Here is a 57,671-nt window from a genome sequence, read left to right on the forward strand (position 1 = left end):
AAACAACCAAGATCAGCGTGCCGATGAAGCAGAAACGCTGCATGATGAAAACCGACTTTCTGGAACGCGTGTTATTAGCCGGTTTTGCCTCTATGGCCAATTAATGCACACTCATGCGGATGCCCTGCCTTTGAGACCCGTAAGCTCTCTCTACCTCCCCGTAAAGGGTTGCCGAAACGGAGCGCATTTGATGCTTACTCATGCTGAAGTACGTTGACCAGTTTTCCGAAAGGGTCGCGTACATAAAACCTGCGAACTCCCTCGTCAATAGCCTCAGCATGAGTTTCACCAGCGTGGTTTTGCCGCAACCGGATGCGCCGACAATGGCCACCGACTTGCCTGCGGCTATCTCCAGGGTTAAACCCGAGGTGACCATGTATGTCCAAACACTCCTATTAATCATCGGGAACCTGACACCTAGCTAAATATGAGTGCTAACATAACCGCAATTTTCTTAATGGTGCTTAAAGTAAACGATATTAATGTATACCTTTTCAATTTTGGGAATAAGTCAGCACAAATAACATTTTCACCTTGATAGAGTGAGATTTTGTTTATTGGAAATAAGATGGTTTTTAAGTTATATTCTTCTTGAAATATTTCAATGTTGAATTTTTTGTAAGGAAACCAAAGGAATTTCTTAAATAATATTTTTTCATTACTCACGCAGGATAACTCGCCAGTAATAACTTTATATTTAAAAGTGATGATGTTTTTTCTTATGAATATATCTTTCCCATATACTAACATCTCGTCACCCATTAATTCAATATAACTAATATAATTAGCCTGTCACAGTGGCAACAAGCTAATTACATTTAAATTTTAAGTGTTTTTAGTAAGCTCTCCGGTACAATGCCGATGAAGCCGGCCCGGATTTGCGGTGATGCGTGCGAGACTGATGCCAACCAGGCCGGCACAGAACCCGGCGCTGTCGCTGAGGAAGCATCTTGAATGGCTCGTTACATTTTCGCTTCTGTAACCAGTAACTCTTCTTGTTTTGCTTGTATAAAGCAGTTTTCTAGTATTTTTTTAGATGGAACTGTACTTGCAGCCGTATCAATTTCCATTTTTTCAAAATCAATGATGCCTGGTATGACATTCGTAGCATTCCTGATCTTTCGCTTCTTAAGACTTTTTAATAATGCGATATCATCGTTGTTCGGTGATTTATCGAAAGTAAAATATATGTAATGAATTGATGAGCGAGCTTTTGATGAAACCATCTTCCTCAATACGAGTAATCGCTCAAAAAGATCGTCATTATTGGACTGTATTTGTTCTACCGACACTTTATTCATGTCAAAAACAGATACTGATATAAAGGAGTTGAAATAGTTTTTAACCCCGATGAAATACAATCCCTCAACGTCAGTTTTGCCTTCGATGTTCAAAGTTGCAGGATCAAGTTCAGTAAATTCTTGACTGCTAGTTAAAATATCTCTCAATCGTTCTCGGCCTGTAGGTAAGGAACTTAAGAAAGATGCTTTTTTCTTAATTTTATTCATGGCGTTAAATCCAAAAGCCAATAAGGCTATCAAAAATACAATTTTACCGCCAATACGATGCCAAAAATCCAAATAAGGCTTTTCGGGAAGCTTCATACCTGCTTCCGAGACAATGTCTGTGATTTCTTCAGGGGAAAGGTTTAAATACGTGTCTTCCTGACCAGTGATTCCTACAAGCCTACCGTCATAATTCCATATGGGAACAAATAAGACTGCTACTGATTTGTAGATATAACCAATATCAACATATTGACCTTCAGGTATTTGAAACCTTTCATCATTTGGAAGCTTTACTACTTCGACTATTTCTTCGCCGCCAAATGACAAGAGTCCAGCTTTAGCATGTACGTAACCTGGGTTCATTACAAGTATGAGTAATGTAATTATGATCGCTTTTTTCATAGTAATCCTTTAACTAATGATAAATGTAAAGCCACATAAGGTGGCTGAAGATGTTTGGTTATAATGCTGTTTGGAGTGAGAGCAACGGACTGTTTTGTTTGTCTGAATGCCTTGCTGGTTTGATGCTCTATTATATATTTGCCATTTTACATAAAAAATATAGCAAAGAGACTAAAAAAATTGTCCCTACAAAAAACATCACGGTTAATGCTTTAGATGCTTGCATTGATTCTATGAGTCCAGCGGGAAAAAAAATAGCTAAAAAACTTAGGATACCTTCTAGCATAATCTTCAATCTCCTTATTCTGATGATTCGGCTAACATGTTAATAGTGCATATGTACGCTCGTCCAATGCAGACCAGATTATCACAAGACACTGTTGTGTAAACTGTTTTTTTACCTCGCTAAGCCTTCCGCGAACGCGTATCGCTTTTGAGGTCAAGGGCCGGCTAGGGAAAGCATCTCTGTATTCACAACTTTAAGCTGCTTGCGATGCAACAGTGCGAAAGCTTGTTCCTTCTCCTTCGCACCTGACTGCCATGGATGGAGGAAATGCCAGTTTTGTCAGGAACTAAACAGGCCATGCGATCACGGCATTGGTGCATCCAGCACGCTACCCACGGAAGGTGATTGGCGGCTAACCGGCTGCGACTCGCTTTCCTGAGTGACTGTTATCAGCATTATGAGAGTGCTGGGATAAAAAGGCTGTCTAAAACTAGTTCAGCATCTGACTTTTTGGCACTATTACAGGTTATAACCCCATATTCATCTATAGATTCCAACAGGAATAGATAAGAATTAACCCGCAAACAGAATCATGCAGGTCAAATTTACAGAAAGGAATAAACTATGATATCACTAGGTGAAAAAATTAGAGAGCTAAGGGTTGAAAAGAAACTGAGCCAACCTGAGTTGGCGGAAGCTATCGGGATTGAGCAGTCCTATTTATCCAAGTTAGAGAACGATAAATCCGTGCCTTCCAACGAGATTTTCAGAGCACTGCTCAGCGCATTGGAGATAAGCCTTCATGATTTTATGGAAGCTATAAGTATGAATGGTAATCAACAAAAGCTTTTGCAGATCGCCGACATAGAAGGTTGGTATAAAGCGAAACAAAGGCATAGGGTTCATAGCCAGAGGGTGTTTCTGTACATTTGTAGCATCATGATCGTTTTAGGTGTGACTGTCTTTTATGCAGGGTTCAGTAAAAAAATATTTAACGAGACTCAATTCGAATACTGGTCTCAAGGTATTGTTCTTGAGGGAGAGCCAGATAATATCTTTGATAGCTGGAGACGGCTCTTAGATGGTAATGACAGAGACATCATGCGCGAAAGGGGCCTGGAAATGGAGCGACGAAAGAGTCTGAAAAGAATATTGCTCCTCCAGTTCAAGGGATCTGAGTTTACGGAAGTCTCTGGTTCCGGAAAGCGGCTCTACAGTTTAGAGAAGGAATACCAAATTCCGAGACCAATTAACTCATGGCTGGAGTCTATCGGAGTTTTCCTCTTTGGACTGGGTTTTGTAGGCTTTTTTCTTGAAAGAAAAATATACCGGCTTTGACAGTTTTGACTGCACAGCTGTCAATTCAGACAAGGAAAGTGCCTGGACAGGCGTAGATTTGAGATAGATTCCAGTCGCGCTGGAACGCCAGCGCCATCAGAACGGTTGCACTCCTATCCTGTTACTGTCGTTATTCTTGACCACTAACTGGAAGAGACGCAGCGCACACTAGATGATGAGTTGCATATCACACTTACAGAAACTTGCGACTCAGTGAGTAACGCAAATATTCGCCGAGCGTGTCATTGCATCATGAGCAACAGATTCTGATAGTGTCGGCAAACAACAAAGGCGCCATAAGCGCCTTTGGTTTATCCAATGTAATCACAGATTACATAATCAGATCGTACTCATCGCGTAAGATCTTGATGATATCGGCCTTGGGGTTGGCGGGCAGCGGAATGGGGTTGCCTGTGACTTTCTCGGCGACACCCGTGTAGGTGCGCGACACGGCCATCATGGCGTCCAGCGGCAGGGCGTTGTCGCGGGCCAGGGCTTCACGCTCGCTCATCCTGTCCTTGTTCAGCAGCACGTCAGGATCCGGGAAGTGCTGCAGCAGGAACTGGCGGAAGCCTTCCTTGGAGTTCTCCACTATCTTGCCTTCACGGTAGGCGGCGCCGTCCCAGATGCGCGACGAGTCAGGGGTGCCGACTTCATCCATGTAGATCAGCTTGGCGTTGCCCTGCTTGTCTGTGACATAGCCGAACTCGAACTTGGTATCGACGAATACCTGATCAAGTTTTGCCAGCGCAGCTGAGATCACCCTGAAACCCTCCTTGAGCAGCTTCTCGTACAGGTCGATATCCTCCGGCTTCTCGAAGCCGAAGGCCTGATAGTTGGCTTCTATGTCGGCGCGGCTGATGTTGACGTCATCCTGGGCAGGCACGCCTGGGATACCGGTCAAGATGCCCTTGGTGGATGGGGTGATCAAAAGCTCGGGCAATTGCTGATCTTTCTCCAGGCCTTCGGGCAGGGTGATGCCGCAGAAGACGCGCTCGCCCTTGGCGTAGGCGCGCCACATGGAGCCCGTGATGTACTGACGGCAGATGGCTTCTACCTTGATGGGACGGGCCTTCTGCACTATCCACACGAAGGGGTGGGGGATATCCAGAATATGGCTGTCGGCCAGACCATTGTCCTTGAACAGCTTGAACCAATGGTTGGAGATGGCGTTCAGCGCCGCGCCCTTGCCGGGAATGCCCTGCAGATCGCCTTCACCGTGGAAGATGCAGTCGAAGGCCGAGATGCGATCGCTTATCACCATGATGGCCAGCGGGGTATCTTCGGGGACGTCATAGCCCTTGTCGCGGATCAGACGGCGGCTGTCGGCCTCGGTCAGCCAGTAGACGCTGCGGACCTTGCCGCTGTGGACCGGGCCTGCGGTGCGGATCGGTAAATCGTTGTTAACGGCTAATACGGAATCAGCAAGACTCATGACGAGTATTCCTCTGGATATAAGATGTAGGGATAAAGGTAGATGAGCTGATGCTCGATGGCATCGGATATTTATTGTCGCTCAATGGGATGTTACTGAAAAAGCTGTGATGTCGGTTGCTGTGGCTGGGTATCGAAGGGGCTGTGTCCGTCTTTAAGGCTCCGGTGTCAGGATTTACAGGCGAGGCGCCGCAGCCGTATGTCGACTGTGGCCGCATGCCCGAAAGTTTGCCTGAAAATGAGTTGCAGAGATAGACCATGATACCGAGTGAGTCTGATGCTTAACCGCCGACAAAGTTGCGCTATTTTACCTTTATCGGCGGGATTTACCATGCTAATTGCCAGGTTAATTGCAATGTTGTTGGCAGCCTGCCGCATCTGCCTCACAGGGGCCAGGCTAAGCCAGGCTCAGGCGCGCACCTGGCCCTCGCCGTTGACCAGGTATTTTTCCGTGGTCAGCGACTCAAGTCCCATGGGGCCATAGGCATGCAGCTTGGAGGTGGCTATGCCGATTTCGGCGCCCAGGCCCAGCTCGCTGCCATCGGAGAAGCGCGACGAGGCATTGACCATGACCACTGAGGCATCGACGCTGAGCTGAAAGCGTTCGGCCGCGGCGACATCCTGGGTGCAGATCACTTCGGTATGATGGCTGCCGAATTGCTGTATGTGCGCCAAGGCGCCGTCGAGATCCGCCACCTGCCTGACGGCAATTTCCAGTGCCAGATACTCCTGGCCGAAGCCGTCATCCGCGAGTATGTCGGCATCCTCGAAATAGTGGGCCGACTGCTTGCAGGCATGAACTTTAACGCCTTTCTCGGCCAGTGCGGCGGCCGCCAAGGGCAGGAAGTCGGCGGCAATGGCTGCATGCACCAGCAGGCCTTCGAGGGCATTACAGACGCCGGTGCGTTGGGTCTTGCCGTTGAGCAAGAGTTGCAGCGCCTGTTGCAGGCTCGCCTCGGCGTCCACGTATAAGTGACACACGCCCTTGAAGTGCTGGATCACGGGGATCTTGCTGTTGTCTGTGACGAAATTAATCAGCCCCTCGCCGCCACGGGGGATCACCAGATCCAGGTATTGACGCTGCTGTAGCAGTTCCAGCATCAGGGCGCGGTCGGGATCCGGCACCACGCTTATCAGCGCCTCGGGCAGGCCGAATTCGATCAGCGCGCCATGCAATACCTTGGCGATCGCCAGGCTGGAGTTGAGGGCTTCCTTGCCGCCGCGCAGTATGACGCCATTGCCCGACTTGAAACACAGGGCGGCGGCGTCGGCGGTGACATTGGGCCGAGCCTCATAGATCATGCAGACCACGCCCAGGGGGATGCGCATCTTGCCTATGCGTATGCCGTTGGGCCTGCTCGTTAACTCGCGGCGCGCGCCGACGGGATCGGCAAGTGAGACTATGGTCTCTATGCCGGCGGCCATGGCTTCGATGCGCTCCGGGGTGAGCAGCAGTCTGTCCTGCATGGCAGCCGACAGCCCCTGGGATTCCGCCTGGGCCAGATCCTGGGCATTGGCCGCCAGTATGGCGGCGCGATTGTTTCTCAGCTCCATGGCCATGGTCCGCAGCACCTGGTCTTTCCTGGCGCTATCCAGCAGGGCCAGTTGACGGGCGGCGGTGGCCGCCTTGCTCGCTAGTCTTGTGATTAAACTCATCTTGGTTCCCCAATTCTGTGCTGTTATCTGTGCTCGAGCAGGGCTATGTCCTGCTCCGAGATGATGGACCCCTGGGCATCGGTGAGATTGCTGGTGAGTTCGGGGTCGTCGTGTTCGGTGATGAAGATCAGCAGGCTGCTGCCATAGTTGGCCCTGGCCTTCGCCAGGCGGGTGCCATCCTTGCTGCGCACCAGGATGGTGTCACCGGCGGCGAATTCGCCCCTCACTTCCAATACCTTGTTGCAGCTCAGCCGGGCGCAATGTTCATCGAGTGTCTGCCCTGGCACTGTCTGCACTATCACCTCGCCCTGCTCGGATGCCGTGTGGGTCATCCAGTGCTGCAGTTCCTGCATCGGTCGCTCATCCGCGTGGAATAAAGTGCCAGGGTTACCCCCCACGAGCAGGGCGCTGAAGGCACTCTCATTGAAGCCATTGATGATATAAGTGTCTATGCCATGGCTGACGGCTTTCTCGGCGGCCTCTATCTTGGTGCGCATGCCACCGGTGCCGACATCGCTGTGGCTGCCTCCCGCCATGTCGTAGATGGCCTGGGTGATACGTTTCACCTCGGGTTGCAGCCTGGCATCGGCATGAAGGTGCGGATTCTTGTCATACAGGCCATCTATGTCCGAACAGATGATCAGGGTGTCGGCATCGGCAGCGGCGGCCACCATGGCGGACAGATTATCGTTGTCGCCCACCTTCAGGGCATCCGTGGTGACCGTATCGTTCTCGTTGATGATGGGGAGTATCTCGTGTTCCAGCAGGGTAAAGATGGTTTCCCTGATGCTCTCGTAGCGCTCACGGTCGCGCAGATCGCCGTGGGTCAACAGGATTTGCGCCGAGGGGAAGTCGAATAACTTATCCCAGGCGGCCATCATCTCGGTTTGGCCCGCGGCGGCCATGGCTTTCTTCAGCGCGACTCTGGCGCTGGGCGTCGTGGCCGGCGGGATTTCGGGAAATCTGTGGGCACCGGCGGCGATCGAACCGGAGGAGACCAAGATCACCTGAGTGCCCTGTGCCCGGCAGCGGACAATGAACTGGGCCAGGGTCAGCAGGTAGCGCGAGCTGCAGCCTTGTCGCTCTGGGGCAATCAGGGCGCTGCCTACTTTCAATACCAGGCGTTTCCATGTCGGTAATTTCATTGGGTTATGCCTTTTCAATTTTGTTCAGGCACGCTGAGCGTTGCCTTCGGCTCTTGGCTACGGCAGTCTCGTGCCGCTGTTTTTATGGTCATGTTGTGGTGAGGTCATGGCTAAGTGGTGGTGATTTGGGTGGGTGGCTCGGATACGCCCGGCGCAGCTCATGCCACCGGGGTATCCAGGAACCACTGTTAGGCCGTTTGCTTCACTGGCGGCTCATCGGCTTGCAGCATGAGGGCTAACTTGTCCTGGGCGGCGAAGAAGGTGGCTTGCACCGAAGCGGAAGGCGCCTTGCCGAAATGGCTCACCAGGACTATGGCCAGTGAGCTGGCGATGAAGCCAGGCACTATTTCATACAGCAGGCTGCTCAGTGTCTGACCGTCCGGGAGGACGGGGACAAAGATCCATAACAGGACGGTGATGGCGCCCGTCAGTATGCCGGCGATGGCCCCCGAATGTGTCATCCTGGACCAGAACAGGCTGAAGAGTACCAGGGGACCGAAGGCGGCACCGAAGCCTGCCCAGGCATTGCTGACCAGGGACAGGATGCTGTTGGATCTGTCCAATGCCAACAGGGAAGCGACCAGGGCGACGGCGAAGACACAGTAGCGTCCCAGCCTCACCAGCTGCGCCTGTGAGATGTCTTTCTTGGCGTAGCTACGGTAGATGTCTTCGGTCAGCGAACTGGATGACACCAGCAGCTGCGATGAGATGGTGCTCATGATCGCCGCCAGGATCGCTGCCAGCAGGAAGCCACTGACTAGGGGATGGAATAAGATCTCGGCGAAGAGGATGAAGATGGTCTCTGGGTCCGTCAGTCCAGGGTGGAACTTGTTCACATAGGCGACGCCGATCAAACCTGTCGCCAAGGCACCCAGTATGGTGACCGTCATCCAGCTCATGCCTATGGTCCTGGCGGTCTTGATGTCGCGTACCGAGCGGATCGCCATGAAGCGCACTATGATGTGCGGCTGGCCGAAGTAACCCAGGCCCCATGCCATGCTGGAGACTATGCCTATGAGTGTCATGTTATGCAGCGACTCGGAAAATGGCGCTATGCTGTCGCCGGCCAGGCTGAGCACTTCGGCCGTGCCACTGAACTGCTGGTAGGCCACCAGGGGCACCAGAACCAGGGCGATGAACATGATACAACCCTGGACGAAGTCGGTCATGCTGACCGCCAGGAACCCCCCGAGCAAGGTGTAGGCCACCACCACAGAGACGGTAATCATCAGGCCCAGGTAATAGTTCATTCCGAATGCCGACTCGAACAGTTTGCCCCCTGCGACCAGGCCGGCGGAGGTGTAGAGGGTGAAGAAGAGGATGATCACCAATGCCGAGATGATGCGCACCGAGCTCTTTTGCAGGCCGAAGCGCTTGCCGAAGAAGTCCGGCAATGTCAGGGCATCGTCGGCTTCCTGGGTATAGACCCTGAGCCTGGGCGCCACCAACACATAGTTGAACCAGGCGCCCAGCAGCAGGCCGAGTGCTATCCATAGGGTATCGAAACCTATCACAAACATGGCGCCTGGCAGGCCCATCAGCATCCAGCCACTCATATCCGAGGCGCCGGCAGACAATGCCGTGACCTGGGGGCTGACCTTACGGCCACCCAGTATGTAGCCCGAAAGATCGTCGGTGGAGTTGCGGTAGGCGAAAAGGCCAATCGCCAGCATGACCGCAAAATACAGGGCCAGCGAGATATAACTTGAGTATTCCATATTAGTGCTCTTTGATGCCCGTCAGGGTTTGAGTTAGTTTTTGTTTACAGAGGGGGAAGATGTAGCTGGATAACAGCAGCCAGAAGCAGGTGAATTGGACCAGGGACTGTAATTTTGCGGTGAGATAATGGTTCAGGGTCGACAGACTACTGTCTGGCTCCTTTGAATTGCGTGCTTTCATAATAGTTTCCCTTTCAGTGATGGTCCTTGTGGTGGACGTCTGAACCTTTATCGGCAGTTGGCTCCGGATAAAGCCTAATCAATTTGATTTTTGCTCAAATAATTAGTGTTCGAACTGTATTATTCGGGTTTTAGACACATTAATCAAGTGCCGAGTCAAGCATGAGGCTAAGTTAATGATGTGAATTTTATGTTTTATCATTTATTTTCAGTTGGTTATTTTAGTTGATACTCATGTTGAATAAATTTTCGTATATTGGATATCAAAAACACCTCATGGCTGGCCCCATGAAACGGCCGGCGGCCCCGGGTGTTGTTGTCGGCTATCGGGGGAATAAATTCGGAATTTATATTAGTGCTGAAATCAATTCTGGCTCGGGTGACTGCCACCCGAATGTGAATGCCTTGGTTTAGATTAGATTGGGTTAGATTGGATTGGGACTCTAGTGCGCAGGCCTGCGCACTAGAGTCCGGAACAGGCTGGCAAAGGTGGCGCCCGGATGCTGGCGCTTTATCGGTGGCTGACGGCTAAGCTGGCGATTGATAAGTAGAGTGAGTGGCGCAATTTCGCGGCTGAATTTTTCCATAACCATTGATATATACGATTTTTCATATATGCTCCTGTTTCATGGCTAAGATATATGAATTTTCATATGTCTTAGCCGAAGGCAGGCCGGCGACTCTGAGGCTGCAACAGAACATGCATGAAGGCGGAAGTTCAATGGTACCGACCCAGTTTTTCAAGTGTTTAGCCGACGATACCCGTTTGCGCAGCCTCATGCTGCTGCAGCTGCAGGGGGAGCTGTGTGTATGCGAGCTGACCTCGGCGTTGGCCGAGAGCCAGCCCAAGGTATCCCGTCACCTGGCGCAGTTGAAACAGTGCGCTCTGCTGCAGGACAGGCGGCAGGGGCAATGGGTCTTCTATCGGATTAACCCTGACTTGGCCCCCTGGTGCCGGGCCGTGTTGCTGGAGCTGAGTGTCAGCAATGGCCCCTATATCCAGCCTGACCTACAACGACTATGCCAAATGGGCAGCAGGCCGGAGCGGGTAATGAGCTGTTGCTGAGTGCCAGGCTCTGACCAGGCAACGAATACCAAGCAACCGGCACCCTGAAGCGAGAGCCGGGACTAAAGCGCAGCTGAACGTTTTCAGCATAACGGAGAGAAGCAGATGAGCATCAAGATAGGGATCAACGGCTTCGGCCGCATGGGCAGGTTGGCGCTGCGTGCCGCCTGGGATTGGGATGAGGTCGAATTTGTGCAAATCAACGATCCCGCCGGCGACGCGGCGACCCTGGCGCATCTGCTCAACTTCGACTCAGTCCATGGCCGCTGGCAGCATGAGGCGCTGGCCGAGGGCGAGAGCATGGTGATCGGCCGGCAACGACTGCAATGCAGCCGCAACGGGGCGATAGCAGACACAGACTGGTCCGCCTGCGATCTGGTGATCGAGGCCTCGGGGGTGATGAAGACCAAGGCGTTGCTGCAAGCCTACCTGGATCAAGGCGTTAAGCGGGTGCTGGTGACGGCACCCGTGAAGGAAGAGGGGGTGCTCAACGTCGTCATGGGGGTGAACCAGCAGTTGTATGATGCGGCGCACCACCCGATAGTCACGGCCGCCTCCTGCACCACCAACTGCCTGGCACCTGTGGTCAAGGTGATCCACGAGCAGCTGGGCATACGCCATGGCTCCATGACGACGATTCATGACATCACCAATACCCAGACCATACTGGACGCGCCCCATAAGGATCTGCGCCGTGCCCGTGCCTGTGGCCAGAGCCTGATCCCCACCACCACGGGCAGCGCCACCGCCATCACCCATATCTTCCCCGAGCTCGAGGGTAAGCTCAACGGCCATGCGGTGCGGGTGCCGCTGGCCAATGCCTCGCTGACCGATTGTGTGTTCGAGCTCGAGCGTCCCGTCACCGAGGCGGAGGTGAATGCCCTGCTCAAGGACGCCGCCGAGAATGCGCTCGCCGGCATCCTGGGCTACGAGGAGCGGCCGCTGGTGTCTGTGGATTACAAGACAGATCCCCGTTCCTGCATCATAGATGCCCAGTCGACCATGGTGATCAACGGCACCCAGCTCAAGTTGTATGTCTGGTACGACAATGAGTGGGGCTACGCCAATCGGGTCGCCGAGTTGGCGTTGATGGTCGGGCGCCTGGATCTGGCCCAACCCGAGACAGGGGCCAGATAGCGCCAAGGCAGAGTCAGGATAGAAACGTCACTTTGGAGTCATAGCATGTTGGCCGCGCTTGCCCGTTTGCCCTTGGCCGTGCGTCAGTATCTGCTGATCACCGCCAATTACTGGAGTTTCACCCTCACCGACGGCGCCCTGCGGATGCTGGTGGTGTTGCACTTTCATGCGCTGGGCTACAGCCCGCTGGCGATCGCCATGCTATTCCTCTTCTATGAGATCTTCGGGGTGGTGACTAACCTGCTCGGGGGGTGGCTGGGGGCCAGGCTGGGGCTTAACCGCACCATGAACCTGGGGCTGGCGCTGCAGATCGTCGCCCTGGGCATGTTGCTGGTACCCGCGGCCAGTCTGCCACAGCTGCTGGCCGGGGTGCCCTGGGTGATGGCGGCGCAGGCGCTGTCGGGGATCGCCAAAGATCTCAACAAATTGAGCGCCAAGAGCGCGATAAAACTCCTGGTGCCCAAGGGCGCCGAGGGCAAGCTATACCAGTGGGTCGCCTTGCTGACGGGATCCAAGAATGCCCTCAAGGGTGTGGGTTTCTTTCTCGGTGGCGCCCTGCTGGCGCTGCTGGGGTTCGAAGGCGCCATAGCTTCCATGGCACTGGTCTTGAGTCTGGTGTGGTTGTTCAGCCTGGTCATGCTGAAACAAACCCTGGGCAAGGCAAAAAACAAACCCAAGTTCAGTGAGATATTCTCCAAGAGCCGGAGTGTCAACATACTGTCCGCCGCGCGTCTCTGCCTGTTCGCCGCCCGTGATGTCTGGTTCGTGGTGGCCTTGCCCGTGTATCTCGCCGACAGCTTCGGCTGGGACCACTGGGCGGTCGGTGGTTTCCTCGCCCTCTGGGTGATCGCCTATGGTGTGGTGCAGGCCCTGGCGCCCAGGATGACGGGCAGGGCTGCGGCCCCCGATGGCAGGGCCGCCTGGTTTTGGGTGAGCCTGTTGGCCCTGGTGCCGGCGCTGATCGCCCTGACGCTCGGCCTGGCGCCCATGCCCAGCCTATTGGGCGGCTTGTTGCTGTTCGGTGCCCTGTTCGCCATCAACTCCTCCTTGCACAGTTACCTCATCGTCAGTTATGCCAGCGATGAGGGGGTCTCCCTGGATGTCGGCTTCTATTATATGGCCAATGCCATGGGGCGCCTGTTAGGCACCCTGTTGTCGGGTTGGGTGTTTCAGGTGTGGGGCATGACGGCCTGCCTGTGGATTTCCTGCGGCCTGTTGGTGGTGACCAGTGTGATCTCACTCCGGCTGCCACGCAGGTCTGTGATCCCGGGCTAAGCTTTCGCCGGCACGGCTTCTAAAAATGATGCCATGGTCTATTCTTAACCCGTGAGGGGACTGAGAACCTATGCCGGAGGCGAATGCATGCGCATGACATTGCAGTTTTTAGGGGCGACCGAGGAAGTGACGGGTTCCTGTCATTTGCTGACGGTCGGCAAGGAGCAAGTGCTGTTGGATTGCGGCTTGATCCAGGGCGGCAGGGCCGATGAGTTGCGTAACCGCGAGCCCTTCGAGTTCGATCCCAAGGCCATCTTCGCGGTAGTGCTCAGCCATGCCCACATAGATCACTCGGGCCGCTTGCCCCTGCTGGTGAAGTCAGGTTTCACCGGCCCCATCTACACCCACAAGGCGACGGCCGAGCTCTGTGCCATCATGCTCAAAGACGCTGCCATGCTGCAGCGCCGCGACGCCGAGCGCCTGAGCAAGCGTTTGGCGAAGCAGAATCTGCCGCCGGTCGAGCCCCTGTTTACCGAGGAAGATGTAGATCAGGCGGTGGCACAATTCATTCCACTGGAATACGGCAGTGTGACCCGGGTGATGCCCCATGTGGATGTCTGCCTGTCCGATGCGGGTCATATCCTGGGGTCGTCGATACTCGAGCTGTGGCTGGGTGAAGGCGAGGCGCAGAAGAAGCTTGTATTCAGTGGCGACCTGGGCCGTGCCGGCATGCCGATCCTCAAAGATCCCACCCTGGTGGCCAGTGCCGACATGGTGTTGATGGAAAGCACCTATGGCAACAGATTGCACCGCACCTGGGATAACACCCTGGAAGAGTTGAAAGCCATCTTCGCCAAGGCGGTCGCCGAGAGCCACGGCAATATTCTGTTGCCGGCCTTCTCCGTCGGCCGGGCGCAGGAGCTGTTATACCTATTTCACCTCTATGCCAAGGACTGGAATCTGTCGCGGTGGAGAATTTGCCTCGACAGCCCGATGGCGATCGAGGCGACCCGGGTCTATGTCGACAACTATCCCTTGATGGATGAGGACTTCAAGCGTTTCACCCGTCAGCACCCGGGCCAGCACCCACTCTTGTCGAATGTGGAGTTTACCCAGACCACGGAGGAGTCGATTGAGCTTAACCAGATCCACCAGGGGCTGATCATCATAGCCGGCAGCGGCATGTGTAACGGTGGCCGCATCCGCAGCCACCTGGAGCATAACCTCTGGCGCAGCGAGTGTGACATCATCATCTGTGGTTATCAGGCGATCGGCACCCCGGGGCGGGCATTGGTCGATGGGGTCGGCGAGCTCACTATCCATGGCAACAGTGTCAAGGTGGCCGCCAGCATACACACCATAGGTGGCCTGTCGGCCCATGCGGATCAGGCCGAGCTGTTGCATTGGTATCGCCACTTCGAGGGTACGCCGCCCGTGGTCCTGGTGCATGGCGAGCCTGATGCCCAGCGGGGGCTGGTCGAGGCCATGAACCAAGTGCCACAACATAAGCCCAAGGCGATGGCGATTGCCACCCATGGCGACATGCTGGATCTCAATGGCCTGCCCAAGCTGGTCTGGCTGCACTCCCAGTCTCAGTTCTGAAATGCCGCTCCAGTTGGAAGATTTGACTTGTTAGCATGGGTTGTTTTTCGGACATAAAAAATGCCAGGCGAACCTGGCATTTTTATTGGCCTGATGACTCAGGCTTAGAAGCTGAAGGTCATCTTGGCGCTGTAGGTCATGCCATCGAAACCGTAGGGCAGGGCGCGTACCGGGTACTTGAACGCCTTGTTACTGATGAAGTCCAACACTTCGTCCTCGCCCAGCTCGTCCGGGGTGACATCGAAGATGTTGTTGATGCCGACGGAGAAGCCGAGTGAATCCGAGAATTGGTATTCCAGGGCGACGTCGACCAGCACCGCGGCCTCGACCACACTGGTGTCACGGAACGAGCCTGTGGGGGATAACTCTTGCGGCAGGCCTATGTGTTCATGACCGAAGTAGGTCACGTTGGTCTCGCCGAAGTAGTTGGCCCGTACCAGACCACGCCAGTCATTCTTGCTGTAGTCTAAGGTCAGGGTGGCACGTTGCTTGGGCTGACCATCGGTCAGGAAGCTGCGCTGTTCGTTATCTAGGGCGACGTTCTCGGGGATCCCCTCGGGTGCGTTGACGCTGTCGATCTCGGTTTTGTTCAGGTTACCGGCCAGGGTGGCATGGAAGTCACCGTCGTACACTTCCGTGCCATAGGTGACGATCAGATCTACCCCTTGGGTGGTCGAGTTGACCGAGTTGGAGAAGTAGTTGGCCTGATCCGCGCCGGTCGCCTGCAAGGCGGCAACGGCCTCCGGACTGAAGGCTACGTCCTCGGCTGACAACAGGCTGCCGAGGGTGATCCTGTCTTTGATCTTCACTCTGTAGGCATCCAGGGTGACAGAGATATCATCCGTGGCGTTGAACACGAAGCCCAGGCTGTAGTTCTCCGAGCTCTCGAGCTTGAGGCTGTCTACCCCCAGCGCCGACGGGAAGGGTGAACCCGCGGTGGCGGTGAAGGAAGGCGACAGGGTGCCGTCATCGTTGAGGTTGGTGGTATAGGCAGTGTAAGCGCTCTGTTGCAGTGAAGGCGCACGGAAACCGCTGGAGATGGCGCCGCGCAGGGCGAAATCATCCGTCACCTGAAAGCGGGACGACAGCTTGCCGACCAGGTCGTTGCCTGCATCCGAGAAGTCTTCGAAACGCACCGCGGTGCCGACCATCCAGTCATCCGTCAACTGGGTTTCCAGATCCAGGTAGAAGGCGTAGCTATGGCGATCCGCGCTGCCGGCCGCATCCGGTCTCAGGCCTGGATAGGCCTGGAAGCCGCAACCTGCATAGACGTTGGGATCTATCACCGAGGGGAAGGCGCTGTCGGCGTTGCTCAGGCCGCAAGCGTAGGAGGCTTGCTCACCGGCGACGATTTCATAGTTTTCCTTGCGATATTCGGCGCCGAAGGACACATACAGAGGCTCGTTGCGACCCAGTTCCACCAGGCCTGAGACATCGGCGTTGAGTGTGGTCTGATCGAAACGGAAACCGCCGGAATAACCCGAGGTAGGACCCACGTTGGCCAGGATATCGGCATCCGTGGCATCCGGGTTATTGAACAGGTATTCCGCCGCGTAGGAGGCGTTGATGCTATTGCGTGAGTCGAAGTCGTACTTGTTCTGGCCGTAGACACCGGACAGATCGAATTGCCAATCGTCGCTGATGTCGCCACGCAGACCGGCGGCGAATGAGGTGTCCTGGGCTTCGTTGAAGATCCTCGGCAGGAAGCCGTCGGGATAGAGCTGCTGCACGTTCTTGGCCGCTTCATCGAAGTTACGGAAGAAACCATTACCCAGGGCGGTGCGGTTGGAATAGCCGCCGAAGGAATAGAGCTCATAGTCGCCGACCGGCAACATGGCATTGTAGAACACGGACTTGAATTTGGATTCGGCGTTGCCTTGTCCCCAGCGCACCTCATCCGACAGTGTCCCTGGAGGGGTGGTCGATGATCCGCCTATGTCGCGCTGGGCGCGGTTGGTCCCGTCGGCATCGCGGTATTCCATCGACAGGTTGATGAAGCCGCCATCATCGCCGATATCGAACCCTGTGTTGAGGCCGAGGGAAAAGGTGTCGCCATCGCCTTCACCCGTGCCACCGCCTTGAATGAAGCCCGAGGTCTCGTCCGTGCTGTCCTTGAGTGACAGGTTGATCACCCCGGCGATGGCGTCTGAGCCATACTGGGCGGCGGCGCCGTCACGCAGTACCTGCACATCTTTGAGGGCGATCATGGGAATGGCGTTCATGTCTGTGCCGGCGGCTCCGGCACCTACGGTGCCGTTGAGGCCGAAGATGGCCTGGTTATGACGGCGTTTGCCGTTGATCAACACCAAGGTCTGATCCGGCTGCAGGCCGCGAAGGGTCGCGGGGCGGAAGAGATCCGAGCCGTCGGAAACCTGGGTACGGCTGAAGTTGAAAGAAGGTACTGTGGCCTGCAGGCTCTGACCAAGTTCGTTGAAGCCGCCGCGGTTCAGGCTCTCGGCCGAGATGATGTCGACCGGTACCGCCGACTCGGTGGCGGTGCGGTTGGAAACCCGGGTGCCGAGTACGGCAATCTTCTCTACCTTGGCGTCTGCTGCCGGCTGGGCTTCTTCGGCCTGCAGGCTCAGGCTGGTCCCCGTCAGTGCCAGGCTAATGGCTAAGGTCAATGCATGAGGTTGAAATCTTGTTGTCGTTTTTATGTTCATAATACTGCTTCCATTTCATGTTCATCAGGAGTCCTGCACATCAGCCGTTCTCTGTATCAATTCTGGTGATTGATTTAGCCGGAACCCAATCCGGGTTCCATGTCAGACGAATGATGCCGGGGGATACTTATCCACTTTATGTAGCCAGTATGTCAATGCCAATGTTGAACTTGTGTGTATTTTTTATGTCGTTAATGTTTTTTGTCTAACGCCAGGGGCAAATTTCAGGATGATTGCGCTGTTCTTGGATGCCATGGCTATTTTTGGGGGAATGCCGGCTTGGCTGAAAAATACTCACGGCTCGGGCCCAACTTTGGCTCTGGTCTGACTTTGGCTCGGGCCTATGGGGCCTCATGCCAGGATATGGAGTGTTCAGGAGAGAAATAGCCCGCTGTCCAAGCCGGGCTGATATTGCAGTGGGTTAGTTACACGAGCTCGAGTAGAGCGTCTCGGCCCATTGGGGATTATCTATGAAGGGGTTACGGTTGTGTTGCCACTCGTACACCCTGTTATTGCGGCGACGTTCCCAATCGCTGACGGGATCCTGGATGTGCCAGCCGAGCAAGGTACAGAGATCGCCAAGCAAAGGTTCACCTGCGGATGTGACCCCATGGGTGACGCTCAGATCCGGGGTGCCGCTGTTGTCGCCACCCTGATAACGCACATCCATGTAGAACACCATGCGCGCCACATCGCCCTTGACCATGTCGGCCGGCTCGAAGCTGTCGGCATCCGTCTTGTTGGCCGGCGCTTCGCTCAATGCGGTGCCGCCGAGGGCAAAGTCTTTGTTGCCGCGGCTGCTGTTGACAGTCACGTCGGCGGGACGCAGGTGATGCAGATCCGTGTAGGCATACTGGCTGCTGTCGGGGAAGCCATGACTCTTGGCCCAGACATGCTCCCGGTTCCATGCGTCGAGCGAGTTGCTCATGCCGGCGCGATTGGTCTTGGGTTCCGAGCGGCCTGTGTAGAGCAAGATCACATTGTTGCCGTTGGCCGGGTCTTCATCGGCATAATTCAACCCGTCCCAGACCTGGCTGTAACTGAAGCGGGTGTGATTGCCTATGATGAGATTGAGGCTGGTTTTCAGCGCCGCCCCCGTCTTGCCTATGGCGTTGGCATAATAGGTGTCGAAGGCGTAGCCATCCGGGTTGCCCGTTCCTCCGCCCGTCCCCCCGCCGGTAGAACCGCCACCCGAGTCCGCTACTGTGTAATCGGCCACCAGACTGACACCGCTAAAGCCTTGGTAGGCGGTGATATTCACAAAGTAGCGCCCTTCGCTGGCCGGAGTGATGGCGCATTCTTCGTTGTTGCCTGACAGATAAGGTGCACAGTCGTAGAGACTGCTGCTGGGTTCCTGGGCGAAGCGCACATAGAGATCGGCATCGCCGCTACCGCCGCTCATCTTGAAGCTGAGTTGGCTGGCATTGGCGGGAATGTCGGCAACAAATTTCAGCGTCTGGCCGGTGGCTGCGCTCAAGTCGCTCCTGACTTGCCCCTGGCCCAGGAGATTGTCTTCGGGCTCGACGGGATCCACGGGATCTGTGCCGCAGTCGACGTTCAATGGGCCAGAGCCCGGGGTGCCGGCATTGGTCGCTACCGTCCAATCGGCTTCGGATTGGGTATTCACGCTGTTGGTGCGTACCAGCGCGAGGTCGCGGGCATTCAGGCTCCAGCCGCTGATGCCGCCTTCCCAGGCGACCAGATCCACAATTTCACTGCCCTTGTTCAGGCGCACAAAGTCGCCGGAGTTGCCCAGGCTGAGCGACATGGGATAGAGATCCGGATCCTGGCCAAACAGGGCGTTGAAGCCCGCCCGGTCGGCGGCCACGCTGACATAGGCGCCGGGAGCCAGCGAACCGCTGAGCTGGTAGCTGCCACCATTGTCACTCAGCTGGTACTGGCTCAAGTCCAGGCTGTCACAGCCGGCATTGAATAATTCGACGAACTCTTCGGTGCTGTCATTGTTGGGGGCATCGTAGAGGACTTCGCTGATCTGCAGCTCGGCATTGGCATTGAAAGCCAGGCCTGCGAGCACAAGCGCGAGGCTTAGGGTAGATTTGTTCATTATTGATATGACTCATTTTATATTGTTATTTTATCGCCCCGAGCTGAGTTGCGGCCGGGGCGGACCCGGTGTTCAAATCCCTTTGAACGAACTAAACCGGCGGATTATGGCACAGACCATGTAGTACCAATGTGCTAATTTTGTTAATTATTTTATTTTGAGATTGACCCGAAGCGGCGCTTTTTAGCGGAAAAGTGCCACAGATCCGCCCCCTGGGCCTGAGATAAGCCGTGATTTTTTAGGGTTAAGGCGGTTTTGGTGTATTTGACTATATAATCAGTATGTTATTCCGTTTTTTATGCTGCTTTTTATGGCATGCCGCTTGTTGTCTCTAGGCCGGACCATGCCTATCCCGCTGGGTATGTGGTTTTTCAGAATAAAAACTCAATGTCTGGCGCGGCTAGCCGGGGGAAACGCGGCATTTGCCGCTGTAACTTTGTCTGGGCTGTATTTTTCCGGTTTTTTGCTCTCCGGATGGGACGCCGGGCGTGCTTGCCTTTGCCGGCCGGGCGAGTCGACGGCAGGTATGGGTGCCGGGCGCCAGCCTGCCGGGTTCCAGGACGCCGCGCTTAGGGTTTCCAATTGTTAAGCATTCGTTGTAATCTGTTGACCCGACGTTTGGTGGCTGGCCTCAGATGGCCGACGCGAAAACTATAACGATAACAGGCATTGATGAGGTTTGAATGGAAGCTATTACTGAGTTTGTCAGTATGATTAACGGCGTCGTTTGGGGGACTCCCATGCTGGTGCTGATCCTGGGGGTGGGCTTGTTTCTCTCTCTGGGGTTGAAGTTGATGCCTATCCTTAGGCTGGGCTCAGGTTTTAAACTCCTCTGGTCGGGTCGCACCCCGGGCGCCGAGACCAAGGTGAAAGGGGAGATCAGCCCCTTCAATGCCTTGATGACGGCACTGTCGGCCACCATAGGCACGGGCAACATAGCCGGGGTTGCCACAGCGATCGTCGTGGGTGGACCCGGCGCCTTATTCTGGATGTGGTGTACCGCGCTGGTGGGCATGGCGACCAAGTTTGCCGAGGCCGTGCTGGCGGTCAAATACCGTGAGGTGGACGATGAGGGTAACCACATAGGTGGCCCCATGTATTACATCAAGAATGGCCTGGGCAAGAAGTGGGCCTGGTTGGGCACCCTCTTCGCCCTGTTCGGCTCGGTCGCGGGTTTTGGTATAGGCAACACGGTACAGGCCAACTCGGTTGCCGCGGCGCTGCAGAGCAACTTTGCCATTCCAGCCTGGGTCACAGGGGTAGTCCTCATGTTGCTGGTGGGCGCAGTGCTGATGGGCGGCATCAAGCGGATAGGTGTGGTCGCAGGTAAACTGGTGCCACTGATGACGCTCTTCTATGTGACCGCCGGCCTGGCGGTATTGATAACCTATATAGATCAAGTGCCTGCGGCCTTCTCGCTCATCATTCACAGCGCCTTCAATCCGGTGGCGGCTCAGGGCGGGTTCGCCGGTGCCGCAGTATGGGCAGCGATCCGTTTCGGTGTCGCCCGCGGGGTGTTCTCCAACGAGGCCGGCCTTGGCAGTGCGCCTATCGCTCACGCCGCGGCTCAGACCAATAATCCTGTCGCCCAGGGTTTGGTCGCCATGCTGGGAACCTTCATCGACACCATAGTGGTCTGCTCCATCACAGGGCTGGCTATCGTGGTCTCGGGTGCCTGGACCTCGGGTGAGAATGGCTCGGCCCTGACCTCATTCGCCTTCTCCCATGCCTTGCCTTTCGGCAATTATATCGTTGCCGTTGCCCTGGCCATCTTCGCCTTCACGACCATGCTGGGCTGGAGTTTTTACAGTGAGAAATGCGTTCAATACCTGTTCGGCATCAAGGCGGTTAAGCCCTTCAGGTTGGTGTGGACCCTGGTGGTGCCGCTCGGCGCCGTGAGTTCGCTGAATTTTGTCTGGCTGCTGGCCGACACCCTGAATGCCATGATGGCCATTCCTAACCTGATCGCCCTGGCGCTGCTCAGCCCTGTGGTCTTCGGCCTGACTCGCGAGTATTTCCGCAAACAGCTGCCGCTGAACACCACGGCCTGACGCCACTGCCTGACGCCTCAGTCATGAGCCGTTAAAGAAGGCTGCAGCTGCCACATGAGGCGCTGCAGCCTTTTTTGTTCCCGAGTCGCTGCCCGTCTGCAGCAGCCCCATGCAGGTTCAGGGAACGGCCGTGGCTGAATCATGGCCTCAGTCCGAGGTATTATCGAACTCAGTGTCATCGCTAGGTTCATACATGGGCTCGACATTGGGCAGATCTTTGAATAACCGCTGGAAATGGCGTTGCACCCCCTTGAGATCTATGCCCGCCAAGCCCGAGGCGAAACCAAACCAGGCATACAGGCCACTGAAGTTGTCGAACATGGGCGGCAGGTACTTAGGTTCGGTCAATATGCCCTCGCGGCAGGCACGATAGAGCACGGGAATGTCATCGATGGCCAGTTTCCCCAGGAATAACATGGGGATCAGCTCCGGCAGCCCTGAGGTGATGGCACTGCGGATGAAGTTGATGTTCTCGACATAACCGCGCACGTAGGAAATATCTTTGGTGAAGAAGCTGCCGCCTGCGACCATGCCGCCGCGAAAGACCCTCTGGGTGACCCTGTAACTGTCGGTGGCGCTGAGATTCTGGTCGCGAAAATAGTGAAACACCTGGATAAAGTCGGCCCCCTGTTCGGCCATGTCGACGGCGGCGACCCTGTCACTGATGCGTCGTGCCCGGCCCGGGTTGGAACTCAGGGTGAGCATCTCCAGCAAGACCGCCAGGCCTTCCTGGGTGGCGGCGACCCTGGGGGAACCGACGCTGAGCCAGGTGGCATGGGGCTGGGCACGACCGTTGAGGGTGGTGCCCACATGCACCCAGCCTTCATGCACTTCGTAGATGTTCAGATCCGATTCGCTGAACATGGCCTTGCTGTTGAGTTTGACTGTATCGCCACCGACGGCGGCATCCGAGACTATGCCGTCGCTGAGGCGCACCCGCATCTCATCGCTGTGGAAATAGCCCAAGAGTCGCTGACTGAGCACGCTGACGGCTTCGGGGGCCGTGATGATCTTGGGATGATGCTTGATCATGTGGCGGGCGGCGGGCAGGGAGAAGATATGGCTCAGACGATCACCCAGCTGACGCAGGCTATGGCGATCGCCGTGCAGCTTGTCGCTGGCGCTGCCATAGAGTTGTCGGCTGAGCTGTCCAAATTCCGGCTGGCCCCTATGGTTGAGCATGTCGATCACCAGACGGTATTGATCTACGTTGGCCTGCAGTATCTTACCCAATTTGTCCTGTTTTCCGAGCCGGCGGCGGATATCCTGTTTCAGGGAGATAAGTTCGGCCTGGGTCTTGCGGCTGTCGAAGGGCAGGGCGAGCCTTTGATAGAAGTCTGGGCCTATCTTGGGCAGCCGGCTGCCCTTGCTTGCCAGGAATCTGTCTTCCATTTCCCTTGGCCACTTGATGGCATCGAGGATCTTAATCGGGGTTTGTAAACGTATCAATTCGTCGGAAAAGCGACGTAAATCTTCTTGGTACTGGACTAATGATTCCGACATAGGCGGCATTCCTGCAGGCACAGCAAGGGGTTAGGCCTAATAATAACGGTAAATATATGGGCTGCCTATCAAATCACTGAGTGTCCGAGACGGATCGTCCGGCATAACATCTGGCATTGGGGGGCCCAGGCTGCACTATTTTGGTGCTTCTGCGACATCTTGAGCTATGACTGCGGCCAACCTCCTAGTCAATCTATTGATAAATAGTAATTATTTTGTTGGCATCGATAATGCTGTCTCCTGCTTGGGCCAATTGAATAGTGGAGAGGCAGATGGCGGCGATGAGTTATTTGAGTGTCATAGAGAGATACCATGAGTTTGAGCCTCTGGTGCATGAACTGCTGGAGTCTATTCTCACCGGCATAGGGGATCCCCAGTTATTTCATGAGGGGCAGATGGATCTGAAGGCGGTTGCGGATGTGGCCGGCAGTTATCCGTTCGTCGAGCTGATCTACCTGCTCGACAGCGACGGGAGACAAGTGAGCCAGAATATTGCCTTGGTCAATCGCAAGATCAAGCTCATCCCCCAGGGGCGCAATGCCGACAGGAGCCAGCGCCCCTATTTCCTCAATCTGGAGGATGAAGCCGGCGGGTATGTCACCCGTCCCTATCTGTCCCACGCCACGGGTGGCCTGTGTATCTCGGCTTCCAGGGCCATTTATCGCCAGGACGCCCAATTGGGCATCCTGGTGGTGGACGTCAATCTTACCCGGCTGATCGAATTCATGATGGGGGACAGCGCCAGGCGCAGGGTCACGCCGTTATTCAAGGGGGTGTATGCCACCATAGTGCTGGGCTTGTTTGTCCTGGTTGCCTTGTTGCTGACCACGGCATTGACCGACATCTACCAATTGTTGACCACGGCCAGGGAGCATCAGGACCCGTTGCAGCCCTTCGGCATCATCATCTTCATCACCTTGGCCTTGGCGATCTTCGATCTTGGTAAGACCATATTGGAAGAAGAGGTATTGATGCATAAGGATATTTTCCGCCACAGCTCGACCCGGCGCACCATTACCCGCTTCGTGGCGACTATCCTGATTGCCATCTCCATCGAGGCGCTGCTGACCATGTTCAAGGCCTCCCTGGGAGAGAAGCAATATGTTGAGCCGGCGATCTGGATGATGCTGGCTGTGGTGGGATTGCTGGTGGGATTGGGCGCCTATGTTTACCTTGGGGCCAAGGCCGAATGGCTGCTGATTAAGACCGCAGCCTACAAGTCCTCGCGGGGCTCTCCCGGTAGCCAGGTTTGAGCCTGCATAGGCCGCAACCTAGAATAGGTCGTCATCTTCTCCCAGGGCGCGCCTGAGTTCGGCGCGCTCCAGATAATCTTCCAGGCGGCGCTTGACCGCGCGTTTATGTTGCATGACTTCGGCGGCTTTGCGATTTCTGGGGCTAACCATGGCCTCGAGTTCCATCTCGTCGGGCACGACTTCTGTGATATGAGCCATAACGAATTCCTCTGTCGTAATTGGCTTAGGCGACCCTAAGCATTTTCGTTAAAAAGCACTCCTTTTAACCTAAGCACTTTCTAACGAAAATTTCCCCTGCGGCCAAGTAAATTTTTTTTGCATTCAACACAAGGATTCTTTACCCAAGGTGCTGTGCATGGCCAGGGCAGCCGAAGATCGGGCGCGGAAGATTGGGCCGCATGCCCGTGAGGTTTCGGCCTGCAGCCGAACTTGCAACAAACCTGGATTAATTAAGTTGCTTTCTCTCCCAGCATGGGAAATGATCCGCTAAGTCCAGAAATTTACACTCAATTATTTGGTGACCTAAGATGAAAATAGGTATCTTGTCGCAGTTTCCTGACTTGTACTCTATCCGCCGTCTGGTGGCGGCGTGCGAGAGCCGGGGGCATGAGGTTGTCGTCATCAACCCCCTCAACTGCTACATGAACATCAACTCGGTCAAGCCCAGCATTCATCTGGAGGGCGAGGAGTTGTCCGGGTTCGATGCCATCATTCCCAGGATCCATGCCAGCGTCACCTTCTATGGTTGTGCCGTGGTGCGCCAGTTCGAAATGATGGGGGTCTATGCCGCCAACGATTCCATATCCATCGCCCGCTCCCGGGACAAACTCAGGGCATTGCAGCTGTTGTCGCGCAAAGGCATAGGCATGCCCGTGACGGGCTTCGCCAGCAAACCCGATGACATTGGCGATCTGATCGCCATGGTCGGCGGGGCCCCCTTGGTGATCAAACTGCTGGAAGGCACCCAGGGGATAGGTGTGGTATTGGCCGAGACCAAGAAAGCCGCCACGAGCGTGATCGAGGCGTTTCTTGGGCTGAAGGCCAACATTCTGGTGCAGGAATATATACGTGAGTCCAACGGCAGCGACATCCGCTGTTTCGTGGTCGGCGACAAGGTGGTGGCCGCGATGAAGCGTCAGGGACCCGAGGGGGATTTCAGATCTAACCTGCATCTCGGAGGCAGTGCTGAAAAGGTGCGCATCACGCCACTGGAGCGCAAGACGGCAGTGGCCGCGGTGAAGGCCATGGGGCTGGTGCTCGCCGGGGTCGATATTTTGCGTTCCAGTCGTGGTCCTTTGGTGCTCGAGGTCAATTCCGCCCCTGGTATCGAAGGCATAGAAACCACGACAGGGATCCAGCTGGCGGAGCCGATAGTGGAATATATAGAGAAGATGGTGGCCGCCCGCAAGGCGAATAGCCCCGTCATTGCCTGAAACACAAGGCCACCCTAAGGTGGCGTGTGTGGCGTTCAGTGTGTGACTTTTATTCTGTGGCTTTTAGTCTGTGACTTTTATTCTGTGACTGGGACCTGGATTACAGATCGAAGCTGTAGGAGTAGCCCAGGACGACCTTGGCATCGTCGCCAGCCAGATCCGTATCCGCCAGCTTGAAAGACACAGTGCCCATTTGGGTCTCTGCGCTCAGGGTCAGGCTGTAGTCGGCGTAGTTGTCTTCCCCGAACCAGCTCTCGACCACATCGCCACTGGAGTAACCGTAGTGGGCCGCCAGACTCAGGCTGTCGGACAGGGGCACAGTGACTGTGGCATGCAGGTAGCTGAGATCTTTCTTGTCCAGTGGCTCGGCGGCGACATCATCGCCGGCATCTATGAGGTGGGAATAGCCGATCTCGAACCATTTCCAGCTGAGGCTGCCATACAGCTCATGCAGGTCTATGTTGCCATTGGCATCCGGATAGGCGTAATAGAGGTAACCCAGGTCATAGCCAATATCTTCCCCCAGACTGCCGGCATAACCCCCATACAAGTCCAGTTCATAGCTGGTGTCATCCCCGAAGTCGACGCTCGATACCCAGGAGCCGACATAGAGCCCGGAATCATGACTGTAATCCAAGCCACCCTGAACTGCGACTGCGTCCTGGGTCTGGCTGGTGCCGCGCCATAGGTAGTTGGAGGTGACGCCTATGTTGCCGGACACGCCTGCCAGGGCGTTGCCGCTCAGGATCATGCCTGTGCCGAGTAGTAGGCCGCGATACAGTGATTTTTTCATGCTCATCCCCTTTCAGTTATGTTTTCACCGGACGCGCCCCGAGGCGTGCTGCGGTGAAGATGTTTTTCTGAATTGAGGGTTGCTAATCACGTGCCACTATGAGATTTGTTTAAAAAACAATTGGATAATCTTGGACTGGTTCGGCGTGAGTCCGGGTATGCCTGCCTGTGGGGCAGAGGTGCACGTTTATTGTGCAGCCGAGCCAGGCTCAGCCTGAGAGCGGAAACAAAAAAACCTCCCACGGGAGGTTTCTTTAATGCCTGGCGAGGAATTAGTTTACGCTGTCACGTAACGTCTTGCCGGCTTTGAATTTTGGCACATTGGCTGCCGCAATTTGAATTTCTTGACCCGTCTGAGGATTACGGCCGGTGCGTGCAGCGCGAGTGCTGGTTTCGAAAGAGCCAAAACCCACGATAGAGATTTTTTCACCGTTCTTCATAGAGTCGGTGATGGCTTGCTCGAATGATTTCAGGGCACGGGCCGCTTCTGCTTTGGTCAGTTCTGCGTTTTCAGCAATTTTGGCGATAAGTTCAGTTTTGTTCATGTTAAGAGTCTCTTCTTTCCGTAGATTTGTTTTTAGTAAACTCGCCTAACATGCCACAAGGCGCGGCGCTTGAAAAGGGCTTTAGCGCCAGATAATCCCTTGTTAAATCAAATTCTGATGCTTTTTAGATGCATATCCTGTTATTGGGGTCAATCTTCCAGCAGTTGGAACAGGAGTTGTTTGACCAGCCTGGGTTCGAACGGCTTATCACATAAGGCATTGACGCCGGCCTGTTCGACATTGCTCAGATGTGTATCCTTGGCCTCGGACGACACCATGAGAATGGGAATGTGCGACTGGTTGCTCTGGGTACGTATATAGCGGGTCAGCGCCAGACCGTCGACACTGGGCATGTTGTAATCCGTGATCACCAGGTCGAACATCTGGTGTTGCAGCAGCGCGATCGCCTGGGCACCATCGTCGGCCTCGCAGATCTGCTTGATCCCCAGGTTGGCTATGGTGCGACCTATCACCTTGCGGGCCAGGGGGCTGTCGTCGACGATCAATACCCGCAGATCCTGGACATCGAAATGACTCAGATCCAACTCGTCATGGCTGAGGAGATCTATGGTGGCATTGAGCGCCTTACCCAAGTGCTCGGAACTGAAGGGTTTAGGCAGTATGGCCACCACGCCAGACTGACGGAAGATCTCCAATTGTTCCCGGCGGCATTCGCTCGACACCAGCATGAATTGGATATCCTTGGAGCCTGGATCCGCCTTGATATGTTGCAGCAGCTCCAGGGCGCTGCCATCCTCGAAATGCAGGGCGCTGGCGATAAGATCCGGCTTATGGCGGGTGATTATCTCCTTGGCTTCACTCAGCTTGCCGGCCGTCTGTATGCTCCGAATGCCTTCCTGCTGCAGCCGGCCCATGATGATTTTTTTCTGGGTTTCCGAAGGTTCAACCAACAAGAGTGACAATTCGCTTGGAGATAAGTGGCTCATACAGGATTAGGCTCTCATGGGCTGGTGCAGGACGCTAAAGTACCTTTTATCCGATAATTCAGCAAGATAAATGCGCTGATACTAGTGCCTGGCGAGATAATTGCGGGTGTTGGCGGAGAAGGCGACCCAATACTGGAAGCCGAGCAGGGCCATCAGGCCTATGACGACCGCAGGAATGGGCAACTCCTGCCCCTGGACCACGACCCTGACATCTTCCGGGGTGATGCGGTAGGCTATGATGGCCGTGATGCCCAATGCGGCGCAGCCCAGGGTCTGAATGCCGATATAGAGGCGTAGCGCCATGCAGGCCCAGGATTGACGCAGTATCAGTCCCAGCAGCACAGGAACCACTCCCAGGGTAAAGGCATCCAGGGCCCCTGTGCCCAGGGCTCGCCAGAGTGCGCCGGCGGTGAGGAGGCAATACAGGAACATGAGGAGTGCGAGGCGAGCAGGGACTGAGATCATGGGGCAACCTTAATGACGAAGTGGCCCAAGTGTAGAAAAAGCGCCGATCCGAGTCCAGCATAGACGCGCCAATGGTGTAAAATAACCTGGGTTTTAACTGACAGCGCAGGGCGCTCGGCAAGGATTATGACAGAAACAGAATTTTGGGCGCTGGTGACCCGCAGTAACGACGATCAGGATCAGGAATCATTGGCGGCGACGCTGACGGCGCGCTTGGCACCGTTGGATGATGAGGCGCTCAGGGCATTCGATAAGCTCTTCGGTCAGAAGATGCGCCAGAGCTACCTCTGGTCGCTGTGGGGCGCGGCCTATGTGATCACCGGCTGCGATTCCGAATATGCCTTCGCCGAATTCAGGAGCTTCTTGATTTCACTGGGCCAGGACTGGTTCCAGAAGGCGATAGACGCGCCCGATTGCTTGGCACAATTGCCTCTGTGGCCGCTGAAGGATGGCTATCCCTATCCCTTCGTCGATGAATATGATCTCATCGCAGGCAAACTCTACGAGGACAGGACAGGCAGGGAATTGCCCTTCGTCCCCTCGGGCAAGGCCACCCCGGCGGGGAAAAAGTTCAGCACCAAGAAGAAAGAGCTCAAGAGCCATTACCCTGGGCTGGCGGCCAGGTTCCCCTTCTAGACCTTGGTTATCATCGGCTTAGCTTTAAGCCGGGGCTGGGCTGCGAGGCCCGGGTGTTGAGGATTTCAGGGATACGAACAGATACAAGAGTTAAGGCCAAGGTAAGCAAATGTATATTAATTATATCATTTGAAACAATTGGTTACTCCGAGGCTTTTTCGGCAATTTAATTTTGCATCCCGGCTTGAATAGGGTTAAATTTTGTACACGGGAGTAAGGCAAACAACATTGAACCCAGGAGTACGAGATGAAAGCTACAAACCAATTTAAGTTGTTGCTCATTGGCGGTCTATTGGTCACAGGCGCTGCGACCGCGGGTGATGCCATGCCCGAGAATCCGGTTACCGAGGACGGGGTGGTGAGCATCACCTGGCAGAATCCCAAGGACTATACAGATATCAGAAGCGCCAACATGAAAAAGTCGCGTTATGAACGGCAGCTGTTCGAGACCCTGACCCGTAACCTGAATAAGGAAGCGTCCAAGTTGCTCAAGCCGGGACAGCAGCTGCGGATGACGGTGACGAATCTGGACTTGGCCGGTGACATGCGCCCCACCTTCGGTGCGACCCCGAACGATATCCGCGTGGTGAAACCCGTCTATCCGCCACGTATGAGTTTCAGCTACCAGATACTCGAAGGGGAACAGGTGATCATGGCCGGCGATGAGAAGCTGACCGATTTGGGCTTCATGGACTCCATGCCCAATATCAGCAACAAGCCTTATATGTACGAGACCAAGATGTTGAACGATTGGTTGGACAAGACCCTCAAGCCAGGCTCTTAAAAGAGCTTAAATCAAGAGCTTAAACCAGGAGTCCGTGGCGTTCAGGCGATTCGATCCAGTGTCTCTTCGAGCAGGTAGAACCCACCCCGAGTGTGTTTTGCCTGCTTCTTGGCCCTGGCGCTCAGGGTCGATAGTTCATGTTCGTTGCTCTGGTACGTCTGTGCCGGGGTCAGGATGCCGACACATAGGCTGATCAAGGGGTGATGACAGGGGTTCCCCTGCCTGTCATCGGCCAACATCTTCTGTTCCAGCCAATGGGCCTGGCTATAGAAGATAGACTTCTGTGCCTCGAAATCGGCCAAGATCTGTTTGCTCTGGCGTATTATGTCGTCGCAGCTGCCGATGAGCACAAAATCGTCCCCGCCCACATGGCCGATGAAGCTGGTGTCTGTCTGATACTTGGTGAGCAGGTTGGCCACTTCACAGATCACTTCGTCGCCGCGACAGAAACCATAGATATCGTTGTAAGGCTTGAAATTGCAGAGGTCGAAATAGGCCAGATAGAAGGGCCGCTGTTGCAATTTGAGGCGTTTCAATTCTTCCTGGATAGGGACATTGCCCGGCAGATCCGTCAGCGGGTTGGCATGGCGGGCCATCTTTATCCTGTATTCGGTAATGCGTTGCAGCAGATCTTTGGTGTGGCCTATGCCGAGCAACTGTCCCTTACGCAGAATGATAAACTGTTGCGCCACCGTATGTTCGTTGTCCGAGGTCAGCAGCTGGCTGACGCTGGACAGGGGTTCATTCGACTCCAGCTGCAACACCTGACGATCCATGACCTCGGCAACGGCATGATTCTCATGCAATGCCCTGCCATAGGGGGTGCTGAAGAGCTCCAGCAGACTGGCACGGGTCAATATTCCCTGGGGGGCAACCCCATCGTAGACCACTATGGCCTGCAGTGCCGGCTGGGAAATAAACTTGTCACTCAGGTACTTGAGTTTGGTGTCCGGTGGTGCAGTGGTGGCGTTGCAACATAGGCTCTCGGCCGACTCACCGTACCTTGGCAACATCTGGGGGTGGCCACCTGTCAAACTGGCGCGCATGTTGCGCCGCGGCGCCTGTTCCGGGCGGCCGAGCAAATAGCCCTGGCAATAGGTGATCCCCAGCTGGGTCAGCACGGCCAATTCTGCCGCCGTCTCTATCCCTTCGGCTATGACCTTGCAGGTCAGGCTCTGGCATAGCTCCACTATGGAGCGAACAAATTCCTGCTTGACCGGGCTGGTGTCTATCTGTTGGATGAAGTGGCGGTCGATCTTGACATAGTCGGGTGCCAGTTCGGACCAGAGCCTGAGCCCGGAATAGCCGGCGCCGAGATCGTCGATGGCGGTGAGGAAGCCCTGATTACGGTAATGATTCAGGCAGGACTTGAGCAGATCTATGTCGTCGGCCGGGTACTGTTCGGATAATTCGATCACCACCTGGGAAGCGGGTATGCCCAATTGTTGCAGCAACTGCAGCGTCATGCCCTTGGGATGATCCGGATCCAGCAGCGCCTTGGGTGAAATATTGATGAATAACTTGCCGTTGAGCTGCCTGAGCTTGAACTGCTCCAGCGACAGTCGCCGGCATAGGGTCTCGAGTTCGCTGAGCTTGCCTTCATGGGCTGCAGTCTGAAACAGGGGCACGGGCGAGAAGAGAGGACTATGCTCGGGTCCCCGGCTCAGGGCCTCGAAGCCATGGATCTTGCGTTCGACAATGTTGAAAATAGGCTGAAACAAGACGTTTACCGCGCCCTTGGTGATTATCTTGTCGAGTTCGTTGGCTAGATCTATGGCCGTCATCATGCTATTCCCGCTGGGTGTATGACGGGAGTCTATGACGTTGATATGACAGCAATATGACATACGGTTGCGACCAGGGGACGACGCCTCTGTGCCGGGTCGGACTCGGGCGTCCGCCCCGGTGCGGCCTATACCTGGGGATTAACGGGCATTCTGTTTGAAGGCCTGCAGGGTCTGCAGCAGGGTGCCTAGCTTATGTACGAAATGGGTGATGGCCGTGGCCGAGAGCTTGTCCGCTTGCTGCAGGGTGTCCAGCTCCTCGGCCAACTCTTGGACATACACCAGGAAGCGGTTGCCTTGCGCCTCGAAGCCTTGTTCCCGAGTGAAGATGGTGCTGAACTTGGCGTGACCGGCTTTTTTCAATTCATCCAGCCTGGCATCGGCATCCAGTGCCTGGCGATAGGCGAGCTGCAGATTTTCTTTCAGTTGCTCTATGACCTTAGTGTGTGGCATAACGGCGTCTCAGTTAAAATTTGTAGGGATTATAGGAGGCAAGGAAGATGGCAACAAGTCGATGGCGGCAGATAATGGCCATGAATTTACTCTGGTTGTTGTGTTTGAGTCAGGCCGCTGTGGCCGCCGTCTCGGATACGCCGCCCTTCTTTCGCATCCACTACCAGGGGAAGACGGCGTATCTGCTGGGATCTATCCACGTCGGCCGTGAGGATTTCTATCCTTTGGCACCTCAGATTGAGGCCAAATTTGCCGGGGCCGCCGGGTTGGTGGTCGAAGTCGATGTCACCAAGGCCGACGGCGCCGCCCTGATCCAGAAATATGGCGCCGCCACCGGGGAGATGGACGAGGAGACCCGGGTCTTGATGCAGTCCTATTGTGCCAACCGCGGCCGCCTATGTCAGAGCCTGCAGGCCTATGCCCCCTGGTTACAGTCATTGCAGCTGAGTCTGTACCGCTATGCCAGCATGGGCTACAGTGCCGACAAGGGAATAGACACCTACCTGCTGGCCAGGAATGCGCCAAGACAGGTATTCGAACTCGAGACGATAGGGTTTCAGCTGGGGTTGCTGGCGTCCCTCAGCCAAGAGGCCCAATGGTCCATGGTCAGGGACGCAGTGAGTGCCTCGGATGCCGAGGTGTTGGCCCTGATAGACGCCTGGCGCAGTGGCGACGAGGCCCAGATCGCCCGCTTGATGGAACAACAGCTGCTCGACAAGGGGGAAGCCGAGCTGGTCGAGGCGCTGCTGTGGCGCCGCAACCTGGGCATGGCAGATAAGATACGCCGCTTGATGAGCGCCCAGTCGAGCCCGGAACCCTTGTTTATCGTCGTCGGTGCCGGCCATCTGGTCGGCCAAAAGAGCCTGGTCAAGCAATTGACCGCCGCCGGGGCCGAATTGACCTCCTGCTGGAGCGGCAATTGCGACTGAGCCAGCCGCCCTCGCGGGAGGCTAAGCTTGCTTATGGCCGATGAAATGCACATAACGTCCGAGGGAGAGGTAGGGCTCCTGTTGTGAGTATTGCAGCTCCATCTGCAGCAGCTTCTGCTGGCTGAAATTGTGTGGCTGCTGGTGTTTCAGATAATCGTGTATCACCCTGACCCCGGATTGGCACTCCAGGGTGAGCCGCCAGGCGTCAAACCAGGCGCGTACCTGTTGGATATACAGGGGATGGGGCGGCGTCAAACCTACCTTCTTCTTGACCTTGAAATCCTGCTCGACATAGTCGAAATTGCCCGACACCAGATTGTGGAACCGCATGGCTTCCTTGTTGTAAAACATCAGCGAGAATAAGCCGCCGGGGGCGAGCAGGGTGAGCAAGTCCGTCAGCGTCTGCCTGGCGTCGCTCAGCCATTCCGCCACCGCATGACAGAGGATGAGATCGAACCGACCATGCTCGGCCAGGGATAAGGCCTGGATCGGGGCATGGAGCAGACGAATATCCAGTGGCATGGCGGCGGCGTCTATCTGCTGCCTGGCCTGGGCCAGCATGGCCGCCGAAATATCACAGAGCACCACTTGGTGCCCCAAAGCCGCCAACTTCTGGCTGAAGAAGCCGAAGCCGCCGCCGGCATCGAGTATCCTGAGTTTTCTGTCGCCCAAGGCGGCGAGTGCGGGTTGCAGATCCCGCCATAGCACGGCGGCGCGTATCTCGCCCTTGGGGGTGCCATAGATGTTTTTCGCAAATTTTTGCGCGAGTTTGTCGAAGTTCTTGTCTTGCACTGTGCTGTTACCGGAGTGAGTGAGCCGCTAGTGTGCCACAGCGAAGCGTTTTGCGCATCCGGCGCGCACAGTCGCTGGAGTTTGCTTCTAACTCACTGTTTCAAAAGGGTTTGGTCTTTGGCGCTAAGTTAAGGATACACAGCCCAGTCGGGTCTGAGTTATACTGGCGCCCGTTTATACAGGATCGAGCAGCATTGGAATGCCTTCCTGGATACAGTGTCTGACGCTAATAGGTGTTGGTTTATATTGAATATTTCTGTGCCAGGCCCAGGTCTGGGCTAATGTTATTCATGGTTGAAATCAGTGCCGCCGGTCAGTTTAAGTTAATTAGAAGGTATATCGACTTGAAGAACGAGTATTGTGTTGAATTGAAGGCGATGCCCTCGCTATTTTCTCTTTATCGCAAGATTTTTTTTGGCCGCAAGCCAGGCTGGGACCAGCAAGCCTTACCCCAAATTCAGGTCAGTGCCCGGGACGTACGCCTATCCGTGGCTAAGGTAAGCCAGTATGCCGACGTCTGTAATTTCAGCTTCGATGGCCGGACATTGCCGCCGACCTATCTCTATGTGATGGCGTTTCGCCTGCATGCGCAGATCTTTACCCATGAAGCCATTACCTTTCCGCTGCTGGGCATGCTGCACCTGAAAAACAGCATAAGTGTGCTGCGACCGCTCAGGGTCGATGAAGTCTTCGAACTCGAATGCAGCCTCACCGGCAGCACAATGACGGATTCCGGCCTGGAATTTGAGCTGGTGTCCAAGGCCTTGGTCGACGGTGAGCTGGTATGGCATTCCCTGTCGACCTATCTGTATCGCATCGACAGCGGTCGTCGGGCACGGCCGCCCAAGGCGAGCGACATGGCCTGGGATAATCCCCAAAATTGGTGTCTGAGTGAAGACTTGGGCCGCCGTTATGCCAAGGCTTCGGGCGACTATAACCTGATCCATCTGCATCCTGTGTTGTCGAAACGTTTTGGTTTCGATCGCGTTCTGGCCCATGGCATGTGGTCCAAGGGACGTTGCGTCGCCGAGTTGATGCCACAGATAGGCGAGCGCCCCTTCACCATAGATGTAGTGTTCAAGCTGCCGCTGTTCATGCCGGGTGAAGTGACCTTCGCCAGTGAAACCCAGGCGGATCACCTCAGGTTCGAACTCAGGGATCAGAAAGGCCGGCGCCCGCATCTGAGCGGTGAGCTGACCCTGATGTGACCCGGAACAGGCTGAGGCTAATAAGCGAAAGGCGCCCATGGGGCGCCTTTTTTGTTGCCGGGGATAATCTTCCTGGCCGGTCATCGAGCCTGTCCATGACTCAGCAGGAATCAGCAGGACTCAGCATGACTAAGCACTAAGGCACGCTATGGCCGGTCGAAGCCTGCCAGATGCTGAACCACTGTTGACGATCCAACTCTATCCTGGTCGATGCCACCGCGGCGCCTATCCTGGCCATATTGCCCGAGCCTATGATGGGCACAGGCCGGCTCGGCAGCATACGCACCCAGGCGTAGATCACCTGACTCATGTCCTGGGCCCCGACCTCGGCTGTTATCCGGGCCAGTGTCTGACGCAGCCGCTGTGACTGCTCATCCGTGCCGGTAAAAATGTTGCCGCCGCCCAGGCTCGACCAGGCCATGGGGGAAATTCTCTGTTGTTGACAGAGATCCAGGCTACCGTCATGCAGGCTGGTGAGTCGTTGCGGGGAGATCTCCAGCTGGTTGGTGACCAGAGGCGTGCTCAAGCGGGACTGCAGTAACTGGAACTGCGCCGGGCCGAAGTTGGAGACGCCGAAATGCAGCACCTTACCCGTTTGCCTGAGCCGGTCGAAGGCCAGTGCCACCTCGTCGGCGTCCATCAGGGGATCCGGCCTGTGGATCAACAACAGATCCAGATAGTCGGTGCCCAGGCGGGTTAACGACTGCTCGACACTCTCTATGATATGCCGGGCGCTGGTGTCGTAATGGTTGATGTAGCGTTCCGGGTGACAGTCGAATGCTGGCTTGATGCCGCACTTGCTGATGAGCTGCATGCGTTGGCGCAATGCCGGCGCCAGCGCCAGGGCTTCTCCAAACTGGGCCTCGCACTGGTACTGACCATAGATGTCGGCATGATCCATGCTGGTCACGCCCAGATCCAGGTAGTGCTGAACTAGGCTCAACCGCTGCTGCGGGCTCATGTTCCAGTCTGTCATACGCCAGAAACCGGCAACGAAATCGGATAATTGGAAAGCGGATGTCATAGGTTACTCCATAACTTGAGTCTGGGATGGGCTTTGCAGGCTAGTCTCATATTTTAGTTCAGTTAGCCGCCGGTGCATCGGGCGCCCATGGACGCCCCAGGTACAGGAAGCGGCTACTTGCTGCGATACACATGCACGTCCCGTTGTGGGAAGGGGATGCTGATGCCTTCGGCGTCGAAGCGCAGCTTCACTTCCCGGGTAATGTCCCAGTAGACGTCCCAGTAATGGTCGGGTTTCACCCAGGGACGGACGACGAAGTCGACCGATGACTCGCCCAGCAGGTGCAGCTTGACGGTCGGCGCCGGGGTGGCCAGCACCTTGGGGTGCGCCTCTACTATGGCCTTCAGCAGGGTCTCGGCCTGTTCTATGCTGTCGCTGTAACTGATGCCGAAGCTCATATCCACTCGCCTGTGGTGCTCGACCGTGATGTTATTTATGGTATCGCCCCAGATCTTGTTGTTGGGAATGATGAGTCTCTGGTTATCCAGGGTCTTGATGGTGGTCGACACCAGGTTCATGTGGCTGACCCTGCCGGTCACTCCGGCGGCGCTGATCAGATCGCCGACATCATAGGGGCGGTAGATGAGGATCATCATGCCGGAGGCGAAATTCGATAGGGTATCCTGCAGGGCGAAGCCTATGATGACACCCGCGATACCGAAGCCCGCCAGCAGTGGCCCCAGTTCGAAACCCAATTGGGACAGGGCGATCAACAGGCCCATGGCAAAAATGACTTTACCCGACAGTGAGGTGAAAAACTCCTGCAGCAAGCGGCTGAACTTCAGGCTGGAGTTGCTGACGGCTCGCCTGACTAAGCGTTTGGTCATATTGCCGAGCAGCGCCGCCAGTAGCAGTATGACGAGAAATACCAGGAATTTAAAGATGAGCCCGGGGCCCTTGTCCATGGCCTGGGTTTCGGCCGCCGTCAGCCATTGCTCGACCAGGCTGGAAGCCACATTCAGGGTGAGCACATTATGGGTGATGTCACCCGAGGCAGCGAACAGCGCCTGTTTCCAGGCCGAGGTCTCTTCACCCAGGGCGTCGAGCAGCTCTATGCTCAGGCTCAGGCTCTGGCTATTCTGGGCCAGGCGCTCTTTCAGCTCTGTGACCTGGGCCGTCAGTTCCGGAGTGACATCCTTGCCGGCGGCGGTGACCTCGTCTATGGCGGCTTTCAAGCGTACTTGAGTGTAACTGAGCAGGCTGTCGAGGCCATCGGCCCGCGCCAGCAGCGTTTGGGTCAGGGCTTGCTTCTGCTGGCCCATGTCGAGCCCCAGGTTTTCGGCCCAGCCCAGGGTTTCGAGCCTGAGCTTGAGGAGTTTGTCCTTGGCGGTTTCCCGTCTGGCGATTTGCAGCGCCATCTTGCTATCCTTGCCGGTGCCCAGCTCCTGGGTCATGGCGGCTATGTCTTGGTCCAGATAACGGCCGAGTCTGTCCGTGTAGACCAGCTGTTGCCTGATCAGTGGCAGCAGGGCTTGGGTATCCGGGCTGTCGGCCTCCAGCAGGGAGAGGATCTGTGTCCGCAACAACGTCAGCTTGGTATTGACTCGGTATTCGGTGATCGCCTTGAGCTCGCCCTTCGCCCTGGGCAAGGTCTGGAGCTCCTTGTCTATGGCTTGTTGCAGCCGGGCTATGCGCTCGGCGACGTCCTGGGAAATAGCGGCGGCGCTCAGGCTGAGGCAGAGCAGCACCAGGGTCAATCCCTGCCGGGTCAGACGTTTCATGGGTATTATCCTTGAGGCGATAAATTTTCTAGGATATTACCAGCTTATTGCCCTGGGTGAATGGCCAATTGCCTCCCGCAGCGCCCGGATGCAGCTAAAGTCCCCGCCAGGGGGGATTTCTGTTAGACTTGGCGCTCATTTCATGGGGAAAGTTGTATGCTGTGTCCACATTGCAGTAAATCCATCGGCGTCGCCGCGATCACTGAGCAGCGAGGCAAGGGCTTGGGAGCCCAGTTCCAGTGTCCTCATTGTACAGCCTGGTTGGGCCGCAGTCCCTGGCTGCAGCGTTTGAAAATGCTGGGTTTTTACACCGCACTGGCGTGTGGCATCTACGCCTATTGGTACCAAGAGGCGCGCCATGCCATGATCCCCGCCGCCATCTTCGCGCTCATCTTACTCCTGGTATGCCATCTGATGGATCATCTGCACACGGTCGAGGCCCCCATCAAGGACGAAGCGCCCGATCCCGGCCCCAAGTATCGCTAGCCAGGGCCGACATCCTGAGCCGGCGCCGAGCCCTGAGCGCGGCGCATAAACATCTTGTAACCTTTTGCCTGGGCATTTGTGTGTTGCAACTCCATGTTGTACTGGCTTAAACTCGGACCGACTTTATTCTGTGGTTTATTTGGGGTAGCGATAGTGAGACTTAAGAGTCACATCAGACGTGCGATTGCAATATGGCTCAGCGCCATATTGGTGTTGCTGTCTCTTGCGGCCTCGGCTCACAGCGTTACCCACCTGGACGATGGCGCTACCAGCCATTGTACCTTGTGCTTCCATCAGCATCAGCTCAACAAGATGCTCCCGCTGCAACCCCTCTATCTCAAGTTGGATGGGCAACAATTCGAGCGCTTGAGCTTCAGCCTGCCCAGTTATGTCAGCCAACATAGCAGTTTCTATCACAGCCGTGCCCCTCCGTCTTCGTCTGAATATCGCTAACCCAATTCATTGATTAATTTTTCTCGCCGGCCATGGCCTGCGAGACATGGCTGTATTTTTTGGAGACAAGATGAAGATTCAACACCCTATTTCCAATCCGGGGGCTGCCTTGCTGGCGCTCGGTTGCACCCTGGCGTCCGCGAATGCTTTGGCCCTGGACCCGACACTGACGAATCCGGCGATCAGCGCCGTGGTGGATGGCTACTATCAGAGCAGCGACCGTCCCATGTCCGAGCGGACGGAAGGTTTCGGTCTGGGCGAGACTGAGCTGGCACTCAGTGCCAACATAGATGATATGTTTTACGGTAAAGTCACCGCAGTGCTGGAGTCCAGCGATGGCGAGAGCGAAATCAACCTGGAGGAAGCCTTCATCCAGACCCTGGCCATGCCGGCCGGGCTGTCGCTGCGCGCCGGGCGCTTCATGTCAGACATAGGCTATTTGAACAACCAGCATCTGCATACGGATGCCTTTACCGATCGCCCCGTGGCCTATCGTGCCCTGCTCGGCGGCCATTACTTCGATGATGGGGTCCGGCTGGATTACCTGGCACCGACGGATATCTATTGGAGCCTGGGGGCCGAAGCCTTCAAGGGCGATAGCATGCATGCCGAGGATGAGACGGGTAGCCGTGAGTTCAGCAATTTGGGGGTGTTTACCGCCTACAGCAAGTTCGGTGGTGATATCGGCGATGCCGGCTCCTGGATGGCTGGACTGAGCTATTTGCGCAACCAAAATGGTCGCTTCATGCCCCATGAGGAGGAGGCTGGCGCCGAAGAAGCCGGGCATGGCCACAGCGCCAGCTACACGGGTGAAAACACCTATGCTGCCGACTTCGTCTATAAGTGGGCGCCCCAGGGCAACTACAAGTACCGGCATCTAACCCTCAGCGGCGAATATTTCCGGGTCACAGGCCTGCTGTCCGATGAGGCGCCGGCCGCCGGCGCCAAGCGCCGGCAAGACTATCATCAAGCCTGGTACCTGAGTGGTGTCTATCAGATGTCCCCCAACTGGAGCGCAGGCTTACGCTATGGTGAGCTCGATGCCCAGGCGCTGGAAGCCGATGAGATGCAGTCGCAGAAGTTGCGGGAGACGGAACTGAGCCTGGGTTGGCATCAAAGCCATTTCTCCACGGTACGGCTGCAATATACCCACCAGCAAGGAGCCAACTTCGACGGGATAACCGATGACAACATCTTAACTCTGCAATATGTTATGTCTCTGGGGGCTCACGGTGCGCATCAATTCTAAGTTAGCTAAATTTGCCGCAGTCGGTTTGACGCTGGCCTATACGGGTTTGGCCCATGCCGAGCTGAATGTGTTTGCCTGCGAGCCTGAATATGCGGCGCTGACCAAGGCGCTGGCACCGGGGGCGAGCGTGTATGCGGCGACCACCGCCATGCAGGACCCGCATCAGGTGCAGGCGCGGCCCAGCCTCATCGCCAAGATGCGCCGGGCGGATCTCGTGGTCTGTGCCGGTGCTGAGCTGGAGGTGGGCTGGTTGCCCATGCTGCAGATGAAGTCCGCCAACGCCAAGGTGCGCTCGACCGAGGAGGGGCTATTCTTCGCCGCCGATCAGGTCGATCCCCTGGACAAGCTGGCGCAAGTCGATCGCAGCATGGGAGACGTGCACGCCCAGGGGAATCCGCACCTGCATTTCGATCCACAGCGCCTGCTCAAGATAGCCCAGGCCCTGAGTGCCAAGATGACGGCCTTGGATCCGGATGGCGCCGCCGGTTATCAAGCCGCGCTGGCGGATTTCAGCCAGCGCTGGCTGGCGGCCGTGCCCGTTTGGCAGGCTAAGGCGGCCGGTCTAACAGGCAAGAAGGTGATCGCCTACCACACCAGTTTCAGATACCTGTTCAACTGGTTGGGCATGGAGCAGGTGGCGGATCTCGAGCCTAAGCCAGGACTGCCACCCACAAGTGGCCATCTGGCTTCCCTGCTGAAACGCGCCGGCGAGGGCGACGTGCTGGCCATAATCGTCGCTTCCTATCAGGATAGACGCGGCGCCGACTGGCTCGGGGAGCGGGCGCATCTGCCTGTGGTGATGCTGCCCATGTCTGTCGGAGGCAATGACCAGAGCCGGGATCTCTTCGGTCTCTACGACAGTGTGCTGGCACTGCTTAACGGGGTGAAATAGACCTATGTTGGATCTGGAACTCATGTCAATCCTGCTGCCGGCATTGGCGGCAGGCGTCTTGGTGCTGTCGACCCATGTGGTGCTCGGGCGTCAGGTGCTCAAGCGAGGGATCATCTTCATCGATCTCGCCATAGCCCAAGTGGCTGCCCTGGGGGCGATCGTCGCCCACCTGGATCACAACATAGAGGCGCTGCCTTTCTCCCATGTGTGGATGCCGGCGCTATTCGCCCTGGCGGGCGCCGGCTTCATCGCCTGGCTGTCCAAACGCATGGCGGGCGAGCTGGAGGCCATCATAGGCTGTTTCTATGTGTTGGCGGCGGTGGCGGCCATGCTGCTGTTGTCCAACGATCCCCATGGGGCCGAGCTGCTCAAGCAGTTGATGTCAGGCCAGATCCTCTGGGTCGGTTGGTCCCAGTTGCTGCTGCCTGCGCTGGTCTATTCCGGGGTCTTGGCGCTGATCTGCTGGCGTCCCCGCATCCTCGACGGCGCCGGCTTTTATCTCCTGTTCGCCCTGGTGATCACCTTGTCGGTCGAGCTGGTGGGGGTCTATTTGGTATTCAGCACCCTGATCTTGCCGGCGCTGGCGCTCAACAAGTACCGTGGCAGCTTTTCCTGGGTGCTGGCCTATGGCGTCGGCCTGAGCGGTTACCTGATTGGCCTGCTGCTGTCGGCCAGTTTCGACTTGCCCAGTGGTGCGGCGATAGTGGCGGCCCTGGCGGTCAGCGCCCTGCTGTTCCGCCTGGGACTGGCGAAGGCGGCGCCCGTTGGTGTCTCTCAGACTTCGGTAAGCTAAGATTTGCTATCCTCTATGAAGGAGGGCATCCATCCGGGTGCCCTCCTTTTTTATGCCCGTTGCCCGATAACCTGCGATGTTGGTATAGGGCGAATTTTTAACCCTGGCGGTCAGCGTCTTGGTGTTCCGCCTGGAACTGGCTTACGTCTGTCAGCAATAGCTTGAGTCGGCAGGTCAGGCTGCTATGGCTGTTGGCATAGGGCGAATTTTTAACCCTGGCGATGATTGCCGGCGATGATAACGCCGCTCTGTGCTTGAACCCAGACCTGGAACTTTGGTCTGGAACTTTGGCTTAGGCACATTAAGATTTTGATATTCTTTATATATGTTTGTTGCTCTATATCCTGCGGCGTACGTCTGTCAGCAATAGCTTGAGTCGGCAGGTCAGGCTGCTATGGCTGTTGGCATGGGGCGAATTTTTAACCCTGGCAGTCAGCGTCTTGGTGTTCCGCCTGGAACTGGCTTACGTCTGTCAGCAATAGCTTGAGTCGGCAGGCCAGGCTGTTATGGCTGTTGGCATAGGGCGAATTTTTAACCCTGGCGATGATTGCCGGCGATGATAACGCCGTTCTGTGCTGGAACTTTGACCTGGAACTTTGGCTTAAACACATTAAGATTTTGATATTCTTTATATATGTCTGCTGCTCGCTAACCTGCGGCTTACGTCTGTCAGCAATAGCTTGAGTCGGCAGGCCAGGCTGCTATACTGGCGCGAATTTTTTGTCGGAGTATCTCGTGCTGTTAATCGTCAGATCCCTGCTGTTGGCGGTCATGTTGCTGCTGGCCTTCGTATTCGGTGGACTCGTTTGTGTCTTCAGGCCGCGTCATAGAAACAATGTACACATGTTCGCTAAGATCTTCGCTTCCGTGGCGCCGATACTCGGGGTCAGGGTCATAGTCCGCCAGCCGGAACAGGGGCTGCCTGTGCCCTGCATGTACCTGGCCAATCACCAGAATAATTTCGATCTCTTCACCCACACGGCGGCCGTGCCCCTGGGCACTGTCAGCCTGGGCAAGAAGAGCCTGGTCTGGATGCCGCTGTTCGGCCAGATCTACTGGCTATCGGGTAATATTCTCATCGACCGCAAGAATCGCCACAGTGCCTTCGATACCATGGCCAAGACGGTACGAAAGATCAGGGACAATGCCCTATCTGTGTGGATTTTCCCCGAGGGCACCCGCTCCCGTGGTCGTGGCCTGCTGCCTTTCAAGGCCGGCGCTTTCCACACGGCCATCGCCGCAGGTGTGCCCATGATGCCTGTGCTGGCATCCTGTCAGAGCCATATCAGACTCAACCGCTGGAATAATGGGGTGGTGATCATAGAGATGATGGCGCCGGTGGAGACCCAGGGATTGGATAAGTCGGACGTGAAAGCGCTGTCATCAAAAATTCATGCCAGCATGACGGCCAGATTAGCCGCATTAAATCAGGAAGCGGCGGCATTAATGGGTAAAACTCTGCCACTTGATGGCGTATAATCCGCCTTGTTTGCCCAGAATCCATATTAACGGAGACAGTCCATGTCAATTGAGAGTCAGTTAAAAGCCCTACTTGCTGAAAACAGGGATATTATTCAAGCCTTGCTCGACGATGGCTCCGAGGCCGATGCCGAATACACCATAGAGCATCATTTTTCTTCGACCAACTTCGATCGCCTGGAAAAGGCCGCCGTCGATGCCTTCAAACTGGGCTTCGAAGTCAATGATGCCGAGGAGATGGAGCTGGAAGATGGCTCGGTCATTTTCTGTTTCGATGCCATTGCCCATCATAAGCTGGATATAGACTTACTTGACCAGGCCAGCGAGCAGTTGCTGCAATTAGCCACCAAGCAGAAGGTGGATTACGACGGATGGGGCACCTATTTCGTCGGCGATGAGCTGGATGAAGACGAAGAAGATGAGATGGACGAAGACGGGTTTCCTGCCTGAAACCCAGCCCATGGCCGGCCGGCATGAGCCTATTGTGACAGCGCTCCAGACACCATGAGACAGGCCCATCCAGGATGGGCTTTTTTATGTCCTGGGTTCTGTGGCGGCGGCCTCGGTTCGCTTGTCTTCGGCCTCATGGGCGACTGTGCAGTTGCGGCCGTTTTGCTTGGCCTGGTACAGGGCAGTGTCCGCATTGGATAGCCAGTTGGAGCTGCTGTCTATGCCGGGCCCCAGGGTGCTGATCCCCAGGCTGACGGTCACCTTGATCTGCTTGCCTTTATAGAGAACCCGGGCGTCGGCAATGTTCTGGCGCAACCGCTCGGTAAAGTGGTGGGCACCGTGGGCATCCGTCCTGCTCAGTACTATGGCAAACTCTTCGCCACCGTAGCGGCCGGCACAATCCGTTTCCCGCAGCGACTGGTTCAGCAGGTGGGCAATGTGCTGGATCACCTTGTCACCCGCCTGATGACCATGGCTGTCGTTGATCTGTTTGAAGTTATCTATGTCGAGCATGACCAGGCTGGCGATGTCGCTGTAGCGGGCGAAGCGGTCGAATTCCCGCTCCATGCATTCCTGCCAGTGGCGGCGGTTGGGCAACTGGGTCAGGCCGTCGGTGCGGCTCAGATGTTGCAGTTGTTCGTTGGCGGCTTTAAGTTGTAACTTATTGATCGCTATGTCGGTGACATCATAGATGATCAGGCTGATATGGGTGATCTTGCCTGTCAGCGAGGCCAGCGGCAACAGGGTCACGTTCTGGTACATGAAGTCGGCGCGCCCCGTGATGGGACGATAGTTCTTGAACTTGAACACATAGGGCCGTTGTTCCCAGCTGATGAAGGCCCGGTTTTTCAACATGAGCACGGATTCCATCTTCTGCTTCAACCAGCTCACCGGCAGATCGGGGAATTGCTCGAACAGCTCCTTGTCCTTGATGGCATTGGGCGACACGCCGCTGTGGTTTTCCATGAAGCCATTCCACAGCTTGATGCGGTATTGCTCGTCCAAGACGACCAGGCCGACTTCTATGGTCTGCACCATGTCTATGAGCCAATGTAGTTCGTTCATCGCACTTTGATCGTGAGACATAGCTTATACCCTGAGGTTAATCGAGCAGGTAGCCGAGCTTGTAGTTAAGCGTCGGTAACGAATCTTCGGTGAAGAGCAGCAAGAGATCACAATGAATATCATGGTCTTCGATGCGGTAGTTGATCTCCATCGCCAAGGTGCGTTGCCATTTCTCGGCGTTGTCGTGAATGAGATCGTTGACCGTGCAATGCCGGCCGAGCACCACGGGATGCGCCTGGCTGAATTTCATGTCCAGTTGCTCCGAGATGCCGTTGAGGAAGGCGCCGATCAACACATTGCCCGTGTCTATCATGACTTCGATTTCGGTATTGGCATCGTCTGGATTGGCCAGCCCCATCAGCTTGGCCATGTCCTGAAAGCTGGCATCATGGAATAACAGCAGGGCTTCGCCGGCGATCCCTGCGCCTATGAAGCCCTGGCATAGGGCCGAGATCTGCGGATTCGCCTCGGTTGCCTTGAGGGTCATGGTCAGCTCGCTGACTTCGAGCACGTTGACGTTGGGTATGGGCAGCAAGACGAAGACATCGAGCAGCCTGGCCAGCAGATCGGCGGCGCGTCCCATGGCGACGTTGGCTATCTCCTGGCAGGCATCGCGCAGGTCGACCTCTATCATGGGGCTCTGGGTTTCGGTGCTCGTCTGGGCCAACTCCAGGATGCCGTATTCCTGCAGTATGTGGCTGATGGCATCGGCACTGACGGGTTTCTGGATGAAATCCAGCGCCCCCAAGGCCTTGACCTTCTGGTGGGCCCTGAGCTGGATATCGCCTGAGACCACTATGATGAGGGCGGGCAGATCCTGTTGCTGCACCGTCTGCAGCACCTCGTAGCCATCCATGACGGGCATGTTCAGATCCAGGAAGACCACTTCGCCCTTGCCGGCGCGAATCGCATCCAGGCCTTCGGCCCCGTTGGTGGCATAGTTGAGTTCTATGTCCCAGTCTTTGGGCAGGGTGCGTGCCATCTGCTTGCGGGCGAGTGCCGAGTCATCGCATATGAGTACCTGAACTGTCATCTAGTGATCCTTGGTTCGTCCTGTTGGCGTGACCCCTGGGTGCTGCGGCTTAGGAGCTGGCTTATTCTAATTCTAAAGGCCTGTCGCTATTGGCATTTTAACCACAATGGCGCGACGTTTTTTTGACTCTTGTCAATTTTACAGCATGTTAGTCTTTTTGACCGTCGATGCCAAATGCTTCTATCCAGGCGTGGGCCCTGCGCTTGCCTAGCTAGCCCTGTCTGGTGATGAGATAGGCGAAGCCCTTAATTTGTTGCAAACATTCCTGCCAGGCCGTCGCCTGGCGCAGATCCAATGCCAGTGTCTGTTGACGATAACGTCCAGGGCCATGGACCGAGGCCTGGGTGTGGCGCTGCAGGGCCGTCAGCCGGGAGGCGGGGTGGCCATCGGGTGACTGCAGATCCAGCACTGGGATGGTGATGCTCGCCAGTTGTGCCGCCAGGGCCTGATTTTGCGCTGCATCTTCGATGAAGGGATTGATCACCACCAGCATGTCGGGCGCGGGGATCTGCTGTTGCTGCAGCAGCGCTATCACCAGAGCGGCACTCTGGCCATCGGCGATCACCAGCCGCTTGCCCGGATAGGCGGCGCTCAGGGCGTCGACGCCTGTCAGCGTCTGCTGCAGGAAGTTTTCCTGGGCCGTCTTATGCTGGGAGTCCTGTTCCTGGGAGTATTTCGGCGTCGCGTGGCCGGCGGCATAGCTCAGCTGTGCCTCACCGGCTTTGCTTATCTCGGTCGCGGCGGTGGCGAAGTTTGGCGCCGCCCTGGCCCTGGGTGGCGTCAGGCTGATGCTGGCCCAACCCGCCGGATTGAGGCCATGACGCAGGAAGTCGATAAGCCCGGGAGCATCCGGCGGCGAGCCCAGATCCGCCAACAGCAGGGCGGCGCCCAGGTGTTGCTCTCCTTGCCAGGGGCGCGTCAGCACCCCGACCGACTCATCCTCGACGCGGATCTGCCCGATTTCGGCGGCGGGCAAATAGCCCAGGCGCGGCGGCTGCTTGTCGCCCCCGGTCGCGGCGGCTGCCTGGGGCTGTGGCGCATCTTGCGGCCGGCATTCTGGGGAAAAGGCCAGGCTCAATAACAACAGCAGCCCTACGGGTATGGAGCGGTACTCTGGCATATTCTCACTGAGTCCAAGGTGTCTTGGGGCGAGTATAGCGCGACTGGCGTGTGATACGCACAAAAAAGCCCCTCGAAGGGGCTCCTTTGTCGCGCTCGGTTGGCCGTGGTTCAGCTTTGGCCCCTCAGGTTCGAGGGGCCGGCCCTGACTCAAACATGGCTGACCAAGATCATGCGAATGGCGTCCAGTTGCAGCTGGCTGGCATCCAGATAGGCGTTGAGTTCACTCATCTGGTTGCGCAGATACTCGAGCTCGGCGTCGCGTATGTTCGGATTGATGGCCTTGAGGGCCTCCAAACGTTCGAGCTCGCCACCGAGCTGAGTTGTCATCTTCTCCCTGGCCTGTACCAGGAGTTGTTGCAGCTCGGCCTGGGCATGTTCTTCACCCTGGGCAAACAAGGGATGCAACAGCGGCTGTGAGGCCGTCACCAGCTTGCTGCCTATGTGGCGGTTGACCGCGCTCAGCTGCTTGTCGAAGCTGTCGTAGCTGACCTTGTCGGCCAGGTTGTTGCCGCCCTTATCCAGCAACACCCGGATAGGGGTAGGTGGCAGATAGCGGTACATCTGACTCGACTTGGGCGCCGAGGCATCGGCCAGGTAAATGAGTTCCAGGAACAGGGTGCCTGCGGGCAGGGCCTTGTTCTTCAACACAGCGACGCTGGTGGTGCCCGTCTCCGAGCCTGTGATCAGATCCAGCCCGGTTTGCACCAGGGGGTGCTCTTGGGTGATCAGGGCGATATCGTCCCTGGACAGGGCGGTATCGCGATCGAAGGTGACTGTCACCCCGTCCTCGGGCAAGCCTGGGTAGGTGGGGAACATCATATGCTCGCTCGGACGCAGTATGATGGAGTTTTCGCCCCTGTCTTCCTGATCTACCCCTATGATGTCCCACAGGCGGATCACCGAGCCTATCAGTTGGGTATCGTCGTCACGTTCGCTCAGGCGTTTGACCAGGGCGTTGGCGCGCTCGCCGCCGTGGGAGTTGATCTCCAGCAGCTTGTCGCGCCCCTGTTCCATGGCCTGTTTCAGTTCCTGGTAACGCTCCCGGGTCTGCTCGAGCAGGGTGTCGAGTGCGTCGGCATCGTCATCGCCCAGCACATCGAGCAGCGGCTCGGCAAATTCCTTGTAGAGCAGGTGCCCCCCTGGGCAGGTCAGCTCGAAGGCGTTCAGCCCCAGATGGTACCATTGCATCAAACGTTCCTGGGCCGTGCCCTGCAGGTAGGGCAGGTGGAGCTGTATGTCGTTCTGCTGGCCGATACGGTCCAGACGACCGATGCGCTGCTCGAGCAAGTCGGGATTGAGCGGCAAGTCGAACAGCACCAGGTGGCTGGCGAACTGGAAGTTGCGCCCCTCTGAGCCGATTTCCGAACAGATCAGCGCCTGGGCGCCGCCTTCTTCCTGGGCGAAATAGGCGCCGGCCTTGTCCCTCTCTATGATGGACATGCCTTCGTGGAATACCGTCGCCTGTATGCCTTCACGGGTCCGCAGCGCCTCTTCCAGGCTCAATGCCGTCTCCGCCTGGCTGGCGATGATCAACACCTTCTTGCTGCGATGGCTCTTGAGGAAGTCGATCAACCAGTCGACGCGGGGATCGAACTTCCACCAGCTGGCGCTGTTGTCTTCAAATTCCTGATACAGCTTCTCCGGGCTCAGCGCTTGGGCGGCCTTGGCCTCCAGGCTCTTGTGGCCGTTCATCATGGCGCTGACGCGCGCCGCGGTCAGGTACTGCTCCGGCATCAGCTGGGGCTGCGGGTGGAAGAAACGCTTGGGGAAGCCCTTCACCGAGGCGCGGCTGTTGCGGTAGAGGACCCGGCCCGTGCCGTGACGATCGAGCAGCTCCTGCAGGAGTTCATCCCGCGCGGCTTGCTGGGCATCGGCATCCGTTCCCTGGATCTGGCGCAGGCTGGCGCTGATGTCTTTCTCGGACAGGAGTGCGGTGATGCTGGCGATGGCACTTGCCGGCAGCGGCTGTTCGGCGGCCAGGGCTTCGGCGGCCAGGGCCACCTCCTTATAGCTGTCTTCCTCCTTGAGGAAGGCGTCGTAGTCGTAGAATCTGTCGGGATCCAGCAGGCGCAGGCGGGCGAAGTGGCTCTGGTGCCCCAGCTGATCCGGGGTCGCAGTCAGGAGCAACACCCCAGGCACGACTTCACTCAGGGCCTCGACTATCTGATAGGCCCGGCTCGGCGCCTCTTCGGTCCACTCCAGGTGATGGGCCTCGTCGACCACCAGCAGATCCCAGTCGGCATCGAGTGCCTGCTCCAGGCGTTTCTTCTTGCGCAGCAGCTCCAGCGAACAGATGATCAGCTGCTCAGTGTAGAAGGGGTTGTCGTTGTCGGCATAGGCCTCGACGCACCTGTCTTCATCGAACACTGAGAATCTGAGGTTGAAACGCCGCAGCATTTCCACCAGCCACTGATGGCGCAGTGTGTCCGGCACCAGGACCAGCACCCGTTCGGCGCGGCCGGTCAGCAGTTGCTGATGTATGATGAGACCCGCTTCTATGGTCTTGCCCAGGCCCACTTCGTCGGCGAGCAGCACCCTGGGGGCATAGCGTCGTCCTACTTCATGGGCAATCCACTGCTGGTGGGGGATCAGCCCGACTCTCGGCCCCTGCAGGCCAAGCAGATCCGAAGAGGCCAGCTTGTGGCGCAGCAATTGGCATTGGTAACGCACACCGAACCTGTCCAGCCTGTCTATTTGACCGGCGAACAGCCTGTCCTGGGGTTTGTTGAAGCGGATATTGTGGTTGAGCAGGGTTTCGCGCAGGCTGGCGGGTTCACCGGTTTCAGTGTGAATGCCGTGATAGATGATGAGCTCCTGTTTCTCTTCCAGCTCGACCACCTCCAGGCTCCAGCCTTCATGGCTTTCGACCTTGTCGCCCGGATTATAAATGACGCGGGTAAGCGGAGCTTCACTGCGGGAGAACATGCGGTTCTCTCCGGTGGCGGGGAATAACAGGGTGACCATGCGGCCTTCTACCTGCACAACAGTGCCTAAACCAAGCTCTGACTCGGTATCACTTATCCAACGTTGACCTAAGGCGAACGGCATCTTTATTTCTCATTTCCGGGCTGACTCACAAAGGGCGCGTATGTTATACCAATCGGGGTGACATTAACATCGCCGGGAGGGTCCCTAAAGCCTAATTGGCGCCACGACAGATTACAAATTAGCCGGTCGACGAATTTGTTATTCTGGGGTGGCGGGCATGTCATCCGAATGTCACATGCCGGCTTCTACACTGGTTCTGCGCTCGGGGAATTGTCGCTCAAAGGCGGATTGACTTTGGCGGCAATGGTGCCAGTATAAGACTTAAGAGCCTATGGATAGAGGAGAAGTTAGGTCTTACCGCGAGTAATAAGTGCCATGATTGGCCGGGTGATTAGCCATGCTATGAGCCAAGTCTCGGCGGCATGGTGAATGGATATTGACAGCTGAATACGCACTCTGGAGGCGCCATGGAACAAGACGACAGAAAGTTGTTTGTACTGGATACCAATGTGTTATTACATGAACCTTTAGCCATTTATTCCTTTAAGGAGCACGATGTCATAGTGCCTATGACAGTGCTGGAAGAGCTGGATCAGATAAAAGATCGCAAGAGCGATGTCAGTCGCGACGCCAGGGTCGCCATCAGGGCGCTGGAGGACACCTTAGGCGGACCCACCACCCCGGAGCAGATAGTCAGTGGCGTACCCTTGCCGAGAAGGGAAGGCCATAGCGATGCCAGCGGTACCCTCTCCATCTTCCCCGACCATCAGATCGAATTTACCCAGGGCGCCTTGCCCGGCGACAGCAACGACAACAACATAATCAACACGGCACTGTATCTGCAAAAAGCGCATCATCCCCGGCAGGTGGTACTGGTCACCAAAGACATCAACATGCGCCTCAAGGCCAAAGGTGCCGGCATAGAGAGAGTCGAGGACTACCGCAGCGATCAGCTGATAGACGACATACGTTTCCTGAGCAAAGGTTTCCACATCTTCGAGGGAAATTTCTGGGAGCATTTGAACAAGGTCTCCACCACCAGGCAGGGGCGCCATACAGTGCATGAGGTGCCGCTCAAGGATGTCGACAGCGAGCCCCTGTATATCAACCAATACCTGATAGATGAGGAGTCCGACTTCTGCGGCCGGGTGGCCGAGCTCAACGACACCCACCTGCACATACTGGACCTTGGACGCGACAGGCTGACGAACATAGAGGCCTGGGGCGTCAAGCCGAAGAATATCTATCAGGGCATGGCGTTGCATGCCCTGATGGACCCGGAAATAGATCTGGTGATCCTCACTGGCCCGGCCGGCTGCGGTAAGACACTGTTGGCCATGGCGGCGGCGCTGGAGCTGGTGGTCGAGCGCAAGCAGTACGACAAGGTGATAGTCACCCGCAACACCCCGGAAATTGCCGAGTCCATCGGCTTCCTGCCGGGCACGGAGGAGGAGAAGATGACTCCCTGGCTCGCGGCCGTGACAGATACCCTGGAGGTGCTGCATAAGCATGATGCCAACCCGGTGGGCAGCATGAGTTACATCATGGAGAAGGCCAATATTCAGTTCAAGTCGATCAACTTCATGCGGGGGCGCTCGATTCAAAACTCAGTGGTCTTGCTCGACGAGTGCCAGAACCTCACCGCCTCGCAGATCAAAACCATGATCACCCGCATGGGCGAAGGCACCAAGCTCATCTGCTGCGGTAACCTGTCGCAGATAGACTCCAACTATCTCACCGCAGTGACCTCGGGCCTGACCTACATAGTGGAGCGTTTCAAAAACTTCGAAGGCAGTGCCAACATCTACCTCAATGGTGTGGTGCGCTCCCGTCTGGCCGAATACGCCGAGGAGCACCTCTAACAGCTTCGCCGCTTGGCGCCAAGGCCTCCCTCCCGGAGGCCTTTATTTTATCCGCCAGGGCACCCCTGTGCCCTGGTTGGCGGTAATTATTTAATGTGCTTGATATTATCTTCCTGATACTATTATCCATCGGGTAAAGAGGAGTCGCCTCAGCTCCCAGCCGCGACGTGAGTGCTGCAACCAAGGGTAGTGAATGAAAACCAGTGAGCCGGATCTTCAGCTAAAATCGCCGATCCAGAAGAACTATAACCGCGCCGTTTTTTATACCTATATCGGGGTGATCCTGATGGCGATGTTGACTGCCTGGGTGATCTTCGATCGCCAGAAGAGTCAGCAGATGTTGCAGCGTGAGGAGCAGGTCGACCGCCATGTGTTGCAGGTGGACCTGTTGCTCGAATCCAGCATCAGGGCGGTGAAGAGTCTGCGCAATGTGGCCATAGATCACCTGCGCCTGGGCGAGTTGGTCCGTAAGGACAGGTTTCCCAAGTACGAAAAGTTCGACGAGCGTGGCAAGTTCTTCACCCTGGAACCCAATTACGCCCAGAGCGGCGAACCCTTTACCAACATGGGCCGGATCACAGGCTCTGGCTCGCTCGATGGCCGCAGCGACAAGTTCTATCAGGAACTGGAGATGCTGTTCGAGCTGTCGCTGTCTTTCCCGGTCGCCATGGAAGCCGCCCCCAAGGCCTCGGCCATCTATTACATCTCCAAGCGCCACATCATGTCCTATTATCCCTGGGCCTCGGACGAACAGAGGTTTCGCGAGGAGTTGCTGAACAAGAAGCAATTCCAGCTCGCCACACCGGCGATGAACCCGCAGCGCAGCGTGTTCTGGAGTGAGGCCTATGTGGATCCCGCGGACAAGGGGTTGCTGACGACCCTGGGGGTGCCCATCTACCTGGAAGATGAGTTCATCGGCTCCATCAACCTGGACATGACCCTGGCCTCGCTGGCGCGGCAAATTCGCTTGTATTTCAAGATGCCCGGTACGGTTATCCTGTTGGACCAGAGCAATAACATCCTCTCCCACAGCGACATAGAAACCGCCGACATCAACCGTGTCTACCATATCAGTCAACGCATTCCATCCGAGCTGCATTCCCTGCCCGAGTCCGAGCTGTTCGATGCCCACGAGGGCATGATACGCAACGGCTACTATATCCACTCGGTGGCGCTGCATAACGCCCCCTGGCGGCTCTTGTACCTGCAGAAGGCCGATGAGCTGTTCCAGGAGTCCAGGGATAAGCTGCAGCTGACCTTCCTCCTGGTGGTGCTGGCCCTGTCTGTGCTGGTGACCATAGTCCACTGGCAGACCCGGCGTTCCTTCGTCAGTCCGGCCTCACGCCTGCTGTCGCATCTGGAAGGCTGTTCCCAGGAGCCGAGAAAGCCGCCGGAGAAGATCACCCAGGGCTGGGCGCCCTGGTTTCAGTTGGTGAGCCGCATCTTCGAGGAGAACCAGCAATACACCAAACACCTGGCGGAGCAGAATAAGCGTCTGGACAAGCTGGTGGCATTGCGCACCGACAGGCTGAAGGAGACCACGGCGCGGCGTGAGCGTGAGTACGCCCTGTTGCGCTCCCTGCTCGACTCCATTCCTGAGGCGATCGTCTTCAAGGATAAGGAAGGCAATTACCTCGGTTGCAATAAGTCGGCCGAGCGCATGCTGGGTTATACGGAGAGCGAGATGATCGGCCTGTCGTCGGAAGATCTGACCTCGCCCGAGCTGGGCGAGCGCATTCGTGCCGAAGACGAACAGGTGCTCAAGGACAGGGTGCCGCTGCGTTACCAGGAGAAGGTCGAGATGGCGGGCAAGTCTGTGCTGCTCGATACCCTGAAACTGCCATTCTACAATAGGCGCGGCGAGCTCTTGGGACTGATCGCCGTATGGCGGGACGTGACCCGGGAATATGAATCGGCCGAGCAGCTCAGGCTGTCGGAGGAGCGTTATCACCTGGCGATGGATGCGGTGGAAGATGGCCTGTGGGATTGGTATTTGGATTCGGAGCAGATCATCTGCAATCCGGCCTATTACTCCATGCTGGGGTATAGGGCCAACGAATTCCCGGCCCTCTTGTCCGCCATAGACGAGCTGATCCATCCGGACGACAGGAGCCGGGTCCAGGAGTACCGCAATCAGTACCTGGCCGATCCCGTCGGTGCCTATGAGATAGAATTCAGGATGCGCGCCAAGGCCGGTCAGTATCACTGGGTGCTGTCCCGCGGCCGCGTGGTCGAGTTTACCGCCGACGGCCAGCCCAAGCGGATGCTCGGCACCCATAAAGACATCACCCGCTCCAAGAGCAACGAGGTGGCCTTGTTGGAAGCCAAGCAGGATGCCGAATTGGCCAATCTGTACAAGAGCGAATTCCTCGCCAACATGAGCCATGAGATCCGCACCCCCATGAATGCCATCATAGGCATGCTGCAACTGGCACAGCGCACCAGCCTGACGAGCCAGCAGAAAGACTATCTGGAGAAGGCCGGGTTCTCGGCCCAGTCCTTGCTGCGGATCATCAACGACATCCTGGATTTCTCCAAGATAGAGGCGGGCAAGCTGGAGCTGGAGCGGGTGTCTTTCCCGCTGGATAAGGTGCTGGATCATGCGCTGGATCTCAATGCCCTGCGGGCCCAGGAGAAGGGGGTCGAACTCTTGCTGTATGCGCCCGTGACCGCCGGACTGATACTCAAGGGCGATCCGCTGCGACTCGGTCAGGTGTTGATCAATCTGCTGTCGAACGCGGTTAAATTCACCCAGTCGGGTGAGATAGAGCTGGGCTGTGAGGACGTGGGCGAGCGGGATCACAGGATCACCCTCAAGTTCTGGGTGCGGGATACCGGCATAGGCATAGGCAAAGATCAGCAGGAGAAGCTGTTCGACGCCTTCGCCCAGGCCGACGGCTCGACCACCCGCAAATACGGCGGCACGGGTCTGGGACTGTCGATCAGCAAGCACCTGGTGTCCATGATGGGCGGCAAGATGCAGGTGCAGAGCGAGCCGGGCGTCGGCAGCACCTTCAGCTTCACCATCAGCTTCGAGATCGCCGAGGAGGCCAAGCCGGCGCCGCTGGTGATCCCTGAGCAGCTCAACAACCTGCGGGCCCTGGTGGTCGACGACAATCCGTCGGCGCTGCAGATCTATTCGGCGCTGATGCGCGACTTCAACTTCGAGGTCGACACGGCCGCCAGCGGTGCCGAGGCCCTGTACAAGCTGACTAAGTCGCAGGTGGATCTGTTGCTGCTCGACTGGATGATGCCGGGCATGGACGGCAAGGAAGTGGTGGAGGCCATAGATAAGCTGCAACAGGAGGGTAAGCTGGCACAGAGGCCAAAGATCATCATGATGACGGCCTATGCCTCGGAGCCGCTGCTGCATGAGGTCGACGGCGACAAGATATTTGCCCTGCTGCAGAAACCCTTCAAGGCCTCGACCCTGTTCGATGAGATCATCACGGCCTTCGCCGAGCAGCCGAAACTCAACCTGGCGCCGACCATTGCCGAGACGGATACGGACCAACACACGGGGCTGGTGCTGCTGGTGGAAGACAACTTCATCAACCAACAGGTGGCGACCGAGCTGCTCAAGAGTGCCGGCTACGAAGTCGTAGTGGCGGATAATGGCCAGATAGCCCTGGACATAGTGGATAGCCGTCCCTTCGATGCGGTGCTGATGGACATTCAGATGCCTGTGATGGACGGCTTGACGGCGGCCAAGGCGCTGCGGCAGCGCTTCACCACAGAGCAGTTGCCCATCATAGCCATGACGGCCCACGCCATGTCGGGAGACAGGGAAAAGAGCCTGGCCGCGGGGATGAATGCCCATATAACCAAACCTATAGTGCTGAACGAATTGTTCGAAACCTTAAACCATTGGATTAAGCATAAGACGCAGCACCACCAGGGCTAATAGCTGGAGCACGACTGGTCTTTATCAGGAGGATGCATGAAACCCCAACGTATTGGATTGCTGGCGTTGGCCGGCGTGTCATTGTTGACCATGACCCAGGCCGCCGTGGCCAAAAGCCAAGACACGAGTCCCGCCGCCATAGTCAAACAGAGTCATAAGGCCAAGGGGTTCATCAACCTGTATTATTCGGATGAGCGGGGAGAACTGTACCTGGAGGCAAACCGCCTCAACAGCCCTTTCCTGCTGGTGACCAGCCTGCCCCAGGGCGTCGGCTCCAACGACATAGGCCTGGACCGGGGCCAGTTGGGACAAACCCGCATGGTGCAGTTCGAGCGCCAGGGGCCCTTCCTGATCCTCAAGCAGCTCAACACCCGCTACCGGGCGGACAGTGACAATGCCGCCGAGCGCCGGGCGGTGCAGGAGGCCTTCGCCGACTCCGTGCTGTGGCGCGGCAAGGTACTCGAGGGCAAGCCCGCGCTGGTGGCCATCAATGACTTGGTCATCAGGGATCTGCACGGTGTGAGCCAGGTGCTGGCCCAGACGGGGCAAGGCCACTATCGGTTGGACAGCGCTCGCTCGCTAGTCTTGCCCCAGGGGGTCAAGTCGTTCGAGCGCAACGCAGATGTCGATGTGCTGCTGACCTTCAGCGCCGATACCGCCGGGACCCAGGTGGCCCAGGTGACACCGGATGGCACCGCCATGTCCGTGCGCATGCGTTACTCCTTCGTCGAATTGCCCGAGGCCGGCTTCGAGCCCAGGGCCTATCATCCCATGAGTGGTTTCCTGTCCGAGGAGCATGTGAATTATGCCAGCCGGGTGGATGAGCCCCTGGTGCGGCGTCAGCTGATCCGCCATAGATTACAGAAGGTCACCCCGGGGCCGGCGCCGAGCAAGGTGGTCAAACCCATAGTCTACTACCTGGATCCCGGGGTACCTGAGCCCATACGTTCGGCGCTGCTCGATGGCGCGCGTTGGTGGCAGGGGGCCTTCGAACAGGCGGGTTTCATCGATGGCTTCAGGGTGGAGTTGCTGCCCGAAGATGCCGATCCCCAGGACATCAATTACAACATGATCCAGTGGGTGCATAGGGCCAGCCGCGGCTGGTCCTACGGGGCGTCACTGACGGATCCCAGGACAGGCGAGATCATCAAGGGCCAGGTCACCCTCGGCAGCCTGAGGGTGCGCCAGGATCATCTCATCGCCCGCGGATTGACGGCCGGCTGGCAAGACAGGGCGGCCGCCGGGCAGGCGCAGCTGTCCCTGTCGCTGGCGCGCATTCGCCAGCTGGCGGCCCATGAGGTGGGGCATACCCTGGGGCTGGATCATAACTTCGCCGCCTCGAGCAATGACGATGCCTCTGTGATGGACTACCCCTATCCCAAGGTGACGCTCAAGGGGCAGGAGATAGACATCTCGGCCCCTTATTCCGTGGGCGTCGGCGTTTGGGATAAGTTCGCCATCGCCTACGGTTACGGCGACTATGGGGATGAGGCGGCCGACACCCAGGAGCAGGCCAGGCTGCTGGAGCAGGCGGCGCGTCAGGGCCTGAGATACATAGGCGAGGCAGATTCCCGTGGCGCGAATGCCGGCAATATGCACGCCAGCCTGTGGGATAACGGCGACGATCCCGTGGCCGAACTGGTGCGACTCGAGCGGGTTAGGCGGCAGGCGCTGGAGAACTTCTCGGCCCAGGCGCTCCTGCCGGGAGAGCCCCTGGGGGAGTTGACCGATGCCCTGGTGCCCATCTATCTGCTGACCCGCTACCAGATCACGGCGGCGGCCAAGGTCATAGGCGGAACCGACTACAGTTACCAGCAGACGCCGGAAGGCAGCCGTTGGCATTATGCCGCGCCCCAGTTGCAGCTCGATGCCCTGAGCGCCTTGCTCGGCGGCTTATCCGCCGCCAGCCTGGAGCTGCCACAGCCAGTGTTGGAGACCCTGGTGCCCAAGGCCGGCAACTATGGTGCCACCCGGGAGAGCCAGGCCGGCGGGCTGGGGGTCATAGGCGATCCCCTCGCCATGGCGGAGGTGCTCAGCCGGCACACGGTCGCCCAGCTGTTGCAGCCCCAGAGGCTCAACCGAGTGGCCCAGGCCCATATGGCCGACAACGAACAACTGTCCGTCATGGTGCTGGTGGATAAGTTGCTGGCCGCGACCTTGTATCAGGAGCCTAAGACGGGCAGCGAGCAGGGGATCTGGATGCGGGTCAATGCCGTGGTC

General features: G+C 56.7%; 46 protein-coding genes and 1 pseudogene (1 of these 47 running past the window's edge). 23 read left to right on the forward strand and 24 right to left on the reverse strand.

The genetic code is table 11. The features are described 5' to 3' along the window. Positions 1–265: 265 nt before the first annotated feature. Positions 266–355: pseudogene (locus HC757_RS19210) on the reverse strand (ATP-binding cassette domain-containing protein); the annotation flags it as partial. 607 nt (positions 356–962) lie between these two features. Next, on the reverse strand, positions 963–1,910 hold the full coding sequence (locus tag HC757_RS16820) for a hypothetical protein (RefSeq protein WP_169565553.1): 948 nt from the start codon (positions 1,908–1,910) through the stop codon (positions 963–965). Positions 1,911–1,960: 50 nt separating this feature from the next. Here HC757_RS16820 and HC757_RS16825 point away from each other — a divergent pair, with 50 nt between their 5' ends. Both HC757_RS16825 and HC757_RS16830 read left to right on the forward strand, forming a co-directional pair. Continuing rightward, on the forward strand, positions 1,961–2,239 hold the full coding sequence (locus HC757_RS16825; RefSeq protein WP_169565554.1) for a hypothetical protein: 279 nt from the start codon (positions 1,961–1,963) through the stop codon (positions 2,237–2,239). Between the two features lie 521 nt (positions 2,240–2,760). Next, positions 2,761–3,474, forward strand: coding sequence for a helix-turn-helix domain-containing protein (locus tag HC757_RS16830; RefSeq protein WP_211164471.1), 714 nt, complete (start codon positions 2,761–2,763; stop codon positions 3,472–3,474). Positions 3,475–3,805: 331 nt separating this feature from the next. On the opposite strand, the gene HC757_RS16835 is transcribed toward HC757_RS16830, so the two are convergent. The 5 genes from HC757_RS16835 to HC757_RS16855 form a co-directional block, all read right to left on the reverse strand. Beyond that, entirely contained in the window at positions 3,806–4,909 is a 1,104-nt protein-coding gene (locus tag HC757_RS16835) for a phosphoribosylaminoimidazolesuccinocarboxamide synthase (RefSeq protein WP_169565555.1), read from the reverse strand. Positions 4,910–5,316: 407 nt separating this feature from the next. After that, positions 5,317–6,564, reverse strand: a complete 1,248-nt coding sequence (locus tag HC757_RS16840; RefSeq protein WP_169565556.1) for a glutamate-5-semialdehyde dehydrogenase — start codon at positions 6,562–6,564, stop codon at positions 5,317–5,319. A 23-nt stretch (positions 6,565–6,587) separates the two neighbouring features. Then, positions 6,588–7,709: a glutamate 5-kinase gene (proB, locus tag HC757_RS16845; protein ID WP_169565557.1), complete on the reverse strand. Its 1,122-nt coding sequence runs from the start codon at positions 7,707–7,709 to the stop codon at positions 6,588–6,590. Between the two features lie 188 nt (positions 7,710–7,897). Beyond that, positions 7,898–9,427: a sodium/proline symporter PutP gene (gene putP, locus HC757_RS16850; protein ID WP_169565558.1), complete on the reverse strand. Its 1,530-nt coding sequence runs from the start codon at positions 9,425–9,427 to the stop codon at positions 7,898–7,900. 1 nt (position 9,428) lies between these two features. Beyond that, positions 9,429–9,608, reverse strand: coding sequence for a hypothetical protein (locus tag HC757_RS16855; RefSeq protein ID WP_169565559.1), 180 nt, complete (start codon positions 9,606–9,608; stop codon positions 9,429–9,431). Between the two features lie 720 nt (positions 9,609–10,328). Here HC757_RS16855 and HC757_RS16860 point away from each other — a divergent pair. From HC757_RS16860 to HC757_RS16875, 4 genes are all read left to right on the forward strand, one after another. After that, complete coding sequence (locus tag HC757_RS16860) at positions 10,329–10,673, forward strand: metalloregulator ArsR/SmtB family transcription factor (protein ID WP_169565560.1); 345 nt, start codon at positions 10,329–10,331, stop codon at positions 10,671–10,673. Between the two features lie 105 nt (positions 10,674–10,778). Further along, entirely contained in the window at positions 10,779–11,810 is a 1,032-nt protein-coding gene (locus HC757_RS16865) for an ArsJ-associated glyceraldehyde-3-phosphate dehydrogenase (RefSeq protein WP_169565561.1), read from the forward strand. Positions 11,811–11,855: 45 nt separating this feature from the next. Then, positions 11,856–13,085 carry an organoarsenical effux MFS transporter ArsJ gene (arsJ, locus tag HC757_RS16870; protein ID WP_169565562.1) on the forward strand — a complete coding sequence of 410 codons (1,230 nt, stop codon included), beginning with the start codon at positions 11,856–11,858 and terminating at the stop codon, positions 13,083–13,085. Between the two features lie 87 nt (positions 13,086–13,172). Further along, positions 13,173–14,627, forward strand: coding sequence for an MBL fold metallo-hydrolase RNA specificity domain-containing protein (locus tag HC757_RS16875; protein ID WP_169565563.1), 1,455 nt, complete (start codon positions 13,173–13,175; stop codon positions 14,625–14,627). 104 nt (positions 14,628–14,731) lie between these two features. On the opposite strand, the gene HC757_RS16880 is transcribed toward HC757_RS16875, so the two are convergent. After that, a complete protein-coding gene (locus tag HC757_RS16880; protein ID WP_169565564.1) occupies positions 14,732–17,290 on the reverse strand; it encodes a TonB-dependent receptor plug domain-containing protein in 2,559 nt (852 codons plus the stop codon). Between the two features lie 421 nt (positions 17,291–17,711). Next, positions 17,712–19,358 carry an endonuclease gene (locus tag HC757_RS16885; protein ID WP_169565603.1) on the reverse strand — a complete coding sequence of 549 codons (1,647 nt, stop codon included), beginning with the start codon at positions 19,356–19,358 and terminating at the stop codon, positions 17,712–17,714. A gap of 680 nt (positions 19,359–20,038) precedes the next feature. Between HC757_RS16885 and HC757_RS16890 the strand changes: the two genes are divergently transcribed. Then, positions 20,039–21,406, forward strand: coding sequence for an alanine/glycine:cation symporter family protein (locus tag HC757_RS16890; RefSeq protein WP_169565565.1), 1,368 nt, complete (start codon positions 20,039–20,041; stop codon positions 21,404–21,406). A gap of 147 nt (positions 21,407–21,553) precedes the next feature. Here HC757_RS16890 and HC757_RS16895 read toward each other — a convergent pair whose 3' ends face one another. After that, on the reverse strand, positions 21,554–22,909 hold the full coding sequence (locus HC757_RS16895; protein WP_169565566.1) for a flavohemoglobin expression-modulating QEGLA motif protein: 1,356 nt from the start codon (positions 22,907–22,909) through the stop codon (positions 21,554–21,556). A gap of 272 nt (positions 22,910–23,181) precedes the next feature. Here HC757_RS16895 and HC757_RS16900 point away from each other — a divergent pair, with 272 nt between their 5' ends. After that, positions 23,182–24,162 carry a PDC sensor domain-containing protein gene (locus HC757_RS16900; RefSeq protein WP_169565567.1) on the forward strand — a complete coding sequence of 327 codons (981 nt, stop codon included), beginning with the start codon at positions 23,182–23,184 and terminating at the stop codon, positions 24,160–24,162. Positions 24,163–24,180: 18 nt separating this feature from the next. On the opposite strand, the gene HC757_RS16905 is transcribed toward HC757_RS16900, so the two are convergent. After that, positions 24,181–24,360 carry a PA3496 family putative envelope integrity protein gene (locus HC757_RS16905; RefSeq protein WP_169565568.1) on the reverse strand — a complete coding sequence of 60 codons (180 nt, stop codon included), beginning with the start codon at positions 24,358–24,360 and terminating at the stop codon, positions 24,181–24,183. A gap of 329 nt (positions 24,361–24,689) precedes the next feature. On the opposite strand from HC757_RS16905, the gene rimK reads away from it, so the two are divergent. Continuing rightward, positions 24,690–25,595, forward strand: a complete 906-nt coding sequence (gene rimK, locus HC757_RS16910; RefSeq protein ID WP_169565569.1) for a 30S ribosomal protein S6--L-glutamate ligase — start codon at positions 24,690–24,692, stop codon at positions 25,593–25,595. 100 nt (positions 25,596–25,695) lie between these two features. Here rimK and HC757_RS16915 read toward each other — a convergent pair whose 3' ends face one another. From HC757_RS16915 to HC757_RS16930, 4 genes are all read right to left on the reverse strand, one after another. Beyond that, positions 25,696–26,388: a TorF family putative porin gene (locus HC757_RS16915; protein WP_169565570.1), complete on the reverse strand. Its 693-nt coding sequence runs from the start codon at positions 26,386–26,388 to the stop codon at positions 25,696–25,698. 271 nt (positions 26,389–26,659) lie between these two features. After that, on the reverse strand, positions 26,660–26,932 hold the full coding sequence (locus tag HC757_RS16920) for an HU family DNA-binding protein (protein ID WP_169565571.1): 273 nt from the start codon (positions 26,930–26,932) through the stop codon (positions 26,660–26,662). 149 nt (positions 26,933–27,081) lie between these two features. Further along, on the reverse strand, positions 27,082–27,879 hold the full coding sequence (locus tag HC757_RS16925) for a response regulator (RefSeq protein ID WP_169565572.1): 798 nt from the start codon (positions 27,877–27,879) through the stop codon (positions 27,082–27,084). A gap of 81 nt (positions 27,880–27,960) precedes the next feature. Further along, positions 27,961–28,344 (reverse strand): hypothetical protein, encoded by a 384-nt coding sequence (locus tag HC757_RS16930; protein WP_169565573.1) that lies wholly within the window; start codon positions 28,342–28,344, stop codon positions 27,961–27,963. Between the two features lie 126 nt (positions 28,345–28,470). Between HC757_RS16930 and HC757_RS16935 the strand changes: the two genes are divergently transcribed. Beyond that, positions 28,471–28,980 carry a DUF4240 domain-containing protein gene (locus tag HC757_RS16935; RefSeq protein ID WP_169565574.1) on the forward strand — a complete coding sequence of 170 codons (510 nt, stop codon included), beginning with the start codon at positions 28,471–28,473 and terminating at the stop codon, positions 28,978–28,980. A gap of 247 nt (positions 28,981–29,227) precedes the next feature. Continuing rightward, a complete protein-coding gene (locus HC757_RS16940) occupies positions 29,228–29,764 on the forward strand; it encodes a DUF3016 domain-containing protein (RefSeq protein WP_169565575.1) in 537 nt (178 codons plus the stop codon). Between the two features lie 41 nt (positions 29,765–29,805). Here the strand turns inward: HC757_RS16940 and HC757_RS16945 are convergent, their stop codons facing one another. Beyond that, a complete protein-coding gene (locus tag HC757_RS16945; RefSeq protein ID WP_169565604.1) occupies positions 29,806–31,548 on the reverse strand; it encodes a GGDEF domain-containing protein in 1,743 nt (580 codons plus the stop codon). 141 nt (positions 31,549–31,689) lie between these two features. Continuing rightward, positions 31,690–32,001, reverse strand: a complete 312-nt coding sequence (locus HC757_RS16950; protein ID WP_169565576.1) for a prephenate dehydrogenase — start codon at positions 31,999–32,001, stop codon at positions 31,690–31,692. A gap of 47 nt (positions 32,002–32,048) precedes the next feature. Here HC757_RS16950 and HC757_RS16955 point away from each other — a divergent pair, with 47 nt between their 5' ends. Then, positions 32,049–32,930 (forward strand): TraB/GumN family protein, encoded by an 882-nt coding sequence (locus tag HC757_RS16955; RefSeq protein ID WP_169565577.1) that lies wholly within the window; start codon positions 32,049–32,051, stop codon positions 32,928–32,930. Between the two features lie 21 nt (positions 32,931–32,951). Here the strand turns inward: HC757_RS16955 and HC757_RS16960 are convergent, their stop codons facing one another. Continuing rightward, positions 32,952–33,722: a methyltransferase domain-containing protein gene (locus tag HC757_RS16960; RefSeq protein ID WP_169565578.1), complete on the reverse strand. Its 771-nt coding sequence runs from the start codon at positions 33,720–33,722 to the stop codon at positions 32,952–32,954. 377 nt (positions 33,723–34,099) lie between these two features. Between HC757_RS16960 and HC757_RS16965 the strand changes: the two genes are divergently transcribed. Continuing rightward, entirely contained in the window at positions 34,100–34,930 is an 831-nt protein-coding gene (locus HC757_RS16965; protein ID WP_211164476.1) for a MaoC family dehydratase, read from the forward strand. 136 nt (positions 34,931–35,066) lie between these two features. Here the strand turns inward: HC757_RS16965 and HC757_RS16970 are convergent, their stop codons facing one another. Both HC757_RS16970 and HC757_RS16975 read right to left on the reverse strand, forming a co-directional pair. Next, complete coding sequence (locus HC757_RS16970; protein WP_169565579.1) at positions 35,067–35,954, reverse strand: aldo/keto reductase; 888 nt, start codon at positions 35,952–35,954, stop codon at positions 35,067–35,069. Positions 35,955–36,067: 113 nt separating this feature from the next. Next, positions 36,068–37,675, reverse strand: coding sequence for a mechanosensitive ion channel family protein (locus HC757_RS16975; RefSeq protein WP_169565580.1), 1,608 nt, complete (start codon positions 37,673–37,675; stop codon positions 36,068–36,070). Positions 37,676–37,831: 156 nt separating this feature from the next. Between HC757_RS16975 and HC757_RS16980 the strand changes: the two genes are divergently transcribed. The 7 genes from HC757_RS16980 (at position 37,832) to rraB (ending at position 43,477) form a co-directional block, all read left to right on the forward strand. Further along, positions 37,832–38,161 carry a hypothetical protein gene (locus HC757_RS16980; RefSeq protein ID WP_169565581.1) on the forward strand — a complete coding sequence of 110 codons (330 nt, stop codon included), beginning with the start codon at positions 37,832–37,834 and terminating at the stop codon, positions 38,159–38,161. 153 nt (positions 38,162–38,314) lie between these two features. Next, entirely contained in the window at positions 38,315–38,614 is a 300-nt protein-coding gene (locus tag HC757_RS16985; protein ID WP_169565582.1) for an ABC-type zinc uptake system zinc chaperone, read from the forward strand. 70 nt (positions 38,615–38,684) lie between these two features. After that, positions 38,685–39,863, forward strand: a complete 1,179-nt coding sequence (locus tag HC757_RS16990; protein ID WP_169565583.1) for a TonB-dependent receptor — start codon at positions 38,685–38,687, stop codon at positions 39,861–39,863. Beyond that, entirely contained in the window at positions 39,847–40,755 is a 909-nt protein-coding gene (locus HC757_RS16995; RefSeq protein ID WP_169565584.1) for a metal ABC transporter solute-binding protein, Zn/Mn family, read from the forward strand. Before HC757_RS16990 ends, HC757_RS16995 begins: the two co-directional genes overlap by 17 nt. 4 nt (positions 40,756–40,759) lie before the next feature. Continuing rightward, positions 40,760–41,548: a metal ABC transporter permease gene (locus HC757_RS17000; protein WP_169565585.1), complete on the forward strand. Its 789-nt coding sequence runs from the start codon at positions 40,760–40,762 to the stop codon at positions 41,546–41,548. Between the two features lie 735 nt (positions 41,549–42,283). Next, entirely contained in the window at positions 42,284–43,027 is a 744-nt protein-coding gene (locus tag HC757_RS17005) for a 1-acylglycerol-3-phosphate O-acyltransferase (protein ID WP_169565606.1), read from the forward strand. 42 nt (positions 43,028–43,069) lie between these two features. Beyond that, the gene (rraB, locus tag HC757_RS17010) at positions 43,070–43,477 is read left to right on the forward strand and encodes a ribonuclease E inhibitor RraB (RefSeq protein WP_169565586.1); all 408 of its coding nucleotides are present in this window, start codon (positions 43,070–43,072) and stop codon (positions 43,475–43,477) included. A gap of 84 nt (positions 43,478–43,561) precedes the next feature. Here the strand turns inward: rraB and HC757_RS17015 are convergent, their stop codons facing one another. The 4 genes from HC757_RS17015 to rapA form a co-directional block, all read right to left on the reverse strand. Further along, positions 43,562–44,563, reverse strand: coding sequence for a GGDEF domain-containing protein (locus tag HC757_RS17015; protein ID WP_169565587.1), 1,002 nt, complete (start codon positions 44,561–44,563; stop codon positions 43,562–43,564). A gap of 16 nt (positions 44,564–44,579) precedes the next feature. Then, positions 44,580–45,575: a response regulator gene (locus HC757_RS17020; RefSeq protein ID WP_169565588.1), complete on the reverse strand. Its 996-nt coding sequence runs from the start codon at positions 45,573–45,575 to the stop codon at positions 44,580–44,582. Between the two features lie 211 nt (positions 45,576–45,786). Further along, a complete protein-coding gene (locus tag HC757_RS17025) occupies positions 45,787–46,695 on the reverse strand; it encodes a DUF3530 family protein (protein WP_169565589.1) in 909 nt (302 codons plus the stop codon). Positions 46,696–46,844: 149 nt separating this feature from the next. Beyond that, positions 46,845–49,745, reverse strand: a complete 2,901-nt coding sequence (rapA, locus tag HC757_RS17030) for an RNA polymerase-associated protein RapA (RefSeq protein ID WP_169565590.1) — start codon at positions 49,743–49,745, stop codon at positions 46,845–46,847. A 407-nt stretch (positions 49,746–50,152) separates the two neighbouring features. Here rapA and HC757_RS17035 point away from each other — a divergent pair, with 407 nt between their 5' ends. The 3 genes from HC757_RS17035 to HC757_RS17045 all read left to right on the forward strand — a co-directional run. Further along, positions 50,153–51,547 carry a PhoH family protein gene (locus HC757_RS17035; RefSeq protein ID WP_169565591.1) on the forward strand — a complete coding sequence of 465 codons (1,395 nt, stop codon included), beginning with the start codon at positions 50,153–50,155 and terminating at the stop codon, positions 51,545–51,547. A 193-nt stretch (positions 51,548–51,740) separates the two neighbouring features. After that, on the forward strand, positions 51,741–55,451 hold the full coding sequence (locus HC757_RS17040) for a response regulator (protein ID WP_169565592.1): 3,711 nt from the start codon (positions 51,741–51,743) through the stop codon (positions 55,449–55,451). A gap of 36 nt (positions 55,452–55,487) precedes the next feature. Then, positions 55,488–57,671 carry the 5' portion of a zinc-dependent metalloprotease gene (locus HC757_RS17045; RefSeq protein WP_169565593.1) on the forward strand. Its footprint extends 237 nt past the window's final position, so 2,184 of the gene's 2,421 nt are visible here — the first part of the coding sequence; the start codon lies at positions 55,488–55,490; the stop codon falls past the right edge of the window.

The organism is Shewanella salipaludis (genome assembly GCF_012911865.1).
In the GTDB taxonomy this organism is placed as follows: domain Bacteria; phylum Pseudomonadota; class Gammaproteobacteria; order Enterobacterales; family Shewanellaceae; genus Shewanella; species Shewanella salipaludis.

What these genes read in the sequence shown, in the direction of transcription:
- HC757_RS16820 (WP_169565553.1), bottom strand. Translation starts at nt 1,910, where the DNA reads ATGAAAAAAGCGATCATAATTACATTACTCATACTTGTAATGAACCCA.
- HC757_RS16825 (WP_169565554.1), top strand. Translation starts at nt 1,961, where the DNA reads ATGTTTGGTTATAATGCTGTTTGGAGTGAGAGCAACGGACTGTTTTGT.
- HC757_RS16830 (WP_211164471.1), top strand. Translation starts at nt 2,761, where the DNA reads ATGATATCACTAGGTGAAAAAATTAGAGAGCTAAGGGTTGAAAAGAAA.
- HC757_RS16835 (WP_169565555.1), bottom strand. Translation starts at nt 4,909, where the DNA reads ATGAGTCTTGCTGATTCCGTATTAGCCGTTAACAACGATTTACCGATC.
- HC757_RS16840 (WP_169565556.1), bottom strand. Translation starts at nt 6,564, where the DNA reads ATGAGTTTAATCACAAGACTAGCGAGCAAGGCGGCCACCGCCGCCCGT.
- proB (WP_169565557.1), bottom strand. Translation starts at nt 7,709, where the DNA reads ATGAAATTACCGACATGGAAACGCCTGGTATTGAAAGTAGGCAGCGCC.
- putP (WP_169565558.1), bottom strand. Translation starts at nt 9,427, where the DNA reads ATGGAATACTCAAGTTATATCTCGCTGGCCCTGTATTTTGCGGTCATG.
- HC757_RS16855 (WP_169565559.1), bottom strand. Translation starts at nt 9,608, where the DNA reads ATGAAAGCACGCAATTCAAAGGAGCCAGACAGTAGTCTGTCGACCCTG.
- HC757_RS16860 (WP_169565560.1), top strand. Translation starts at nt 10,329, where the DNA reads ATGGTACCGACCCAGTTTTTCAAGTGTTTAGCCGACGATACCCGTTTG.
- HC757_RS16865 (WP_169565561.1), top strand. Translation starts at nt 10,779, where the DNA reads ATGAGCATCAAGATAGGGATCAACGGCTTCGGCCGCATGGGCAGGTTG.
- arsJ (WP_169565562.1), top strand. Translation starts at nt 11,856, where the DNA reads ATGTTGGCCGCGCTTGCCCGTTTGCCCTTGGCCGTGCGTCAGTATCTG.
- HC757_RS16875 (WP_169565563.1), top strand. Translation starts at nt 13,173, where the DNA reads ATGCGCATGACATTGCAGTTTTTAGGGGCGACCGAGGAAGTGACGGGT.
- HC757_RS16880 (WP_169565564.1), bottom strand. Translation starts at nt 17,290, where the DNA reads ATGAACATAAAAACGACAACAAGATTTCAACCTCATGCATTGACCTTA.
- HC757_RS16890 (WP_169565565.1), top strand. Translation starts at nt 20,039, where the DNA reads ATGGAAGCTATTACTGAGTTTGTCAGTATGATTAACGGCGTCGTTTGG.
- HC757_RS16895 (WP_169565566.1), bottom strand. Translation starts at nt 22,909, where the DNA reads ATGTCGGAATCATTAGTCCAGTACCAAGAAGATTTACGTCGCTTTTCC.
- HC757_RS16900 (WP_169565567.1), top strand. Translation starts at nt 23,182, where the DNA reads ATGGCGGCGATGAGTTATTTGAGTGTCATAGAGAGATACCATGAGTTT.
- HC757_RS16905 (WP_169565568.1), bottom strand. Translation starts at nt 24,360, where the DNA reads ATGGCTCATATCACAGAAGTCGTGCCCGACGAGATGGAACTCGAGGCC.
- rimK (WP_169565569.1), top strand. Translation starts at nt 24,690, where the DNA reads ATGAAAATAGGTATCTTGTCGCAGTTTCCTGACTTGTACTCTATCCGC.
- HC757_RS16915 (WP_169565570.1), bottom strand. Translation starts at nt 26,388, where the DNA reads ATGAAAAAATCACTGTATCGCGGCCTACTACTCGGCACAGGCATGATC.
- HC757_RS16920 (WP_169565571.1), bottom strand. Translation starts at nt 26,932, where the DNA reads ATGAACAAAACTGAACTTATCGCCAAAATTGCTGAAAACGCAGAACTG.
- HC757_RS16925 (WP_169565572.1), bottom strand. Translation starts at nt 27,879, where the DNA reads ATGAGCCACTTATCTCCAAGCGAATTGTCACTCTTGTTGGTTGAACCT.
- HC757_RS16930 (WP_169565573.1), bottom strand. Translation starts at nt 28,344, where the DNA reads ATGATCTCAGTCCCTGCTCGCCTCGCACTCCTCATGTTCCTGTATTGC.
- HC757_RS16935 (WP_169565574.1), top strand. Translation starts at nt 28,471, where the DNA reads ATGACAGAAACAGAATTTTGGGCGCTGGTGACCCGCAGTAACGACGAT.
- HC757_RS16940 (WP_169565575.1), top strand. Translation starts at nt 29,228, where the DNA reads ATGAAAGCTACAAACCAATTTAAGTTGTTGCTCATTGGCGGTCTATTG.
- HC757_RS16945 (WP_169565604.1), bottom strand. Translation starts at nt 31,548, where the DNA reads ATGACGGCCATAGATCTAGCCAACGAACTCGACAAGATAATCACCAAG.
- HC757_RS16950 (WP_169565576.1), bottom strand. Translation starts at nt 32,001, where the DNA reads ATGCCACACACTAAGGTCATAGAGCAACTGAAAGAAAATCTGCAGCTC.
- HC757_RS16955 (WP_169565577.1), top strand. Translation starts at nt 32,049, where the DNA reads ATGGCAACAAGTCGATGGCGGCAGATAATGGCCATGAATTTACTCTGG.
- HC757_RS16965 (WP_211164476.1), top strand. Translation starts at nt 34,100, where the DNA reads ATGCCCTCGCTATTTTCTCTTTATCGCAAGATTTTTTTTGGCCGCAAG.
- HC757_RS16970 (WP_169565579.1), bottom strand. Translation starts at nt 35,954, where the DNA reads ATGACATCCGCTTTCCAATTATCCGATTTCGTTGCCGGTTTCTGGCGT.
- HC757_RS16975 (WP_169565580.1), bottom strand. Translation starts at nt 37,675, where the DNA reads ATGAAACGTCTGACCCGGCAGGGATTGACCCTGGTGCTGCTCTGCCTC.
- HC757_RS16980 (WP_169565581.1), top strand. Translation starts at nt 37,832, where the DNA reads ATGCTGTGTCCACATTGCAGTAAATCCATCGGCGTCGCCGCGATCACT.
- HC757_RS16990 (WP_169565583.1), top strand. Translation starts at nt 38,685, where the DNA reads ATGAAGATTCAACACCCTATTTCCAATCCGGGGGCTGCCTTGCTGGCG.
- HC757_RS17000 (WP_169565585.1), top strand. Translation starts at nt 40,760, where the DNA reads ATGTTGGATCTGGAACTCATGTCAATCCTGCTGCCGGCATTGGCGGCA.
- rraB (WP_169565586.1), top strand. Translation starts at nt 43,070, where the DNA reads ATGTCAATTGAGAGTCAGTTAAAAGCCCTACTTGCTGAAAACAGGGAT.
- HC757_RS17015 (WP_169565587.1), bottom strand. Translation starts at nt 44,563, where the DNA reads ATGTCTCACGATCAAAGTGCGATGAACGAACTACATTGGCTCATAGAC.
- HC757_RS17020 (WP_169565588.1), bottom strand. Translation starts at nt 45,575, where the DNA reads ATGACAGTTCAGGTACTCATATGCGATGACTCGGCACTCGCCCGCAAG.
- HC757_RS17025 (WP_169565589.1), bottom strand. Translation starts at nt 46,695, where the DNA reads ATGCCAGAGTACCGCTCCATACCCGTAGGGCTGCTGTTGTTATTGAGC.
- rapA (WP_169565590.1), bottom strand. Translation starts at nt 49,745, where the DNA reads ATGCCGTTCGCCTTAGGTCAACGTTGGATAAGTGATACCGAGTCAGAG.
- HC757_RS17035 (WP_169565591.1), top strand. Translation starts at nt 50,153, where the DNA reads ATGGAACAAGACGACAGAAAGTTGTTTGTACTGGATACCAATGTGTTA.
- HC757_RS17040 (WP_169565592.1), top strand. Translation starts at nt 51,741, where the DNA reads ATGAAAACCAGTGAGCCGGATCTTCAGCTAAAATCGCCGATCCAGAAG.